General features: G+C 69.4%; 50 protein-coding genes and 1 tRNA gene (1 of these 51 cut by a window edge). 20 read left to right on the top strand and 31 right to left on the bottom strand.

Annotated features, from left to right (window positions below):
* On the bottom strand, positions 1-87 hold the start of the coding sequence (locus G4Z16_RS20415; RefSeq protein WP_028437161.1) for a sigma-70 family RNA polymerase sigma factor. The gene continues 930 nt to the left of window position 1, outside the view; the window shows 87 of its 1,017 coding nt (coding positions 1-87); its start codon is at positions 85-87; the stop codon falls past the left edge of the window.
* 966 nt (positions 88-1,053) lie between these two features.
* Here G4Z16_RS20415 and wrbA point away from each other — a divergent pair.
* From wrbA to G4Z16_RS20400, 3 genes are all read left to right on the top strand, one after another.
* Positions 1,054-1,698 (top strand): NAD(P)H:quinone oxidoreductase, encoded by a 645-nt coding sequence (wrbA, locus tag G4Z16_RS20410; protein WP_197352159.1) that lies wholly within the window; start codon positions 1,054-1,056, stop codon positions 1,696-1,698.
* A gap of 306 nt (positions 1,699-2,004) precedes the next feature.
* A complete protein-coding gene (locus tag G4Z16_RS20405) occupies positions 2,005-3,831 on the top strand; it encodes a glycoside hydrolase family 3 protein (protein ID WP_197352158.1) in 1,827 nt (608 codons plus the stop codon).
* Between the two features lie 290 nt (positions 3,832-4,121).
* Positions 4,122-5,123: an Acg family FMN-binding oxidoreductase gene (locus G4Z16_RS20400; RefSeq protein ID WP_197352157.1), complete on the top strand. Its 1,002-nt coding sequence runs from the start codon at positions 4,122-4,124 to the stop codon at positions 5,121-5,123.
* A gap of 183 nt (positions 5,124-5,306) precedes the next feature.
* Here G4Z16_RS20400 and G4Z16_RS20395 read toward each other — a convergent pair whose 3' ends face one another.
* A complete protein-coding gene (locus tag G4Z16_RS20395; RefSeq protein WP_197352156.1) occupies positions 5,307-5,873 on the bottom strand; it encodes an Rv1733c family protein in 567 nt (188 codons plus the stop codon).
* Between the two features lie 202 nt (positions 5,874-6,075).
* Between G4Z16_RS20395 and G4Z16_RS20390 the strand changes: the two genes are divergently transcribed.
* Positions 6,076-6,780: a response regulator gene (locus tag G4Z16_RS20390; RefSeq protein WP_197352155.1), complete on the top strand. Its 705-nt coding sequence runs from the start codon at positions 6,076-6,078 to the stop codon at positions 6,778-6,780.
* 151 nt (positions 6,781-6,931) lie between these two features.
* Here G4Z16_RS20390 and G4Z16_RS20385 read toward each other — a convergent pair whose 3' ends face one another.
* Positions 6,932-8,677, bottom strand: coding sequence for a sensor histidine kinase (locus G4Z16_RS20385; protein ID WP_197352154.1), 1,746 nt, complete (start codon positions 8,675-8,677; stop codon positions 6,932-6,934).
* A 213-nt stretch (positions 8,678-8,890) separates the two neighbouring features.
* On the opposite strand from G4Z16_RS20385, the gene G4Z16_RS20380 reads away from it, so the two are divergent.
* Positions 8,891-9,574, top strand: coding sequence for a CBS domain-containing protein (locus G4Z16_RS20380; protein ID WP_197352153.1), 684 nt, complete (start codon positions 8,891-8,893; stop codon positions 9,572-9,574).
* A gap of 85 nt (positions 9,575-9,659) precedes the next feature.
* On the opposite strand, the gene G4Z16_RS20375 is transcribed toward G4Z16_RS20380, so the two are convergent.
* The 3 genes from G4Z16_RS20375 to G4Z16_RS20365 form a co-directional block, all read right to left on the bottom strand.
* Positions 9,660-10,790 carry an NAD-dependent epimerase/dehydratase family protein gene (locus tag G4Z16_RS20375; protein WP_246530963.1) on the bottom strand — a complete coding sequence of 377 codons (1,131 nt, stop codon included), beginning with the start codon at positions 10,788-10,790 and terminating at the stop codon, positions 9,660-9,662.
* Positions 10,791-10,868: 78 nt separating this feature from the next.
* Positions 10,869-11,312 (bottom strand): DUF2267 domain-containing protein, encoded by a 444-nt coding sequence (locus G4Z16_RS20370; RefSeq protein WP_425508096.1) that lies wholly within the window; start codon positions 11,310-11,312, stop codon positions 10,869-10,871.
* Positions 11,313-11,436: 124 nt separating this feature from the next.
* Entirely contained in the window at positions 11,437-12,336 is a 900-nt protein-coding gene (locus tag G4Z16_RS20365; protein ID WP_197352152.1) for an alpha/beta hydrolase fold domain-containing protein, read from the bottom strand.
* A gap of 371 nt (positions 12,337-12,707) precedes the next feature.
* Between G4Z16_RS20365 and ctaD the strand changes: the two genes are divergently transcribed.
* Both ctaD and G4Z16_RS20355 read left to right on the top strand, forming a co-directional pair.
* A complete protein-coding gene (ctaD, locus tag G4Z16_RS20360; RefSeq protein WP_197352151.1) occupies positions 12,708-14,360 on the top strand; it encodes an aa3-type cytochrome oxidase subunit I in 1,653 nt (550 codons plus the stop codon).
* A 75-nt stretch (positions 14,361-14,435) separates the two neighbouring features.
* The gene (locus tag G4Z16_RS20355; RefSeq protein WP_197352150.1) at positions 14,436-14,900 is read left to right on the top strand and encodes a Crp/Fnr family transcriptional regulator; all 465 of its coding nucleotides are present in this window, start codon (positions 14,436-14,438) and stop codon (positions 14,898-14,900) included.
* An 88-nt stretch (positions 14,901-14,988) separates the two neighbouring features.
* Here G4Z16_RS20355 and G4Z16_RS20350 read toward each other — a convergent pair whose 3' ends face one another.
* Positions 14,989-16,092, bottom strand: a complete 1,104-nt coding sequence (locus tag G4Z16_RS20350) for an alcohol dehydrogenase catalytic domain-containing protein (RefSeq protein WP_197352149.1) — start codon at positions 16,090-16,092, stop codon at positions 14,989-14,991.
* Between the two features lie 266 nt (positions 16,093-16,358).
* Here G4Z16_RS20350 and G4Z16_RS20345 point away from each other — a divergent pair, with 266 nt between their 5' ends.
* From G4Z16_RS20345 to G4Z16_RS20330, 4 genes are all read left to right on the top strand, one after another.
* Entirely contained in the window at positions 16,359-17,276 is a 918-nt protein-coding gene (locus G4Z16_RS20345; protein ID WP_197352148.1) for a universal stress protein, read from the top strand.
* 52 nt (positions 17,277-17,328) lie between these two features.
* Positions 17,329-18,672, top strand: a complete 1,344-nt coding sequence (locus G4Z16_RS20340) for a nicotinate phosphoribosyltransferase (RefSeq protein WP_197352147.1) — start codon at positions 17,329-17,331, stop codon at positions 18,670-18,672.
* Between the two features lie 36 nt (positions 18,673-18,708).
* Positions 18,709-19,008: a DUF1876 domain-containing protein gene (locus G4Z16_RS20335; RefSeq protein WP_028437174.1), complete on the top strand. Its 300-nt coding sequence runs from the start codon at positions 18,709-18,711 to the stop codon at positions 19,006-19,008.
* Positions 19,009-19,615: 607 nt separating this feature from the next.
* Positions 19,616-19,691 (top strand) — tRNA-Arg (locus G4Z16_RS20330).
* A gap of 69 nt (positions 19,692-19,760) precedes the next feature.
* On the opposite strand, the gene G4Z16_RS20325 is transcribed toward G4Z16_RS20330, so the two are convergent.
* The 12 genes from G4Z16_RS20325 to G4Z16_RS20270 form a co-directional block, all read right to left on the bottom strand.
* Complete coding sequence (locus G4Z16_RS20325) at positions 19,761-20,912, bottom strand: tyrosine-type recombinase/integrase (protein WP_197352146.1); 1,152 nt, start codon at positions 20,910-20,912, stop codon at positions 19,761-19,763.
* Positions 20,912-21,100: a helix-turn-helix domain-containing protein gene (locus tag G4Z16_RS20320; RefSeq protein ID WP_197352145.1), complete on the bottom strand. Its 189-nt coding sequence runs from the start codon at positions 21,098-21,100 to the stop codon at positions 20,912-20,914. Before G4Z16_RS20320 ends, G4Z16_RS20325 begins: the two co-directional genes overlap by 1 nt.
* Positions 21,097-22,488, bottom strand: a complete 1,392-nt coding sequence (repSA, locus tag G4Z16_RS20315) for a replication initiator protein RepSA (RefSeq protein WP_197352144.1) — start codon at positions 22,486-22,488, stop codon at positions 21,097-21,099. Before repSA ends, G4Z16_RS20320 begins: the two co-directional genes overlap by 4 nt.
* Positions 22,485-22,682, bottom strand: a complete 198-nt coding sequence (locus tag G4Z16_RS20310; RefSeq protein ID WP_197352143.1) for a hypothetical protein — start codon at positions 22,680-22,682, stop codon at positions 22,485-22,487. Before G4Z16_RS20310 ends, repSA begins: the two co-directional genes overlap by 4 nt.
* A 91-nt stretch (positions 22,683-22,773) precedes the next feature.
* Positions 22,774-23,079 (bottom strand): SpdD-like protein, encoded by a 306-nt coding sequence (locus G4Z16_RS20305; RefSeq protein ID WP_197352142.1) that lies wholly within the window; start codon positions 23,077-23,079, stop codon positions 22,774-22,776.
* 15 nt (positions 23,080-23,094) lie between these two features.
* A complete protein-coding gene (locus tag G4Z16_RS20300; protein ID WP_197352141.1) occupies positions 23,095-23,289 on the bottom strand; it encodes a hypothetical protein in 195 nt (64 codons plus the stop codon).
* A 15-nt stretch (positions 23,290-23,304) separates the two neighbouring features.
* The gene (locus G4Z16_RS20295) at positions 23,305-23,499 is read right to left on the bottom strand and encodes a mobile element transfer protein (protein ID WP_197352140.1); all 195 of its coding nucleotides are present in this window, start codon (positions 23,497-23,499) and stop codon (positions 23,305-23,307) included.
* Between the two features lie 20 nt (positions 23,500-23,519).
* On the bottom strand, positions 23,520-24,224 hold the full coding sequence (locus tag G4Z16_RS20290) for a DUF2637 domain-containing protein (RefSeq protein ID WP_197352139.1): 705 nt from the start codon (positions 24,222-24,224) through the stop codon (positions 23,520-23,522).
* Positions 24,225-24,299: 75 nt separating this feature from the next.
* Positions 24,300-24,467 (bottom strand): hypothetical protein, encoded by a 168-nt coding sequence (locus G4Z16_RS20285; protein ID WP_197352138.1) that lies wholly within the window; start codon positions 24,465-24,467, stop codon positions 24,300-24,302.
* Between the two features lie 2 nt (positions 24,468-24,469).
* Positions 24,470-24,667, bottom strand: coding sequence for a hypothetical protein (locus tag G4Z16_RS20280; protein WP_197355074.1), 198 nt, complete (start codon positions 24,665-24,667; stop codon positions 24,470-24,472).
* A gap of 57 nt (positions 24,668-24,724) precedes the next feature.
* Positions 24,725-26,080, bottom strand: a complete 1,356-nt coding sequence (locus G4Z16_RS20275) for an FtsK/SpoIIIE domain-containing protein (RefSeq protein ID WP_197352137.1) — start codon at positions 26,078-26,080, stop codon at positions 24,725-24,727.
* Between the two features lie 2 nt (positions 26,081-26,082).
* Positions 26,083-26,439, bottom strand: a complete 357-nt coding sequence (locus tag G4Z16_RS20270) for an SCO3933 family regulatory protein (RefSeq protein ID WP_197352136.1) — start codon at positions 26,437-26,439, stop codon at positions 26,083-26,085.
* Positions 26,440-26,636: 197 nt separating this feature from the next.
* Here G4Z16_RS20270 and G4Z16_RS20265 point away from each other — a divergent pair, with 197 nt between their 5' ends.
* From G4Z16_RS20265 to G4Z16_RS20250, 4 genes are all read left to right on the top strand, one after another.
* Complete coding sequence (locus G4Z16_RS20265) at positions 26,637-26,957, top strand: putative quinol monooxygenase (RefSeq protein WP_197352135.1); 321 nt, start codon at positions 26,637-26,639, stop codon at positions 26,955-26,957.
* Positions 26,954-28,177: a helix-turn-helix domain-containing protein gene (locus G4Z16_RS20260; protein WP_246530962.1), complete on the top strand. Its 1,224-nt coding sequence runs from the start codon at positions 26,954-26,956 to the stop codon at positions 28,175-28,177. The genes G4Z16_RS20265 and G4Z16_RS20260 overlap by 4 nt, the downstream gene beginning before the upstream one ends.
* 416 nt (positions 28,178-28,593) lie before the next feature.
* Complete coding sequence (locus tag G4Z16_RS20255; RefSeq protein ID WP_197352134.1) at positions 28,594-29,505, top strand: toll/interleukin-1 receptor domain-containing protein; 912 nt, start codon at positions 28,594-28,596, stop codon at positions 29,503-29,505.
* A gap of 276 nt (positions 29,506-29,781) precedes the next feature.
* Entirely contained in the window at positions 29,782-30,396 is a 615-nt protein-coding gene (locus tag G4Z16_RS20250) for a macro domain-containing protein (RefSeq protein ID WP_197352133.1), read from the top strand.
* Positions 30,397-30,544: 148 nt separating this feature from the next.
* Here G4Z16_RS20250 and G4Z16_RS20245 read toward each other — a convergent pair whose 3' ends face one another.
* A complete protein-coding gene (locus G4Z16_RS20245) occupies positions 30,545-31,132 on the bottom strand; it encodes a hypothetical protein (protein ID WP_197352132.1) in 588 nt (195 codons plus the stop codon).
* A 234-nt stretch (positions 31,133-31,366) separates the two neighbouring features.
* Here G4Z16_RS20245 and G4Z16_RS20240 point away from each other — a divergent pair, with 234 nt between their 5' ends.
* The 5 genes from G4Z16_RS20240 (at position 31,367) to G4Z16_RS20220 (ending at position 38,961) form a co-directional block, all read left to right on the top strand.
* Entirely contained in the window at positions 31,367-32,305 is a 939-nt protein-coding gene (locus G4Z16_RS20240) for an SRA domain-containing endonuclease (RefSeq protein ID WP_197352131.1), read from the top strand.
* A gap of 394 nt (positions 32,306-32,699) precedes the next feature.
* On the top strand, positions 32,700-32,999 hold the full coding sequence (locus G4Z16_RS20235) for a hypothetical protein (RefSeq protein WP_197352130.1): 300 nt from the start codon (positions 32,700-32,702) through the stop codon (positions 32,997-32,999).
* Between the two features lie 317 nt (positions 33,000-33,316).
* Entirely contained in the window at positions 33,317-34,363 is a 1,047-nt protein-coding gene (locus tag G4Z16_RS20230) for an extracellular catalytic domain type 1 short-chain-length polyhydroxyalkanoate depolymerase (protein ID WP_197352129.1), read from the top strand.
* A 336-nt stretch (positions 34,364-34,699) separates the two neighbouring features.
* Positions 34,700-36,106 carry an erythromycin esterase family protein gene (locus tag G4Z16_RS20225; RefSeq protein WP_197352128.1) on the top strand — a complete coding sequence of 469 codons (1,407 nt, stop codon included), beginning with the start codon at positions 34,700-34,702 and terminating at the stop codon, positions 36,104-36,106.
* Positions 36,107-36,354: 248 nt separating this feature from the next.
* On the top strand, positions 36,355-38,961 hold the full coding sequence (locus G4Z16_RS20220) for a polysaccharide lyase family 8 super-sandwich domain-containing protein (protein WP_197352127.1): 2,607 nt from the start codon (positions 36,355-36,357) through the stop codon (positions 38,959-38,961).
* Positions 38,962-39,053: 92 nt separating this feature from the next.
* Here the strand turns inward: G4Z16_RS20220 and G4Z16_RS20215 are convergent, their stop codons facing one another.
* The 11 genes from G4Z16_RS20215 to G4Z16_RS20165 form a co-directional block, all read right to left on the bottom strand.
* A complete protein-coding gene (locus G4Z16_RS20215; RefSeq protein WP_197352126.1) occupies positions 39,054-40,586 on the bottom strand; it encodes an FAD-dependent oxidoreductase in 1,533 nt (510 codons plus the stop codon).
* A gap of 21 nt (positions 40,587-40,607) precedes the next feature.
* A complete protein-coding gene (locus G4Z16_RS20210) occupies positions 40,608-41,522 on the bottom strand; it encodes an AurF N-oxygenase family protein (RefSeq protein ID WP_197352125.1) in 915 nt (304 codons plus the stop codon).
* 501 nt (positions 41,523-42,023) lie between these two features.
* Positions 42,024-42,881 (bottom strand): GNAT family N-acetyltransferase, encoded by an 858-nt coding sequence (locus G4Z16_RS20205; protein WP_197352124.1) that lies wholly within the window; start codon positions 42,879-42,881, stop codon positions 42,024-42,026.
* 41 nt (positions 42,882-42,922) lie between these two features.
* Positions 42,923-43,630 carry a DUF899 family protein gene (locus G4Z16_RS20200; protein ID WP_197352123.1) on the bottom strand — a complete coding sequence of 236 codons (708 nt, stop codon included), beginning with the start codon at positions 43,628-43,630 and terminating at the stop codon, positions 42,923-42,925.
* A 140-nt stretch (positions 43,631-43,770) separates the two neighbouring features.
* Positions 43,771-44,154, bottom strand: coding sequence for a hypothetical protein (locus G4Z16_RS20195; protein WP_197352122.1), 384 nt, complete (start codon positions 44,152-44,154; stop codon positions 43,771-43,773).
* On the bottom strand, positions 44,151-44,645 hold the full coding sequence (locus tag G4Z16_RS20190) for a hypothetical protein (RefSeq protein WP_197352121.1): 495 nt from the start codon (positions 44,643-44,645) through the stop codon (positions 44,151-44,153). Before G4Z16_RS20190 ends, G4Z16_RS20195 begins: the two co-directional genes overlap by 4 nt.
* Before the next feature lie 137 nt (positions 44,646-44,782).
* Complete coding sequence (locus G4Z16_RS20185; RefSeq protein WP_197352120.1) at positions 44,783-46,279, bottom strand: FG-GAP repeat protein; 1,497 nt, start codon at positions 46,277-46,279, stop codon at positions 44,783-44,785.
* Between the two features lie 358 nt (positions 46,280-46,637).
* The gene (locus G4Z16_RS20180) at positions 46,638-47,279 is read right to left on the bottom strand and encodes an HNH endonuclease family protein (protein ID WP_197352119.1); all 642 of its coding nucleotides are present in this window, start codon (positions 47,277-47,279) and stop codon (positions 46,638-46,640) included.
* A gap of 677 nt (positions 47,280-47,956) precedes the next feature.
* Entirely contained in the window at positions 47,957-48,877 is a 921-nt protein-coding gene (locus G4Z16_RS20175; protein ID WP_197352118.1) for a peptidoglycan-binding protein, read from the bottom strand.
* Between the two features lie 109 nt (positions 48,878-48,986).
* Positions 48,987-50,546 (bottom strand): DUF6519 domain-containing protein, encoded by a 1,560-nt coding sequence (locus tag G4Z16_RS20170; protein WP_197352117.1) that lies wholly within the window; start codon positions 50,544-50,546, stop codon positions 48,987-48,989.
* A gap of 122 nt (positions 50,547-50,668) precedes the next feature.
* The gene (locus tag G4Z16_RS20165) at positions 50,669-52,831 is read right to left on the bottom strand and encodes a hypothetical protein (protein WP_197352116.1); all 2,163 of its coding nucleotides are present in this window, start codon (positions 52,829-52,831) and stop codon (positions 50,669-50,671) included.
* Positions 52,832-56,419: the final 3,588 nt, after the last annotated feature.

Below are 56,419 nucleotides of genomic sequence, written 5' to 3'. Positions count from 1 at the left end.
TTCGCTGCCTGCGGCGCGAACACTGCTTGCCGTGTCAGTGGCACCGGTCGCGGTGGCCTGACGACGGGCGACGGCACGGGTTGCCATGCGTGCTCCCTTGCGAGTGGACTCGTTCAATCTGGTCGGTGGCTTGGGTCGGACACCCCCCGGGTGCCCCCATCCGTAGGAAACAACGAGCGGAAACCGGACTTAATTCCCAACCGGCGCGTCATTTTCCTGATCATGCAGTACCCTGTCCGGCCACAATCGGGGAGCCGGGGCCGATGGGCCCTGAAGGCACTGGTCGGAGCGCGTGCCGGGGGAAGATCAGAGGAGCCGCGCGGTGGTCGCGGTGTCCGCGCGGCGCGCCGTCCGCCGTCTTCGGCACCATTCGTCACGCCTGCTGAGCAGGACCCTCGACGAAGGCTCTCCCCCATAGAGACGACTCGGAGGGGCTGTTAGTTGCACGGAACCGCCCGGTCTTCCGGAAAAGCCGACCCGGGGCGGTGGCGACCGCCCGCAAAGCTCCACCGCACACCACGAAGCGGAACCGGTGGAACCGCATCCGGCCAATCTTGCCGGGTCGCCCTGCCGGGTCGCCCTCGGCCCGGGGGACCTCCGGGAAGGCCCTCCGGTCCGGCGGCTCGCGACTCCTGCGATCCAGTCCCTCCGACCGACGCGATCACGCGTGCCGGGGGCCGGCCGGGCCCGAGCCCTGGTGATCTGGCTCCCGCCCGCGTCGGCCCCCACGCGGGAGTCCCGGGGACAGGCCGGTCCGCCGAAATCCCCCGACACCGGTCCGCCGAAATCCCCGACCCCGGTCCGCCGGCACCCCCGACCCCTGCTCTCGCCCCCGCGCTCGCCGGGAAGGTACGCCCCATGGGCCGCCCGGTGACCGCCGCGGGAGCGGTTCGTAGACCCCGCAGCCGCCATCTCCCTCCGCGTGACGGTGAATGGCCGTCGGAAGACAGGGTAGTTGCCGCTTCAACGACCCCCTGACGGGAGGACGTGTGCGTGCGTGTGCCCGTGGTACCGCAACGCACAGAAATCGCACGTCACTTGGACAGGAGTTCCATGAGCACCCCGACTACGGCCGACGCCGGCTCCGCCCAGCTCAAGGTCGCCGTCATCTACTACTCCTCCACCGGCACCATCGCCGCCCTCGCCAAGGAGATCGGCGAGACCGCGGAGAAGGCGGGCGCAGAGGTGCGTCTGCGCCGCGCACCGGAACTGGCGCCCCAGTCCGCGATCGACTCCAACCCCGCCTGGGCCGAGAACCAGCGGGCGACCGCCGACATCCCCGAGGCCTCCCCCGAGGACGTGGACTGGGCGGATGCCGTGCTCTTCGGCACGCCGACCCGTTTCGGGAACGTCTCGTCACAGCTGAAGCAGGTGCTCGACCAGCTCGGCGGCTTGTGGGCCGAGGGCAAGCTGGCCGACAAGGTCTACAGCGGATTCACCTCTTCCGCCTCGCAGCACGGCGGCCAGGAATCGACGCTGCTCGCCCTGTACACGACCATCCACCACTTCGGAGGGCTGATCGCCGCGCCGGGGTACACCGACCCGTCCAAGTTCGCCGACGGCAACCCGTACGGCACGTCGCACACCGACGCTCAGGGCGCCAATCCGGTGGACGAGACCGCACGCACGGCAGCGCGGGTCCAGGCCGAACGCGTGGTCCGCATAGCCCGCGGGGTCAAGTCCGGGCTGGCGGCCTGACGGCCCGGCACCCGCACACGGTCCACGCGCGCCCGGTCCACGCACACGGTTCATCGGCCCGTGCGCACCCGGCCCGCTCACCTGCGGGCCGGGTGCGGCCACCGGTAACCCCCGCGACTGCACCTCGTCGGCCCGTACGCCTTCGCACCCCGCGCCGGCCGCACCCGACAGGGCTGAACTCGCCCCCGCCGCCAGTGGACTGGACCGATGAACATCCGCGCGGCGTCTGGTCCTCCAATCGCCCCGCTGCAACGATGTGCGCTCCCGTATGCCCGGCTTCATGGGACCCGTGTGAGGAGCACCCATATGCAGCAGACGCCGCCGTCACAGCCCACCACCCGCAGACAGATCCTCGCCGGAGCCGGAGCGGCCGGCATCGCGGCGGCCCTCGCCCTCCCTGGGAGCACGGCACAGGCGGCCGCCGAGGACAAGGAGCGCAACCGGCGCGCGGCACGCGCCCTGCTCGGACGCATGTCACTCAAGGAGAAGATCGGGCAGCTCTTCGTCGTCGAGGTCTACGGGAAGTCGGCGGACACCGAGCACGCCAAGAACAAGGAGCTGTACGGGGTTTCGACGCCGGCGGAGGTCATCGCCAAGTACCGTCCCGGCGGCGTCATCTACTTCGACGCGCGTCGCGGCCCGGACAACCTGAAGGAGCCGAGCCAGGTCGCCGGCCTCTCCAACGGTCTTCAGCGCGCGTCGCTCCGCACGGGCGCCCGCATCCCGCTGCTGGTCTCCATCGACCAGGAGGGCGGCAGCGTCGTCTACCGCATGCTGGAGCCGGCAACCCAGCTGCCGGGCAACATGGCGCTGGCGGCGGGCCGTTCACAGGGCGACGTCCGCCGCTCGTCCGAGATCATCGGAACCGAGCTGGCCGCGATGGGCATCAACCAGAACTACGCGCCCGTCGCCGACGTCAACATCAACCCGGACAACCCGATCATCGGCGTCCGCTCCTTCGGCTCCGATCCCTCGCTGTGCTCGCAGCTGGTCGCCGAGTCCGTACGCGGCTACCACCGCGGCGAAGTGGCCAGCGCCGCAAAGCACTTCCCGGGCCACGGTGACACCGACGTCGACAGCCACACCGGCCTTCCCGTCATCAAGCACACGCGCGCGGAGCTGGACGAGATCGATCTGCCGCCGTTCCGCGCCGCCATCGCACGCGGCGTCGACACGATCATGACGGCCCACATCGTCGTCCCCTCACTGGACTCCAGCGGCGTCCCGGCGACCATGTCGAAGCCCATCGTGACGGGGCTGCTCCGCGAGGAGCTCGGCTTCCGCGGCCTCATCGTGACCGACGCCCTCGACATGGGCGGCGCCACCGAGGACTTCCCGCCGGACGTCGCTCCCGTACGGGCGCTCAAGGCCGGCTGCGACCAGCTCGTCCTCGCCCCGAAGGCCGACACCGCTCACGCCGCCGTCCTCAAGGCCGTCGAGAGCGGCGAGGTCACCGAGGACAGGCTCGACGCGTCCGTCCTGCGCATCCTGGAGCACAAGCTGCGCAACGGCCTCTTCCCGCGTCCGTACGTCGACGAGAAGCGCGCCGCCCGCGTCGTCGGCAACCGCCGCCACGCCGCGGACTGCGCCAGCATCACCGACCGCACGGTCACGCTGGTGCGCAACGAGGGCGGCACTCTGCCCCTCTCGGACGCCAAGCGCACAGTCCTCGTCACCGGCTGGGACGCGAGCCAGGTCGGCACCGTCGCCGACACGGTCGGCAAGCGGTCGGGCCAGGGGGCCACCCCGCTGGCGACCGGCGCGACTCCCGCCGCCGCGAAGATCGAGGAAGCCGTCACCGCGGCCGGTCAGCACGACGTGACCGTCGTCCTGACCAACGCCGCCGCGTCCCCCAAGGACAAGGGCGCCGCGCAGGCGGACCTGGTCAAGGCGCTGATGAAGACGGGCAGGCCGGTCGTCGCGGTCGCCGTGCGCAACGCCTACGACATCCGCCGCTTCCCCGACGTGCCCGCCTACCTGGCCACGTTCTCGTACGGGAAGCAGTCACTGACGTCCCTCGTACGGGTCCTGTACGGCGACATCGACCCGGCGGGCAAGCTCCCGGTCAGCATCCCGGCCCTCGGCGACGGCGGCGGGACCCTCTACGAGTACGGGCACGGCCTCGGCTACTGATCACAGCCGCTGACTCGCGGGCGGCCGGTGCGTCGCCGCCCGGGTGCCACGGCCGCGGAACTCTCCGGTGCAGCGCCCGGTCCCTCCCTCGGACGGGGCGCTGTCCTCTGTGCGGTGCTCCTGACAAGGGGACGTTCGGCCCCTCGACGGGACCTCACGGGCCCTCGGCGCAGTGCCACCACGGGCAGGAGTGTTGAGCGAGTAGACGGACGCCGCGGGCCCGGCGCGTGAGGTTCGTCGACGACGGCCCCAGGGCGGTGGCCGCCGCAGTCGAACAGCAGGGAGTGTTCATGTCCTCCACCTCATTCGCCCGGAGCGAGGTGGTCGAGAATCTCGTCCGGGATGCGTCCATGGCACCGTCCATGCACAATGCGCAGCCGTGGCGGTTCCAGTACAGCCGCGCCGGCGACTCGATCACTCTGCGGGCCGACCCGGAGCGGGCCATGCCGCACGCCGACCCGCAGTTGCGAGCGTTGCATCTGGGCTGTGGCGCGGCGCTGTTCAATCTGCGGGTGGCAGCTCAGCACGCGGGGTTCCGTCCCGTTGTGACGACTCTGCCCGACCCGGACGACTGGCAGATCCTGGCGCACGTGTCGCTGAGGGAGTCGGCGGGGACCATCGACCCCGGTCTGGCAGCCCTCCACACGGCGATCGCCGAGCGGCGCACGAGCCGCCGCCCGTTCGACGAGCGGCCGATACCCGACGAGCTCGCGGACCGTCTTGTCGCGCAGGCCCGCGCGGAGGGCGGCCGGCTGGCGTTCCTCTCGGGCTGGCACCTGTCGCTGGTACTCGATGTGATCGAGGAGGCGGAGCTGAGTTCGGCGCACTCGGGCGACCCGGACGAGCAGCGCTGGGTGCGTACGGGCGTGAAGCTCTCCGACGCGGCCACGGACGGCATCCCGGAGACCGGCTTCGGCCCCCGCAGGAGCGACGGCAGGGCGCCGGTGCGCGACTTCGCACGGGGCAGGAGCGAGACGGGCGACGCCGGCCCCGGCACGGCTGCGTTCGAGCACATGCCGCTTCTGGGGCTGCTCTGCACCGAGCACGACCACCCGTCCGACTGGCTGGCCGCGGGACAGGCCATGGAGCGGACGCTGCTGACGGCCACGCGGGAGGGTCTGGCCACCTCCTTCGCCACGCAGGCGCTGGAGCGCTCGGAGCTGCGCTGGCTGCTGCGCGACCCAGTGTGGGGAGCGGGCCCGGTCCAGATGGTGATCCGGCTGGGATACGGACCGCTGGGGCGGCCCACGCCGCGCCGTCCGGTGCGTGAGGTGCTCGAGGTCGTGCAGTGAGGTCCGGCGGAGGTTCTGACGCAGCTCAGAGCTCTGAGCTCTGAGCTCTGAGCTCTGAGCTCTGAGCTCTGAGCTCTGAGCTCTGAGCTCTGAGCTCTGAGCTCTGAGGCCCGGCGTACCGCTCGGTTCCGTCGCCCAGGTCTCAGCGCTCGGCGCGCGGCTCCGCTCCCTGGAGGCCGGCCCTCACTCGCGGCGGCTCCACCTGGGCCCCACCGTGGCCCACTCGCGTTCCCAGGCCTTGTAGCGCGCCGCGTCCATACGCCTGCGCACCACCCAGCAGCCGCTTCCCACCGCGAAACACGTGGCCACGGCGATGGCACCGCCGGCGGCACCGCCCTGGACGGTCACCTCGGCGGGGCCGGGGGGCGGCTGGTGCGGCATGCCCTGACGGTCGAGCCACAGCGGTATGTGCGTGCCCTCCCGGGTTCCGGCCTCCACGGGCGCCCGGCCCGAGCGGGTGTGGCCGTCGGCTGTCCTCCACTCGACCTTCGTGAGCACCGTGGGGTCGTCGGAGACGGTCGCGATGCCGTCCGTCGAGGGAGCGTCCTCGCGCAGCACTGCGGACGTGCGGTGAAGGCCCGGCTGCTCGCTGAGGTTGCCGGCGACCGCGTCCGAGGTGAGCGCCCCGGTGAGCGGCGCGCACACCGCCATGATCACTCCGGCTGCGACGCCCGCCCATGCCTCGGCACGGTCGGAGCGGCGCCTGAGCGGGTTCTTCCGCCAGCGCCACAGCCATCTCCTCGCCCTCATGCGGCGACTCCCCTCGCGGCGGCAAAGCGGACACGGGAGCGAGGTGATCTGCCGCGCGTCGCCTAAGGGGGCCGGAAGGTCCACCGATGCTGGTACGAGTGGCCCTCTCCGCCGCCCGCTCGGGTCCGTTCGGCCCTATTCGGCCGGTCCCCGGCAGGGCGAGGATGCGGAGAACGGCATCCGCCAGGGGAAGGGGTGCGACATGAGCGAACTGCGGACGTACTCCGAGCAGAACCCCATCAGGGTCCTCCTTCTCGACGACCACGAAGTGGTACGGCGCGGGGTGCACGACCTACTGGAGTCCGAATCCGACATCGAGGTCATCGGCGAGGCCGCCACCGCCGAGCAGGCCCTGGCCCGCGGCCCGGCGCTCCGCCCGCACGTGGCCGTACTCGACGTGCGGCTGCCGGACGGCGACGGCGTGACCGTCTGCCGCGAGCTGCGCTCACGCATGCCCGAGCTGGCGTGCCTGATGCTGACGTCGTTCGACGACGACGACGCGCTGCTGGACGCGATCATGGCGGGCGCCTCGGGCTATGTGCTCAAGCAGATCAACGGCTCGGACCTCGTCTCGGCCGTACGAACGGTCGCGGCCGGCCAGTCCATGCTCGACCCGGCGACGACGGCCCGGCTCATGGGCAGCCTGCGCGGTCCGGACGCCCGCGAGGAAGAGCACCCGGAGGACGCCTTCGCGGGCCTCTCCCCTCGGGAGCGGGACATCCTGGAACTGATCGGCGAGGGGATGACCAACCAGGAGATCGGCAAGCGGCTCTTCCTGTCCGAGAAGACGGTGAAGAACCACATCTCGCGGCTCCTGGCGAAGCTCGGGGTGGAGCGCCGGGTGCAGGCGGCCGTGATGGCGACGCAGGTGCAGGCACAGGAGAAGGAGAGGCACCGCCGTCACTGAGTGACCGGGCGAGGGCGTTCACCGGGCGAGGGCGGTCACCGGGCGACACTGGTCACCGGGCGCCATGCGCGGCCCGTGGTCCGCCGCCGGACCTGATCCCGGTGTGAACCGACCGCTCAGATCCCGAGCCCGGCGCGAGCCGGCCGCCGGATCAGATCCTCGTGCCCGCGCCGTTCAGCGGGACACGCCAGATCAGCCTCGTACCGCCGCCGGAAGGTGCGCCGAGGCGCAGCTCCCCGCCGAGCCGCTCCGCCCGCTCCGAGAGGTTCTGCAGCCCGCTGTGGTGACTGCCCTCCGGAATCCCGGAGCCGTCGTCGACGACGCTGAGCGTGAACGCCTCCCCCGTCGTCTCCGCCGCGACCTCCACGCTGGTGGCCCCGGCATGCCGTGCGACGTTCGACAGGGCCTCCCGCAGCACCGCCACCGCCTCGTCCGCGACCGAACCGGGCACGTCGGTGTCGAGCAGGCCGCCCATACGGAGCATCGGCGTGAAGCCCAGGGCCGACGCGACATCCTGCACCGCCTGGGTGACGCGGCTGCGCAGCCCGTCACCGCCCCCCGGTTCGTTCTCGTGCGCGCGCAGGCCGAAGATCGTCGAGCGGATGATCTTGATCGTGGCGTCGAGATCCTCGACGGCCCTCAGCAGGCGCTCGCGTGCCTTCGGGTGGTCGACGAAACGCGTGGCGCTCTGCAGGGTCATGCCCGTCGCGAACAGCCGCTGGATCGCCAGATCGTGCAGGTCACGGGCGATGCGGTCGCGCTCCTCGAGCAGCGTGATCTGTTCGGCGTCCCGGCGCCGCTCAGCGAGCTCCATCGCGATCGCGGCCTGCGCGGCGAAGGCGCTCAGCGGCGCGATCTGTGGCTCCGCGAAGGGCTGGCCCTGCTTGGCCCGGGCGAGCAGCAGCACCCCCCTGGGCACGTCCTCGGCAACCATCGGCACCGCCACGGCAGGCCCGAGGCCCGCCCAGCGAGGCGGCCCGACCGTGATGCGCGGATCGTGTTCCACGTCGGCGCTCGTGATCCCCTCGCCCGCCTTGACGGCGGCTCCGGCGAAGGAGCCCTCGCGGGGCAGCAGCAACCCCCTGTGCTGTTCGGCGTCGGTGCCCGCCGCGACCGCCATGCGGAAGGACTCACCGCCGTCCTCCGGCAGCGCCAGCACACCGAGGTCGGCGGAGAGGATCGTGCGGGCCAGTTCCACGATCAGCGCGAGGACGCGCCGCTCCCCCACTCCGGACAGGAGGGCCCTTGTGACCTCGGCGTTCGCCTCCATCCAGCGCTGGCGGTAGCGGGCCTCCTCGTAGAGCCGGGCGTTCTCGATCGCGACGCCCGCCGACGCGGCCAGGGTCGACAGGACGGTCTCGTCCTCACTGTCGAACTCCTTGCCCTCCCGCTTCTCAGCCAGATAGAGGTCGCCGAACACCTCGTCGCGAACCCAGATGGGGACCCCGAGGAAGGAACGCATCGGGGGATGGTTCGGCGGAAAGCCCTCCGAGGACGGATGCCGGCTCAGGTCGGGAAGCCGCAGCGGCACCGGGTTCCGTATCAGTTCGCCCAGCAGCCCGCGTCCCTTCGGGAGGACGCCGATGGCCTGGGCCTGCTCCTCGGTCACACCCACGGGTATGAACTGGGAGAGCTTTCCGTCCTCCCCGATCACTCCGAGCGCGCCGTACTCGGCGTCGACGAGCAGCATGGCGGCCTCGGTGATGCGCTTCAGCACCTCGGAGAGTTCGAGTTCGCGGCCCACGGAGAGAACGGCGTCGAGCAGGCCGTGGATGCGGTCCCGCGTGCCGCGTACGGCGTCGATGCGGACCTGGAGTTCCTCCAGCAGGTCGTCGAGCTGCATACGGGACAGATGGCCGGGGCCGTCGCCGTCCGTGTGATGCACAGTGCCCCTCATCACCCCTCCGCACGGATAGGGGGATTTGTCCGTTTCTCTAGTCCAAACAGTAGCTCTGAAGGGGCCGAACGGCACTGGCGCGGGCCGGCCGGCAGCCGCCGGACGGCCCGCGCGGACGGGACGACCGGCGGTGCACCGGGGTTCCTCCGCCCCTCCCCCGCACACCGGGCCCGGTCCGACACTGAAGCGTGAGGGGGCTTGGAGGTTGGGCAGATGCCGTACCGCACAGTCGGCGAGCTGATGGCCACACCGGGTCTCGGCGTGCCCCGGAGCACCGCCGCCGACGAAGTCAGCGGGCTGCTGGACGAGCACGCCATCTCCGCCGTGCCGGTCGTCGACGACGGCGGCTCCCCGGTCGGCGTCGTCTCGCGGGGAGATCTGCACAAGCGCCTGCGTCGCGTCCGGTCCGCGGACGAGTCCGGTCCGTACGCTCCGCACGGCCTCGGCCGCCGGCCCGGCGTCATCACCGCGGACGACGTGATGACGAGCCCCGCGGTCACGGCCCGGCCCGGCTGGACCGTCTCACAGGCCGCCCGCACCATGGACCGCCGGCGCGTCAAACGGCTGCCCGTCGTCGACGAGGTGACGGACAAGCTCGTCGGCTTCCTCAGCAGAGGCGACCTCCTGCGGGTCTTCGTCCGTACGGACCCCGCCGTCAGGCAGGAGATCGCGGGCGACGTGCTCAAGGGCACGCTCGGCATCGGTCCCACCCAGGTCACCGTCACCGTGTCCGAGGGCCGGGTCACGCTCCAGGGCATCGTCGAGAGCAGATCCCTGCTGCCGGTCGTGGACCGGCTGACGCGGGGCGTGGACGGCGTCGTCGACGTCCGCAACCATCTGGCGTGCCTCGACGACGCATCGCCGGGCGTGACGTCCGCCGCCTGTCCGCCGGGGTGAGCGCGAGCGCGCCCGCCGGAGTGGGCGCGCCCGCCTGGAGCTTCGGCGGCGAGGCGTCCGCCCCGAGAAGTCCCCTGGCTCTCGGCTAGGGCCGTTCCCCCACGCCTGTGCGCAGCTCCCGCAGCCGGCCTCCGGGCAGCCGCCGCGTCAGCGTGGGTGTGGCCAGTCCGGACACGTTCCGCAGCCCCTTGAGGAACGCCGCGACCGCCTCGTCCGCCGTCCACCGCGGTGACCAGCCGAGTTCCTGCCTCGCCCGCCCGGCGTCCATCAACGGGAGCCTCAGCACCGCGTCGAAGAGATGCGGGGACGCGGGCAGCAGATGGGAGTGCCAGCTCGCCGCGAGCGCCGTACGCACCGGACGCAGCGGCATCCGCACGACACGGGCCCCGAGCAGTCCTGCCAGGACCTCGGCGTCGACCACCGGGTCGGCGGCGAGATTGAAGGCACCACGTGCGGTGCCGGTGGCAGCGGCGCGGTAGGCCTCGGCCGCGTCGTCCGTGTGCAGCGTCTGCATGCGCAGACCGGGGAGGTCGGGCACGAGCGGCACGAGTCCAGGCCGCACGAGCCGCTGCGGCAGGAACGGGCCCGCGAACAGTCGCCGCTGCTCGGTCGCAGCCTCCTCCTTGAAGAGGAACCCCGGCCGCATGCGCACCACGCGCATGTCGGGGTGCTCGCGCTCGAAGCCGTCCAGAGCGCGCTCCAGATATGCCTTCTCCAGGCAGTACGCGGCCTCCGGCCAGCCGTGCGTCGGCCAGCTCTCGTCCACCTGACGGTCCTTGGGTCCCGGCGAGTACGCGCCGACGGACGATGCGTGCACCAGGGCCGGCACCCCGGCGTCCGCCACCGCGTCGAAGACGCGAAGGCTGCCGAGGACGTTCGTGCGCCAGGTCCTGGCCGGACTGTGCGTGGGCTGGAAGAGCCACGCGAGGTGGATGACGGCGTCCGCGCCGCGGAAGAGCCGCACCAGCCCGTCCGTCCGCCCGTCCCGCTGGGCATCCTCACGCTCGATGTCGGCGGAGACCCACGTCGTCTTCGGCGGCGACCATGCCGGGAGGCGACGCGCGATGCCGAGCACGGAGCCGACCTGCGGATCGTTCGCGAGGGCGCGCACCACGCTCGTGCCGACGTTGCCCGTCGCGCCCACGACGGCGACGCGCAGCCCGGCACCCCTCGTGCCGTCCGTTCCTCCGGCGGGAATTTCAGCCTCAGAAGCCACTCCGATACCTCCCGGTTCTCGTGCGTTCCGGCTTGTTCCGGCCCGGCCGCTGTCCTGTCGTCCTGGCCGGGGTCACGCTCAGCCCCGTGCCCGCCCCGAGGGCAGCACGTCGCGGATGCCCGGCGGCAGAACGTCCGCCAGCTTGATCATCAGTTCCGGTGCGACGGCCGCGTCCAGCACCTCGAGCACGGCGGATGCCCGTCGGAGGGCCTCCTCCTCGGACGTCTCCGCGCGCCATGCCACGCGGCCCGCGAAGACCGGCAGGTCGAAACGCTCTCCGCTGACCCGGCCCTCGGCACGCTCATGGGGAGAGGTCTCGTGCACGGCGACGATCCGGCGCAGCGACTCGGCGGCTTCGTGCGGCAGCTGCGCGGCGAGGTGGTCGGCGACGCCGTCGGGCACCCGCTCCGCGACCGTCTCGAGCGTCGCGCGCACGGCCTGCTCCGCTGCCTGCCTGCTCCCGAGGTCCGCGCGCGCCTGCACCTGCCCGGTGAAGTCCTCGTAGCGCATCGCTCCTGCCATCCCCTCCGGGTCCGGTCGGCGGTCCGTGCGCACGCCCAGCCCGCACGTACGTTCCTTCGGTGCCGGGTGACCGCGAGATCCCGTCCGACACACCGGCCGGCCCGCAACCCCTCGCGGGTAGGGGTCACGCCCGGCCCGGGGACCGCCTGATGCCCGCGAGCATCTGCTCCCGCGCCCTCCGCCCCTCGGTGACGGGCCACAGCGGATAGGCGTGCACCTGCCCCGCCTCCTCGTGCAGCTCGACGGAGACCCCCGCGGCCGCCGCCCGGTCCCGGAAGCGCCGGGCATCGGAAAGGAGGATGTCCCGGGTGCCGGTGAACACCTGTACCGGTGGAAGCCCGGTCATGCTCCCGTTCAGGGGGCTGACCGACGGGTCGGAGAGGGGCAGGGCCCCCGCCCACAACGCACCCGCCCAGCGCAACGGTTCCACGGCGAGCATCGGGTCGTGCGGCTGGATCTCGTCCAGCAAGGGGTCGTCGAGTACGGCGTCCAGCCAGGGTGAGATGAGCACCAGCCGGTCGGCCGTCGTCTCCCCCTCGTCCCGGAGGCGTTGGGCGACGGCCAGGGAGAGCGCACCGCCCGCCGAGTCACCGGCGAATACGACGGGCAGGCACGACCCGGACTTCAACTCCCGTGCGAGGGCCGTCAGTCGGGGCAGCACCGTCTGCGCGGTACCGGCGGGCGCGAGCGGATAGACGGGCACCACTGCGCGGGCCGGCACATCGACGGCCAGCTCCTTGACCAGCGCCCAGTGGTTGAAGCCGACCTCCTCGACGTAGGCACCGCCGTGGAGATACAGCACCTGGGCGACGGGGGTGCGCCCGCGTGGGGCGATCTCGTAGCACGGCCAGCCGTGCTCGAAGGAGAGGGTGACCGTGCAGGACTTCTGCAGCTTCTTGGGCGGCCCGAAATGGGCGGGCCTGGTCCGTTGCCGCTCGACCTTCCGGCGCACCTCGTCCAGGTCGCGGTAGCCGAGCCTGTTTCCGACCGCGGCTATGCCCCATCCCAAGAGACGGCTGCTCACGCTCGGCACGTCGTCACCCCAATCGGCGGACTCCACGAAGGCTTGCTCAAGTACCCCCACAACTGTGCTCGACCCCGTCCGGCAAACGTACGGATCCTGCGGAGGTCAGGTCGCGCGGAACCTCGAGCCGCGGACGGCTCCCCGCGCCCGGGCTGCGCCTGACGGGCGCTCAGCCGCTGCCGTGTACCCCCGCCAACGCGCTCGCACCTCTCTGTGATCGAGCTCGCGCCGCCCGCGAACAGCCCACTTACGGGTGAAATGCCCCGTTCAGGTGCGGCGGACGGTACGAACGTCCTGCGACCGGCGGCACACCAAGAGCCGCCGGCTCCCGTCCTCCCTCGGGGACGGGCAGTCACCGGAAGGGCCGTGCCATGCCTGTACTGACCGAACCCCCGCCGCGGACGGGGCCCCGCCGCCACAGGCCGGGATCGGTGCTGGTCACTTGGCTCTCGACGACGGACCACAAGAAGATCGGCGCCCTCTACATGGTGAGCGGCTTCGCCTTCTTCCTCCTCGGCGGCCTGCTGGCGATGGCCATGAGGGCCGAACTCGCCCGCCCGGGAATGCAGTTGATCTCCGCCGAGCAGTACAACCAGGCGTTCACGATGCACGGCACGATCATGATGCTCTTCTTCGCCACACCGCTCTTCGCGGGCTTCGCCAACGCGATCATGCCGCTGCAGATCGGATCGCCGGACGTGGCGTTCCCCCGTCTGAACATGCTGTCGTACTGGCTCTATCTCTTCGGCGGTCTCATCTCCGTCATCGGCTTCCTCACGCCCAGCGGGGCCGCCGACTTCGGATGGTTCGCCTACACGCCGCTCTCCGACGGCGACCACACCCCGGGCCTGGGCGGAGACCTGTGGGTGATGGGGCTGGCCCTCTCCGGATTCGGCACGATCCTCGGCGCGGTCAACTTCATCACCACGATCATCTGCATGCGGGCACCGGGGATGACGATGTTCCGGATGCCGATCTTCACCTGGAACATCCTGCTGACGAGCGTGCTGGTGCTCCTGGCCTTCCCCGTGCTGGCCGCCGCCCTCTTCGCGCTGGAGGCCGACCGCAAGTTCGGCGCGCACATCTACGACGCCGGCAACGGCGGGGCCTTGCTGTGGCAGCACCTGTTCTGGTTCTTCGGGCATCCGGAGGTCTACATCATCGCGCTGCCGTTCTTCGGCATCGTGACCGAGATCCTGCCCGTCTTCAGCCGCAAGCCGATCTTCGGGTACGTCGGCCTCGTCGGGGCCACCATCGCCATCACCGGCCTGTCCGTCACCGTCTGGGCGCACCACATGTTCGCGACCGGGGCCGTGCTGCTGCCGTTCTTCTCCTTCATGTCGTTCCTGATCGCGGTGCCGACCGGCGTGAAGTTCTTCAACTGGATCGGCACCATGTGGCGGGGGTCGCTGTCGTTCGAGACCCCGATGCTGTGGGCCGTCGGCTTCCTCGTGACGTTCCTCTTCGGCGGCCTGACGGGTGTTCTGCTCGCGTCCCCGCCGATGGACTTCCCCGTCACCGACAGCTATTTCGTCGTGGCCCACTTCCACTACGTCGTCTTCGGCACCGTCGTCTTCGCGATGTTCGCCGGCTTCTACTTCTGGTGGCCCAAGTTCACGGGACGGATGCTCGACGAGACCCTCGGCAAGGTCCACTTCTGGACGCTGTTCACCGGCTTCCACGCCACGTTCCTCGTCCACCACTGGCTCGGTGCCGAGGGGATGCCGCGCCGCTACGCCGACTATCTGGCGGCCGACGGATACACGGCCCTGAACACGGTCTCCACGATCGGCGCCTTCGTCCTCGGACTGTCGACGCTGCCCTTCCTCTACAACGTGTGGAGGACGGCCGTCTCCGCGCCGAACGTCGAGGGGTTCGACCCCTGGGGATACGGGCGCTCCCTGGAGTGGGCCACGTCCTGCCCTCCGCCGCGGCACAACTTCGGGGAGCTGCCGCGCATCCGCTCCGAGTCGCCGGCCTTCGACCTGCACCACCCGGAGAACGCCGACGAGAGCCCCGGGTGAAGCGGCGGAGGACCCGCGGAGGCACCTGACGGCACCGAGTTGCGGCCCCCACCGCCCCGCCACATCGTGAACCTCATGACGACCACCGCGCGCCCGCGGCTGATCAACGAGCTTCCGCCCGAGGCCGGCGACCGGCTCATGCGGCTGGCCGCGCACGTGCAGTTCCCGGGCGGCACGCGCATCTTCGAGGAGGGCCGCCCGGCGGACCGGTTCTGGATCATCCGCGGCGGCTCCGTCACCCTCGACATCCACGTCCCCGGGCGCCATGCGGCGACTGTGGACACACTCGGCCCGGACGATCTGCTCGGGTGGTCGTGGCTCTTCCCGCCGTACGTGTGGCACCTGGGTGCCACCGCACTCGCACCGGTGCGGGCGCTGGAGTTCGACGCGAGAGAAGTACGAAGGCTGTGCGAGGAGGACGCGGAACTCGGGCGGGCGCTCTACCTCCAGACCGCCGAGAACATCGCGCGACGCCTGCACGCCGCCCGCACCAGACTGCTCGACCTCTACGGGCCGCAGGGCAGCGGTCCCGGCCGCTGACCCGGCTCCGGGGCCGGGACCGAAGGAGACGCCCCGGGGACGAGTGCGCGACGCGCGAGGCGGACCCGGTGGAGCCCGGTGACCGGAGTCAGCCGAGCCTGCTGCCGCCGCCCACCGTCGTCACGAGCGAGGAACGGTTCGCCCGGTAGACCTGCTCCCCCTTGACCGCGATCTTGAGCGCACCCGTCTCGGCGGCGCCCGCGAAGACCTCGTACGCCTCCTCGATCGCCCCGAGCTCGAAGACGTGCGTGACCATCGACGACGTCGGCAGCCGGCCAGCGGCGAGCATGCTCAGCAGCATCGGTGTCGACGAGGTATCGACCAGACCCATCCGTATCGTCAGGTCCTTGATCCACAGATCCTCCAGGTGCAGCGCCGCCGGCTTGCCGTGCACTCCGACGTTGGCGACGTGGCCGCCGGGCCGCACCATGCGCGTGCACATCTCGAACGTCTCCGGGGCTCCCACGGCCTCGATCGTGACGTCCGCGCCGAGACCGTGCGTCAGGTCGTCGACGAGCTGTTCCGGCTCGTCGGAGGCGAGCACCTTCGCGTCCGCACCGAAACGGCCCGCGGCCTCCAGCCGCTCCGAGGTCAGATCGACGGCGACGACCCTGTCCGGCGAGTAGAGCCGTGCCGTGGCGATCGCGGCCAGCCCGACCGGACCCGCCCCCACCACGACGACGGTGTCTCCGGGCCGCACCTGCCCGTTGAGCACACCCACCTCGTATCCGGTGGGGAAGACGTCCGCGAAGAGAATCGCGTCCTGGCTGTCGATCCCGCCCTGCAGCAGGTGCAGCGAGTGGTCCGCGAACGGCACGCGCACGTACTCGGCCTGTGTGCCGTCGATGTGGTGCCCGAGGATCCATCCGCCGCCTCCACGGCACTGCCCGTACGAGACCTCGCGGCAGTACCGGCAGCGGCCGCACGCGGTGATGCACGAGATCAGGACCCGGTCGCCGGGACGGACCGTCCGTACGTCGCGTCCGGCCTCGACCACCTCGCCCACCGCCTCGTGGCCCAGGACCGTGCCGGGCTCCACGTCGGGCACGTCGCCGCTCAGGATGTGCAGATCGGTGCCGCAGACGGTGGTGGTCTCCACCCGTACGACGACGTCCTGGGAGTCGTGGATGTCCGGGTCGGCCACCCTCTCCCAGGCGGCCCTGCCGGGCTCATGAAAGACCAGCGCCTTCATGGTCGATCTCCTCCCGTGTCCCGTCGGGCGACGACCCCGCGCCACGGAGAGTCCGTGCGGGGACCCTGCCCCCAGCCTGGTCTGCGGCTCGCGGCACCCGCATGGGCCACCCGGCCCATGCACAGAGGCCGAGAGGCCCGGCGCAGCGCCCGCACAGGGACCTTCGGCCCCTTCCTCAGGCCTCCCGGCCCCTCGGTCGCGGGGCGCGGGCGCAGGACTCTTTGACTGAGAGCACATGTGTCGTGCCCGTCCCGGGAGGAGACGCCATGTTCCAGTCCGTCACGGTGGGTCTGGACGGTACGCGCGAGAGCCTGGCCGCCGTCGACTGGGCGGCGCGGGAAGCGCTGGGACGCGGCGTCACGCTCAACATCGTCCAGGTCCGTGAGACCGGCGCCTATCCGTACTCGCCCATCGCCGACGACGAGGTCGAACGGGAATGGGCACAGTCGATCACGAACGAAGCTCTCGACGATCTCAACAGCCGCATGCCCGAGCTGGCCGTCACGGTCGACATGGTCTCCGGCCGTCCCGCGCACGTGCTCGCCGACGCGTCCGCCGAGACCGACCTGCTCGTACTGGGCTCGCGCGGCCTCAGCACCGTCCTCGGGTTCATCGTCGGCTCGACCGCGCTGCCCGTCGTCGCGCACACGGTGTGCCCCGTCGTCCTCGTCCGCGCCCGTCCCCAGGGGCCGGACGAGAAGCCCGCGTACGCGGGACTCCTCGAGCCCGACCCCTACCCGGCGTCCGAGACCCCGGGCGGGGACGTCGTGCTCGGGCTCGACCTGGGCCGTCCCTCCGACGAGCTCATCGCCTTCGCGTTCGACACCGCGGCACGGCACTCGGCGCAGCTGCGCGTCCTGCACGCCTGGGACCTCCCCCCGACCTACGGGATGCGGCCCCTGCCCGTACCGCCCGCGATGACCAACGAGCTGCTCGCCGCCCAGAACCAGGCACTCACAGCCGCGCTGCGCCCCTGGCAGGACGCGCAGCCCGACGTCAAGGTGCAGGCCGAAGCCGTCATCGGGCAGCCGGCCCGGTTGCTGGTGGAGGCGGCGGCGCAGGCGTCGATGCTGCTCGTCGGCCGGCGAAACCGCCGCTCCCGGCTCGGCACTCACGTGGGGACCGTCGCCCACGCCGTCATGCACCACGCACGTACGCCGGTCGCGGTCGTACCCCACGACTGACACGGGCCCGTCCGGCGCCGCCGGACGGGTCGCTTCCAGGAGGTGCCACCAGATGTCCGAGGCGAGGAAGACGGACCTGTACGAGCTGACGATGGCCATGGCCTACATACACGAAGGGATGACAGCGCCCGCGACCTTCAGCCTCTTCGTGCGTGACCTGCCGCCCGAGCGCGGCTTCCTGGTCGCCGCCGGGCTCGAACCCGCGCTCGACTACCTCTCGGACTTCCGCATCGGCCCCGGCGACCTCGACGCCTTCGCCAACGCGCTCGGCCGCCCCACCCGTGAGCTGGTGCCGCTGCTCGGCATGTCCTTCGACGGCGAGGTGCGCGCCGTCCCCGAGGGCACCGTCGTCTTCGCGAACGAGCCGCTGCTGGAGGTCACCGCGCCGCTCCCGGTCGCACAGCTCGTCGAGACGTACCTGCTCAATCTGCTCAGCCACCAGACGGCCGTCGCGTCCAAGTCGGCGAGGTGCGTGCTCGCCGCCGGAGGCCGCCCCGTCATGGACTTCGCGATGCGCAGGACCCACGGCCTCGAGGCCGGCAACGCCGCCGCCCGGCTCGGCAGCCTCGTCGGCTTCTCCGGGACGAGCAACGTGGATGCGGCGGCCACACTCGGACTGCCCGCGATCGGCACGATGGCCCACTCCTACATCGAGGCGTTCCACTCGGAGGAGAGCGCCTTCCACGCCTTCGCCCGCGCCCACCCGGAGCGGCCCCTCACGTTCCTCGTCGACACCTACGACACGGACGGCGGCACCCGCAGCGCGGCGCGCGTCATCAAGTCCCGCGGGCTGGGCGCCGATTCGGCGATCCGGCTGGACAGCGGCGACCTCGCCGACCAGGCCGTCCGGGCGCGCCGCATCCTCGACTCCGCGGGCCTGACGGACGTACTGATCGTGGCGAGCGGAGGACTCGACGAGTACCGCGTCGACCGGCTCGTGCGGGAAGGCGCGCCCATCGACGTGTACGCCGTCGGCACCCGGGTCGGCGTCTCCGCGGACGCGCCCTATCTCGACTCCGCGTACAAAATGGTCGCCTACGACGGCCGGCCCGTCATGAAACTCTCCTCGGCGAAGACCACCGCACCCGGCCAGAAGCAGATCTTCCGCAGCCACGGCTGCTCGGACGTCATCGCCCTCCGGCAGGAGCGGGCCGCGTCCGACGTACGGCCCCTGATGCGTCCGGTGATGCGGAACGGACAGCGCGTCACAGACGCACCGCCGCTCAGCGAGGCCCAGGAGCGCTTCGCCGCCGAGGTCTCCCAACTGCCGCCCGAGGCACGGCGGATCACCGGTCCGCTGCCTCTCCGTCCCGGATTCTCCGACCAGTTGAAGGCGCTGACCAGCCAGGTCCGCCGCCGCATCGCAAGCGAAATCCTCGCCCCGGAACGGGTCTGAACTCCCCGCCCGGGGCCCGGCGTCAAGGAGGTCACCATGCCGAACACACGCGAATGGAACGTACGGATATTCCTCTACGAGGACGAAGGCACCACCACCGCACGCGCGGTCCTCGACACCGGCGAGACGACGCTCACCGGCAGAGGGGTCGCCCGCTGCAACCCCGAGGACGTGGACATCCCCGAGATCGGCGACGAGCTCGCCGCCAGCCGCGCCATGGCCGAACTCGGCCGCCAGATGATGCGCGCCGCCGACCGCGACCTGCAGGGCGTCGGCGCGGGGCCGCTGCCGCCGAAGGCGCGGGCGGCGTTCGGGTGGCCGGATGTGACGCTGTGACGCTTGGCCGCTGTGGCGGGCTCGGCCACTGTGGCGGCGGAATGGGCGCTGTGACGGGCGGACTGCGGGTCGGTGCTGTAACGCGGATCGGCGCTGTGACGCTCGGCCGCTGTGGCGGCGGATCGGCGCTGTGACGGGCGGACTGCGGGTCGGTGCTGTGACGGCGGGATCGGCGCTGTGACGGGCCGACTGCGGGTCGGTGCCGGCACGGTGCGACGAGAGTGCAGGTGAGTGATGGCACCACGGTCTGGCGGGGCGACGTGGGTGGCGCGGGCTACGGGAGGGGAACGAGCCGCGAGTTGAGGGGTGCGGCTGGAGGGGTGCGGCCATGAGTCTGGACGGTGTGGGTCGGGACGGTCGTGGGCCGAGAGCTTGGCCGTCGCGGAGGACGAGGTCGCCGTCGCCCGTACCTCCTCCAAGTCACCCTCGACGCCTCCCTATTGGCGGTCGGCCACCGCATCAGAGGCTCCTCTCCCCCACTCCCTGCGCCCTGTGGCGGTGATCCCTCGTGTGTGACGGAAGGAAGCGGGCCGGGAGCATTCACCACGACCGTGCCAGCCCCCACTGTGAGCGAGGCACTCCCCCGATCAGCTAACCTGTCTGGGCCGCCTCCGTAGCTCAGGGGATAGAGCACCGCTCTCCTAAAGCGGGTGTCGCAGGTTCGAATCCTGCCGGGGGCACCAGCGAAAAGGCCCCGGACCGATCATGGTCCGGGGCCTTTTGACATCCAGGTCTGACATCAACGGCGACGGTCAATCACGGTTAATCCGCCTCTTGAGCAGCCGGTCCATGTGACTGATGGCTTCGCGCTGAGTGTCCTGCACAACGTGCGTGTACACGTCCATCGTGATGCTGATCTGGCTGTGGCCGAGGATCTCCATCACGACGCGAGGAGCTACCCCGGCAGCGACAAGCAGCGTGGCACAGCCATGCCGGGCATCGTGCAGACGGATCACCCGCAGCTTGGCATCCTGAGCGACACGAGTGAACGAGCGGTAGACGTTGCGCGGCTCGACCGGACGGCCGGTACGCGTGGTGAAGACATAACCGGACTCCTGCCAACGCTCCCCCGCCTTGCCACGGATCTCGGCCTGCCGCATGCGGTGCCAGCGCAGCGGAGCCACGCACATGGTCGGGAGCGGCACAGCGCGGCGACGGCGCCCCTTGGGATCATCGTCATACAGCACACCACGCCGACGCTGAACCTGCTGTCGTACGTAGAGAACTCGGTTTTCGAGGTCCACATCAGTCCAGCGGAGGCCGATGATCTCGCCACGACGCAGGCCCATGGTGATGGCCAGGACGAACGCGGCATACAGCGGATCTCTGCGAGCTGCGGCGAGGAAGCTCAGCGTTTCATCGAGCGTCCAAGGATTCAGGTCACGTGAGGCCACACGCGGCGGCTCCACGAGGCTGGCCACGTTGCGCGTGATCAACTCCTCACGGCAGGCAGCAGTCAGAGCAGTACGAAGGACACGGTGTCCTTCCTTGGCCGTCGCGACGGTGGTCTGCTTTTCCAGACGGGTGAGGAAGCGCCGGACGTCGGCAACTGCCAGGGATTCCAGGCGCTTGGCCCCGAGCATCGGCACCAGGTGCAGCCGAACGTGAGCCTCGTACTTGTCGTACGTGCTGAGCTTGCGTCGAGTCTTGACGATGTTGTCCAGCCAGTAGGACAGCCAGTCGGCTAGCTTCTCCGAACGCGTGGGAACGGGCACCCCATTGGCGACCTTGTCGAGGAGTGCGCGCCGTTTGGTGTCGCACTCGGTCCAGGTCTTGCCGTAGGCGAACTTCCTGGCACGGGTGCCGTCCGGCTGGAGCACGTAGACAGCGGCCTGATAGCGGCCGTCCTTGCGTTTGGTGATGGTGCCACCGCCGTTGGGGTTGCGCTTGCGCTGACTGGCCATCAGGCAGCCTCCTCCATCTGATCGGCGATGAAGTCGCGTATGGCTGTGTCAGGGATGCGGCGCGAGCGTCCGATGGTGATGGAAGCCAACCGGTGTGTGCGGATGAGGTCGTAGACCGTGGAGCGGCCGACCTTAAGCCTTCGCATGACCTCGGGCACGGTCAGCAGTTCCTCTGTCGCGGTATTCACTGTTCGGCTCCTTTCTGTGCGCGTAGGTCGTGTAGGGCTTCGCGGGCGGTGTCGCGGTTGAGTTGCAAGTCGCGGGCGATGGTGGCGGCGAGGGCGGACTCACCAGGGCTGTGGCCGTTGCCGGCGTATTGCCAGTCGGCGAGGACGAGCACGGTGTCGGGATCGACGTCGTCCAGGCCGAGAACTTCGGCTTGTTCGGCGGCGCGGTAGTCGGCGCGTGCCTGCCGGAGGGCGCCGAGGGTGATGGAGTAGCGGCGGGACTTGGTGGAGAAGTGGCCGCGGAAGCCGAGCATGTGAGCCCACGCCCACAACCGCCGATCCGGATACAGCGGATCGAGTTCCTTGCAGGCTCGGATGAGGCAGCGGGTGTGGTCGGGCACGTCGTGCCGGTCGAGTTCGGCGAGTTCGCCGATGCGACGGTCGAGAGTGCCGGTGTTCTCGGCCGCTTTGGTCGCGTACTTGGCCACGTAGGAGGCCACGGCCTGTTCGGTCAACTCCGAGCCGTCCCCGAAGGCTTTGACCGGGCGCACGTCGAGCTGGTCACCCCAGCGCAGGGTGCGTGAGGGCTCGTCACCGGCCGCGGGGACGGTGATGGTGGTGTAGGAGTGCGCGGCGGCAGCGCGGATCGCGTCCTCGAGCAGCACGGGGCTGGCCCAGTGCGGCGGCGGGGTCTCGGGTCCGTCGGGTCCGTCGATGCGGACGATGACGTGGAAGTGGATCGCGCCGCGCTTCTGGAATTCGGCGACCTTGCCGTAGGAGATACGCGCGGATTCCTTCAACTCGACCTGGGTGACGCCAGCGCGGCCGGCGATCTCCCGGCGGAGGCGGTTGGTGAAGCGCTGCCAGAGCTGGCCGGCGTGGTTGTTGAACAGCACCGCCCCCGCGTAGTCGTAGGAGTCGGGATCTAGCGGTGTGCCGAGGGCGAGATCCTCCTCGCGGTGGCGGGTGCCGCAGCGGCAGGCCCGGTTGCCGGGCTGGTTGTGGACCGAGCCGAAGCTCGGTGCGGTCAGGGTGGCAAAGACCCGCGGATGGTCCCGCACGGTGGCGGGGATTTCCTTGGTGTCGTCTCCGGCGAGGCCGGCGCGGATGAGGTGGTAGGTGTCCGCGGAGTAGGTGCGGGCGCAGGCGGGGCAGCGTGAGGCGCGGCGGTTGCCGCAGGCGACGCGGAGGTGTCCGCCGGGCTCGTCCTCGGTGGAGTAGCGGTACAGGGTCTGGCCGGTGGTCTTGTCTTTGGTGAGGGTCCAGCCGGTGAGGTGGATGGGCTTGGAGCAGCCTCCGGTTCGGCGGATCTGGTCTTCCCAGCGGGCGAAGCCAGGGGACCCGGCCACCCTCAGCGCGTCGCCAAGGGTGATCGGGTCCAGGCCCGCGAAGGTCGCGGTGTCGGTCATGCGGCCACCTCGCGTCGCCGGGAGACGAGGCGAGCGGGCAGGGGCAGGGTGCCGGTGCCGCGGCAGGCGGGGCAGTCGACTCGGAGGGTGACGCGGCTGCCGTCGGTGTGGCGGGTGCCGGTGTCGATGTGGGCAGTTGCCTGGCCGTCGCAGTCGGGGCAGCGGCGTGTGCGGGCAGGGGTGGGCTGGGTCATGATGGTTCTCCTTCTGATCTGCGGATTCGGGAGGGGCTGGACCGTCCGGGCAGCGGCGTTGCTTGCCGGCTTGGCGCTGCCCGGAGGCCGGTCAGTGGCGGGTGTGCTGTTTGAGGAGCGAGCGGAGCACCACGGCACAGATCGCTACGGACCCTGCGGTGATGGCGACGGCCAGCAGCAGGGAGACCAGGACGGTGCCGATGACGAGCACGGCGCCCGCTCCCCCGGCCACCAGGGCGGCGATCGAGCCAGGCGTAAGCCGTGCCTGCGGAGCGGTGGGAGCCGGGGCGGGCACCGGGGCTGACGGCTGATGGGTGTGGATGGCCGTGGGTGTGATCACGGTCGGCCGTGAAGTCGTCACCGGAGCGGGCGGGTTGGGGTACTTGGGACGGAGCATGATCCGGTTCTCCTGTCAGTCGTTGGTGTCGTTGACGATCTGGGTGCCGGTGCGCGTGCCGTCCTCTATCGCCGGGGCGAGAAAGGTGTCGGCGAGCAGGAAGCCGCCCAGGAGCAGGACGATGACGAGCCAGGTCGGGGGGCGGAAGAGCTTGATGCCGAAGTAGCCGACGATTACCAGCAGCAGCACGAGCGGTAGGTGGATGGTCACGGTGGTGGTCTCCTTTCAGCGGATGTGGCAGCGGTGGGTTCGGGCGGCGAGTTGTGCGGCGGAGCGGGAGCCGTAGTCGGCGGACCATCCGCAGCGCTCTGCGGTGCACACCGCGGCGTGGGAGGTCTGGCCGGTGCGGCGGTTGCGGTGGGTGCCGATCTGTACGGGGCCGATGCGCTCGACCGAGTGGAAGAAGTCACGGGCAGGCATGAGCTGGTTGTCCTTTCTGATCAGGCGAGTTGGGCTGCGATGGCGTCCGCCATCGAGGCCGGGACGCCGAGGCGTACGCGCAGGACGTCGGTGCCGATCGGCTCACCCGTCTTGTCGCGGTGAGCGTCGGCGAGCTTGCGTGCGTGGGTGACAAGCGCCGGAGGCACAGCCGGAGCGGCCGAAGGAGACGGCACAGCGGTCGATGGGACTTCGGCCGGCGCCGGTGCGGGAGCGATCTCGGGTGCAGGGTCGCCCGGTTGGGGACGCTCGATGGCCACCACAGCTACGGACTCATCGACCGGTTCGGGTGCGTCGGCTGTGCCGGTGACCAGGCCGTGTACCTGCCGCATGAGGGCGCCGAAGGCGAGGAGGGCAGCGGTCGGGGGGACGGCTGCGACAACGTGATCGAGGCTAAGGGTGTCGGTGCCGACACCGGCGACGTTCAGCGCGATCGAGCCGAGTGAGCCAGCGGCAGTGAGAGCGAAGGCCCAGCCGTCCCAGGCTCCGCGGAGTGCGGCGCGGAACATGAGGACTTCGCCGGCGAGGATGAACAGGTCGATGGTGCCGGGCCAGGCCCATGCGCGTTCCGGGCTCTTGGCCAGGCCGTGTTGCCTGGCCACGTCAGCGAGGTGTGCGTAGGAGAGCCAGAACGCGGCCACGGTCAGGGCGATGATGACGATGCCTGCGGTGAGGATCGCGGCCCGCTCTGCCTGGTTCTTGGTCATCTCGGATCTCCTCCTTTCTGGGGAGCGGGGGCCGGGCGGCAGTTGAGCTGTGTTCTGCCGCCTGGCCGCAAGTGGTCAGTTGGCTTCGCCGGAGCCGAGGCAGGTGAGGCACAGTCCGGTTTGCTGGCCGACCGTGCGTTGTCGCCGACCGACGCGGACGGTCTTGGAGACCTCGCCGGTGCCCTTGCACGTATCGCATTTCTCCGGTGCCTTGGCCCTGGTGGGCTTGCGGGTGGCGGGCATGGTCAGCACCCCGTCTCGCCGGAGCAGGTGGAGCTGTGCTGGCCGGCAGGGAGGGAAGCGGAGAGGGCCAAGCCGACGATGTCGGCGAACTCCTGGTCCGCTCCGGGGCGGTCGGCGTAGGCGGACAGGTCGATCAGCAACAGCACGGTGCGGCGCTGGTCGCAGAGCTGGCACATGGGCTGACCTCTGGTTTCTGGCATGGAAGGGGTAGGGACGTGGCGCGTTGCCGGTGCGCCGGACCGTTGTGGTTGGAGGGGTCAGGCCGCTTCGGTGACCGGCTCGATGGCCGGGGCAGCCTTGAGTTGTGCCAGATCCAGAGCCGGGCGGTAGGCCGACAGCTCAGGCAGGTCAGGGGTCAGATGCGCGTTGCGGTTGCAGGCGTTGACGGCCTGGCGGAGCGTGATGTGCGGCGTGCGGGTCAGTGCCCAGCCGCCGGAGGACTCTGCGATCACGGAGGTGCCGGGCCGGTCGGTGGGGATGTGCACCGCGGCGAGCACGGCATCGGGGGCAATGTCGGCGAAGGCCATCTTGGCGGAGCCTTCGTCGTTGACGCGGTGGGAGACGCGGCCGGTCAACTGCGAGCGCAGCAGCGTGATCCCATCGCCCAGGTCGGAGCCGAAGCGCTGGCCGCAGACCTCCATGAAGATGCCGGCGGCTCGTCCGAGCTGAGCCAGGCGGATCAGCGCAGTGATGATCGCATCCCGTCGCTTCTCCTCCGCCTTGCCGGCATACAGGGCCAGTTCGGCGACCTCGTCCACCAGTAGCACCACCGGGGTGGGCCGAAGGTGTTCCGGCAGTCCCCAGATGTCGGCGGTGATCTCCGCATCGGGCACGTCGGAGCTGATGCGCTGCTCGGACCGGATCACGTCGTAGATGCCGTGCATCCGGGCGATGAGCGCTTCGAGCACACCGAGAGCGTCATCGGGATTGTCGGCCAGAGCGGAGAAGCGACGCGCGAGCGGGTACAGCTCCACGCCCTTCTTGCAGTCGATCCCGACCAACGCCACCTGCTGCGTGGCCAGTTCGGCAACGAGCTTGCGTTGATGGACCGACTTCCCGGACTGGTTCGCGCCGATGTTCAGCTCGTGCGGAACCTGCCGATAGTCGCGGTAGTGGACACTGCCGTCCTCGCACAGCGACACCGGAATCCGCAGGGTCTCCGCCTTGGTGCTGGCCGGCATGTGCACGCGCTTGAGCACGTCGTAGCCGGTCATCCGCAGCTCGACCACACTTGCCTTGACCTCCCGGCACGTCACACCCTGCATGGAGAAGGAGTGCCGAAGCCGGTCCGTCGAAGCGGCGAAGTCGAAGACGTCCTGTCCGGGCCGCAGTTTGAGCCGCAGCACGATCCCGGTACGGGTCACGCGCAAGCGCCTTATCCGCGGAACCCGAGCGGAAGGCACCTCGGTACGGGTCGCCCGTGCGGCCATCATCCGCAGCCGTGAGGGCGGGACCGTCAGCCCGCAGGCTTCCATGACCGAGCTGTAGCGCAGCAGCAGCCGCACCACGGCGATCACGGCACCGAAGGTCAGCCAGTACCAGGCCGGGCGACGCCACTTGAGCAGCAGCGCCAGCCCGCCCACGATCACCACTGTGATCAGGATGCCGGTCATGATCAGGCCGCCTCAGCGTTGCCGGCGTCCGCAGCCAGAGAGGTGACCGCCACGGCGCGGAAGGCGATCCCGTGCCGCTTCTGGCCGTTGAACTCGTTCTCCCACGGCCGGGCAATCAGACCGGTCAGCGCGACCGGAGTACCCATGACCAGCTCACCCGTGATGCCGGTCTCCGGCACGGTCACGGACAGAACCTCAGCGTTGCCGTCCATGGCGAACATGACGTCCACGGTCATCAGCGCGGCACCGGTCTCGGTGTCCATTGCCCGCTCACCGGTACGCCGGTCCTTCAGCTTCGGCTGCGCAGGCTGAGCCACCATCACGGCGGCGGATGTGGTGTCGACGGGGATCTGACGCATGATGGAACTCCCTTTTCGGAGGGGAGCCCCTGGGCGGTGTCGTGATCCTGGCAGAGAGCGCACCGCCCAGAGGCGTTCTTGTAGTGGAGCAGTAACTTGAAGCTACCCGCAGACTTTCTGCGGGTCAACAGAAAAACTGTGACTAGCAGAGAAACTTTCCCTCTGCGATGCTGGACTGCGACACCACAGGAGGAGAGATGAGCAACTTCGGGCTATTCGTCCGCTTCACGCTTCGCGATGGCGCTGCGGAAGGCTTCGACGCTCTCGTGCGTGAAACCACGGCGGCCATCCAGCAGAAGGAGCCGGGAACTCTCGTGTACGCGTGCCACGAGGTGGACGGAGCTCCGGAGCAACGGATCTTCTTCGAGCTCTACGCCGACTACGCCGCGTTCGAGGAGCATGAGCGGCAGCCGCATACCCGCCGCTTCCTTGAGGAGCGCGATCGGTACGTTGCCAACACGGACGTTGATCGACTGGCCCCGTACGCCGGGAAGTACCCGTCCGAGGTGCAGACGTGACCAGCACCGGCCAACGGATCAAGGAACTGCGACGCGCTCAGCGCATGTCGCAAGCTGATCTCGCTACCGCCATGAATCGCTCGGAGAGCTGGGTTTCCCAGGTCGAGCGCGGGGTGCAACCCGTCGAACGGCTGTCTGTCCTCCAGGCTTTGGCTGACGCTCTCGGCGTAGCCACACGTGACATCAGGCCGGATTCAGCATCCGAAGCAGAGCCGGAGCCAGAGCCAGAGCGCCCCGCAAGCAACGATCTTGATGCCCTGCGAGTCGCACTGACGGGACACCCCGCCCTTGCCTCTCTCTTTGGTGAGCACACGCCGGGCGAACAGACTTCACTGAGGGACTTCCGACAGGAAGTCGATCAGGTCTGGGAACTGGTACACGAGTCCAGCTACGCAGCACTCAGCGACCGCATCTCGACGTTGCTTCCCAAGCTGGAGGCTGCCGTCCGTCATGCTCCCGCAGCAGACCTTGGTGAACTTCACGAGCTGCGCGCGCGGGCCTACCAAGTAGCAGCAGCCAGCTTCGTACGGCAGGACGAGCCCGACGCGGCATGGGTGGCTGCGGACCGCGCCCTTCAGGCAGCAGAACAGGCAGGCAAGCCACTTGAGGTGGTGGCGAGCCTGTTTCGGATGGCTCATGCCTTCATTCGACAGCAGCACGTCGAACAGGCTGAACACGCCGCATCGTCCGCGGTTAGCGTGCTCGCACCTCGGGCGGAGGCTGCAACGTGTCCGCCTGAAGAGCTGTCTCTGCTTGGAGCCATGAACCTCGTGCTCGCCGTGATCTGCTCCCGCGAAGGCAACCGCAAGCAGACACACCAGCACATCGAGAACGCGCGAAGGATCGCCAAGCGCATCGGCGAGGACCGCAACGACTTCGACACCGAGTTCGGCCCCACGAACGTGGAACTGCATGCGGTCAGCACGGCCGTCGACCTTGGAGATGCCGGCCTAGCGCTGGAAGTCGCAGCAGACGTCGACGCATCGGGACTGTCCCCTGAGCGTCAGTCACGTTTCCTGCTTGACGTGGCGCGGGCACACGCGCAGCGGCGACACGTCGGCGAAGCCGTAGCCGCACTGGTCGAGGCCGAACTACTGGCCCCAGAGCAGATCCGCACGCATCACCACGCCCGTGACGTTATGCGCGAGCTGATCCAACTCTCGGGCTCCCGGCCCCCGGCACAACTCACGGAGCTTGCCGAGCGGTCCGCGGTCAGCTGACACAACTCCCAGACGCGGTAAGACTTTCCCTACTTAATCAAGGGCTCGCTCCGCTCGCCGCGCGGCCCGGCTTGCCGCCGGGCCGACGCTCCTGTCTCCGCCCCGCTCCGGCCCGGCCGCCGTTCCGCGCGCAGACGCGGCCCAGAAGAGAAGAAGGGTGCCGGCGGGGTCGGTCGGCTCCACGGCTTTAGGCAGCCACCTTGGGGCGAGCCTCGAAGATCAGGGGCTCACTTCGGGCTATTGCGGGCAGGCAAGGTGCTGCCCGAGTCGCGGCAAGCTTACGAGCCCCTGATCTCTCGCCCCAAGGCAGCTCCAGCCCAAAGCCACTCCACCGACCTCTGCGTGTGCTCACTAGGAGCCCACCGATGAGTGAGGCATCATGACTATCTACTAGACGGTCTAGGGGGTAGTGCTACATGCAGATCTTCATCAGCTGGTCGGGGGACATGTCCAAACGGAGCGCGGAAATACTTCGAGACTGGCTACCTTACATGAATCCAACGATTTCACCCTTCGTCTCATCTCAGGATATTTCGAAAGGGGAGCGCGGACTCAACAAGATTGCAGACCGGCTCCAGGAATGCTCGTTTGGCATTGTCTGCGTAACTCGTGATAATCAGTCCGCACCTTGGATCAACTTTGAATCGGGGGCCCTATCCCGCGAGCTAGGCGAGAGTTCACTTATACCCTTCCTCATCGACATGCAGGTGAAAGACCTATCGTCCGGACCCCTAACCCAATTCCAGGCCACTGACAGTTCCCATGAAGAAGACGTACTGGCAATGGTTAAGTCCATCAACAGCAAGTGCGAAACCAAGGTCGAAGCTGAAAGACTACAAACGACGTTCGATAGATTCTGGGGTGACTTGACAAGCCAACTGACCATAGCTCGGGAGAGAAACGCATCCCCGGGAGGTCCTCAGCGTGAGGTTTCAGACGTTCTCGATGAACTAGTCAAACTGGTGCGCGAACAAAGCACGCGCATCGGCTCCCTGGAGAAGTCAGTGGGCGAAGCAACTAGTACCGTTTCTTCGTATACCATAAATGATCCAAAAGATGTGCGCATCACTGCCGGAGCAGAGGACGCAACTAAAACTGGGAGTCGAGTCAGGGGCTGCGCCAGTATGGCTCGCAAGATCGTCGGATCCGAGAATATACAGCGACTTATACTCCATAGTTCGGAAGTCGAATTGCACTGCACGACCGAAGGAACCTCGCGAGTTCACGAAGTGAATCATCAACTGGCTAGATTGGCGGCAGATCGCGAAGTCTCCATAACCGTCTTCGGGTCCGACGGTGATCTTGTGAAGTATCATCCCCCATTCTAGTCACTCCTAGGCGTGGAGGACTCTATTAGGATGTACCGCCTGACAGCCGTATTTGGATCACGAAGGGGATGGGGTCTTCTCCTAGCAAATTTCTCCTTCGCCTTTGCCGCATTAGCGGGAGTGGTGCAGTTGCTCTTAGCTGTTAGCCCAACGATTGGGCTACGAGGAATACAGACACTGTCTGGCATGGTGGCCCTATCTTGCCTGTGGGCGACCGCGCGAGCCGTTCCTCGCAGTACAGCTACTCGCGACTTTAGTCATCCGGACTTTTCTGTAGTGGTGAAGGTGGGAGACTTATTCACTGAAGAGTCTGATCGAATTATCGGGTTCACCGACGTATTCGACACTTCCGTTGCAGGACGTGAAATAATCCACCCTAGGAGCGTACAGGGCCAACTCCTTCAGAGGGTATTCAACGGGAACGTGACTTCTCTCGATACCGCGCTACAGGAGTCGCTGCAAGATGCGTCCATACTCAGATCGGAGACCGAAGTAGGAAAGCCACAGGGCAAGCGCGACCGCTATCCGCTGGGAACCGTTGCTGTTATAGGTAGCGAGCCTTACAAATATTACTGTGTCGCATATTCACATATGAGCAACGACCTCACGGCTCGATCGAGCGTCGATCATTTATGGCAGAGTCTTGATAGCACTTGGTCGGCGGTGGTCTCACATGGGAATTTGGACCCCGTAGCGGTTCCCGTCCTTGGGTCAGACCTCGCACGAATTGGGAGTCTCGACCGCGAGAGCCTAGTCAAGATGATCGTGCTCTCATTCGTGTCTAGATCGCGAGTGGACTTGGTATCACGACGGCTGTCTGTGGTGATCCACCCCAAGGATGCAGATCAAGTGAACATTCACGAAGTCCAGGCGTTCCTTGCCTCATTGTGACGACCGAACGAGACGAGTTCTCATAGATCCAATCTTAGGTAATGGGTAAGTGGCATCCGACCTTGTTCATTTGTGCGTCAATAGCTACAAGGCCTTGTCGACGCGGCTCAGTCCCACAATTGACACGGAACGCACGTGATTCCCAGGCTCAATGCTTTCCGGGGCCCAGCGCTTCGTGATGGTGCCAGATCAGGTACCTGTCCTCCTTGCGCAGTTCAGCGGAGCCCCATTCGATACGCAACACACCTTGCCTCATGGAACATGCGTAGGCGACCAGCACAAGGCCCACGTCCTCCGGCAACATTTCGAGCCCCAACCTCGGCTCGACGTCCTCGATCTCGTCAAGGCCAAGGTCGAACTCTTGTTGCATAGGCTCCGGACCATGACGACGTATCAACTCTGCCCGGAAGCCAGTGGCTCGACGTAAGCGAGCGGCAGTCACCGGTACGTCCCTCTTGGCGTACCGGAACGGGAAGATCACGTTGCTGCGCACGATCACCACGGTTCGTCCCTGGAGCCGCACCGGGTTCCCGTACGACTCCAGGCCCGAGGCCAACTCCTCGTACTGCACGGCGTGAAGTCCGTGGCCATACGCTTCAAGGGTCTGCGTGTGCACCCCTTCTTGGCCGTTACGGGCCCGTTCGTGGGCCCGCGCGAGGCAAGCCGGCACGATGTCTGCCAGCTCTCCGGCGACTTCACCGAAGGTCTCTCGTGCCCATCGAGTTGCCGACCCCATGCGCTCCCCTTCCGTCAGTGCCCCCGGCGCGCCCCGCCCCTCACAGGAAGACGCCTTGCATGCGGGGCACACAAGTGAGCATCCAGCGCACGGCAAGGCGCACATGGCATCTGGCACCAGAATCGGATACCCATTTTCGGTATCCGATTCTGGTGTGCAATGATCCTCCCTCAGCCGCCAAGGCCACCACGGCTACCACGGCCACAGGAGGCATCGGACCAACGGGAGGGGCCCATGACCGAGACGACCGACCCGGCGCCCGAGTGGACGCTCAAGCCGGGCGACGCGATCGAACGCAAGCAGCTGCACAGCAAGTTCGGGGGGAGGACGCAGGGCGGCATCGGTCCGTCGGCCAAGACCCCGAACGTCTTCGTGTTCACCGATCCGGTGGCCGGCGAGAAGCACGGGTACTACGACGACTGGATGCCGGACGGTCGCTTCCACTACAGCGGCGAAGGCCAGTACGGGGATCAGCGGATGCTCTCCGGCAACGCCAGCATCCTCAACCACGAAGCTGAGGGCCGCGCACTACGCGTATTCCGAGGCGCCCGCGGCACCATCACCTACCGCGGCGAGTTCGTCGTGGACCAGAAGAACCCCTGGTACGAAGCCGACGCCCCGGAGACGAACGACGGCCCCCTGCGCAAGGTGATCGTGTTCCGTCTCAAGCCCATCGACGCCGAGCCCGGACAGCCTGCGACGAAGCTCGGCCGTCTCCTGGAGAGCTCCCCGCATTCCGTGGACGAACTGCCCCTGGAGCGCAACGAGACGGAAAAGTCGTTCGTCAACCCCAACCGCGAACCCTACGAGGCCGAGCGGAAGGAAGCCCGTCTGGTCAAGGAATTCGCCGACTACCTCACGAGCACGGGGTACACCTCGTGCCGGCACCGAATGCTGCCGTCCGGTGAGAGTCGCCCCCTGTTCACCGACCTGTACTGCAAGGGGCTCGGTCTTCTCGTCGAGAGCAAGGGCAGCGTCACACGCGAGAACATCCGTATGGCGCTTGGTCAGTTGGCGGACTACAGCCGGTTCGTGGAGCACACGACGCGGGCGATCCTGGTGCCCTCCAAGCCCCGCGAGGACCTTCTCGCACTGGCGGAATCGCAGGAGTGCGCGGTGCTCTGGCCGGAGGGGAAGGGCTTCACGAGCACGGTTCCCGCTGCTCTCCCGTAGGGACCCGCGAGTGGCATGCGGCTGACATCCACGACTGACATCAACACCCATGCACACCGACGCATCGAGGCACCCCCAGAGGCACCGAGTTCACCGGCAGATCAGCCCCAGAGCGATACCCCGATCTAGCTCCTAAAGCGGGTGTCGCAGGTTCGAATCCTGCCGGGGGCACCACACAGAAGGATGACGAGGTGAGGTCTCAGAAGCAGGCCTCACCTCGTCCTTTATCGCCTGCGCTGCCCTTCGAGGTTCCAGCGGGACGACCGAGTCGTCCTGGCTGGCCTGAGCGACAGCCTTGATCGTTTCGTCAGCCAGCGTGACCCTGCCGGCGGCAATGTTCGTGGTTGGCTCGTAGCGGATCTCCAACCGGAGTGCTTCGAAGAGCCGGCGCGAGATGTCGTCCGGCAGGCTGGCAAGGGTCCAGCGGGAAGACGGGCAGCTGTCGCAGCAGTGCTGGATTCGGCGCCTTGTGGATCTCGTCTTTCGGACCATCGAGCTGCTGGAGACGGTCCCGTTCGGCGCGGAGCTCCGCCCGTCGTGCGTTGATGTCCCGGATGAGGTCTGCGTCCGGCTCGTCCACGCGCTCGAGGTGGCGCACGAGACGCTTCCGACCATGCTCACCGAATCGCAACCCAGGTTCGAGGCCCTCGACGCCCACTGCAAGGTCATCGGGGTCGACACGTGGGACAACTGACGGGCCCCGGGCCTCAATCGGCCAGCGGAGCCCTTCGCCTCTGGCGAGGGCTCCGCCCGTTGCTTCCGGCGTACGACGCCGCCACCGAGTCTGGTGACGAGTTGCTCGTAGTTGACCGTGGCCGAGAAGACGGGATTCGAGTGCGGGTGTGACCTGCGGTTCCATGCCGCAGAGCCAAGCTGGCACATGTCCGCCCAGTGTGTCGGATCCACACTCACGGCCCGTCACATTTGGACGTACGCCACGTTCGGCACCGACCTGGAAAGCCCTTACGGTCACCACGATCCCCCCACGGGATTCCCACAGAAGGAGTCGCAATGAAAGTGGCATTTCGAAAGGCAGCTCTACTGATCACAACCGTCACAGCCGTCGGGCTCGCCACTCTGGTGGGCACCTCACAGGCCGTCAGCTACGGAGCCGACAGCGCCCCGTCCACCGAGTTGTCCGATGCGAGCAACGCAGGCGTGACGGAAGGGAAGGCAGCCGCAGGGTTGGAGAAGGTCAGCAACTTCGGCTCGAATCCCGGCGCGCTCAGCATGTTCCGCTACAAGCCGGACGGACTGCCCGAAGGCAGCCCCGTCGTCCTCGCACTGCACGGCTGCAATCAGGACGCGCAGATGTACTTCGACAACGCGGGCTGGCAGAAGTTCGCCGACGCCGGCAAGTTCTCCGTCGTCGCGCCACAGCAGGAACTGGCCAACAACGGTCTGAAGTGCTTCAACTGGTTCGAGCCCGGCGACGTCGGGCGTGACAAGGGCGAAGCACTGTCGATCAAGCAGATGGTGGACAAGACCATCGCCGACCTGAAGGCGGACCCGAAGAGGGTCTTCATCACAGGGCTGTCGGCGGGCGGCGGCATGACGTCGTCGATGATGGCGTCCTACCCGGACGTCTTCGCGGGCGGTGCCGTGATAGCCGGGCTGCCGCACGGCTGCGCCAACAGCTCGGCGGAAGCGTGGACTTGCATGAGCCCCGGCGTCAGCAAGTCCGCGGCCCAGTGGGGCGACATCGCCAAGAAGGCCGCCCCGGGCCACTCGGGCCCCCGGCCCAAGGTGTCGATCTGGCACGGTACGGCGGACACGAAGGTGGTCCCGAAGAACGCCACCGAGTCCGTGAAGCAGTGGACGAACGTGCTGGGCGCCGATCAGGAAGCCGACGGCACCGAGTCGCTGCCGGGCGGCACCACCCGCTCCGACTACAAGGACGGCAACGGTGACGTCGTCGTACGCAACTACAGCATCGAAGGCATGGCACACGGCACACCCGTGAAGCCCAGCGAAGGGTGCGGGAAGACCGGCGCGAACTTCTTCGACACCATCTGCTCCAGCCAATACATCGCGAAGGACTGGGGATTGGGAGGCTGACCGGGATCGACCGTCCCCTGCCGGTTGCGACCGGCAGGGGACACCACCGGGTTGACCCCGAGCTGATCGTCAAAGCCCAGCGCGAAGAGGACGGAGTTCCCGCTCGAAACCCGCCAGAGCATCGAGGAGTTCGCTCACAGGGGTCTGCCCGCCAAGCGATTCAGCTTGTCGCAACCGGCGCACATCTCGCAATGTCCGTCGCCCGATCTCGGAACCACGACGGTGATTACGTCGGCACGACCCGTAGGTGCAGCCGTATGGAAGCTCCGATTCCCCTTCGCACATTCGAAGCCGGGGATATGGCGATGGATTCGACTTGATACCAGGGAGCATTGTATGCCGTATCTGCTCGATCGACGTCGGTTTCTGCCGCTGCTGCTCACACCGGTGCTGGTGGGCATGAGCACGGAGGCGGCTGTACTGCCCGCCCAGGCGAGCCCCGCCGGGGACGATCCCCTGCCCGCTTTGAACCAACACGCTCACACGCTGCAATCCACCGAACCCGACGGCGACGTAAGCGACTTGGAGACCCTCGGTCAGATGGTCGGTGACGCCAAGGTGCTGGGGCTGGGCGAAGCCACGCACGGTTCACGTGAGTTCTTCACCATGAAGGACCGTGTCTTCCGATACCTGGTCAAGGAGAAGGGATTCACGACGTTCTCGCTCGAGACGGGCTGGAGTGCCGGACTGAAGCTCAATGACTACGTCCTTCACGGAGAGGGCGACGCGCGCGAGATCATGCGTGAGGAGTTCCCGAAGCAGACACCGTGGAACGCGCGCGAATACCTGGACCTCGTCGAATGGATGCGCGCCCACAACACCCAGAACCCGAACAAGGTCCAATTCATGGGCGACGACATCAACTACCCCACCTTGGGCGAGGAACTCGTCGACAGGGTGACCGAGTACATCCAGCGCAACGCCCCGACGATGCTGCCGACGTTCAACACCATGTACAGGAAGTTCCAGTCCTTCCCCGACATGGACGCATACCTGCGCCAACCGCTGTCCCAGCGCCAGGCGATCGCCGGTCAGGTTCGCCAGGCACTGACACTCCTGCAACGGTTTCCGGGATCGAATCCGGAGGAGTTCACCTGGACCGTGCAGCACGCGCGTTCCCTAGCCCAGACCGCCACCTGGCTCTCCTACGATCTGGCGACCACGAACGGGCTGAAACAGGCCCTGCTGTATCGCGACGAGGCCATGGCCGACAACACCGTCTGGTGGCATCAGCAGACCGGGCACAAGATTCTGCTGTCCGCTCACAACGGACACGTCGCCTACCGAAGCGACCGGCCCGAGTGGTATCCCAAGACGCAAGGCGCCTTCCTGCGCGAGCGTCTCGGCACGCGATATGTCAGTGCGGGATTCACCTTCAACGAGGGCTCGTTCAACGCGATGGGAGCGGACCGTGAGTGGAAGCCCTTCACGGTCGGACCGGCGAAGGCCGGCAACAACGAGCACACCTTGCACAGGGTGCGTCCCCAGGACTACTTCCTGGACATGCGCACCGCGCCTGCCCCGGCACGCACCTGGCTGGACCAAGCCCGGCCCACCCGCAGCATCGGCACCGACTACCCCGACCCCGAGAACATGGTCACTCTGGGACGGTCCTACGACGTCTTGATCCACCTGCATCGCATCAGGGCGTCAGACCTGCTTACGGGCTCGGGTTCGAAAGGAACCTCACCACGGGGCCTGACACTCGGGGTATACAGCCGGGCCAGGGCAGAGACGCCCTGATCAGCCGGCCACGCCAGGACCTGATGCGCGATGCAGAGGTGATCGGGCGCCGGTCGCGCCGTCACTGAGCTTGCCCTCCTGGTTGTGCCCCCGGCAGGTCCAACCGCCCGACCAGGGCCCCGAGTTCAGAGCCGTGATCCGGCTGCGGAGTGTGCTCCCGGTGGTACTGACGCGTTGACACCACCGGGCCCCGTTGCTTGGATACGGCGAGCCTTTTCCGGCATACGGCCCAAAAAGTGGAGCGCCCCATGGAACTGTCGCGCCGCGCCCTGTTGTCCATGGTCCCCGCGAGTGCGCTGCTCGCCCTCGCCGATCCGCTGCGCGCCCGGGCGGCAGCCGCCCCCCGCGACCCCGCCACCGGGAGAGGTGCCAGGGGGCACCTCCCGGCGCAGCCAGGGGGAGACCTGGCCCGGCTCATCGACAACACGGTCGCCGTCTTAGCGGGCACTGCCGAGGTCGACGCCCGCCCCGAGGTGGCCGGCAAGGTGTCGGCCATCACGGGTGCCGCCCAGGACCATCTGGACGCGATGGACGCGGCCGGTGACGGCGAGCTTTTCCAGGGGCTCGGCGACCTCGACACCAGCGACCGGAACCTGACGAAGTCCTTCCAGTACCTCTACGAGGTCGCGCTCGCCACCCGCACCCCCGCGGACGACAACCCCCTGCACGGCAACGAGGCCGTCCAGCGGCGCGTGATCGACGGCCTGACCTGGCTGTACGACCACTACTACGGCGACCAGTCGAAGGGTTACTACGGCAACTGGTTCAACTGGGAGATCGGCATCTCCCAGCAGGTGAGCAAGGTCCTGGTGCTGCTGCGGGACCAACTCGCCGCCTACCGCCCGGAACTGGCCGCCACCTACGTCGCCGCCATGGACGGCTATCTGCGCAACGGCAAGGACGGCGACGTCGACCTCGACTCCCGCTTCCACACCGGCGCCAACCTCGCCGACATCACCACCGACCGGATCATGCAGGGCGCCGCCCTCGGCGACGACGCCCGGGTCAGCAAGGCCGTCGCCGACCAGCTCACCGTGCTGGCCACCATCGACCCGTACCGCCTCCAGCACGGCGTCACGGACGGCTTCTACGCCGACGGCTCCTTCATCCAGCACGCCTCCGTCGCCTACACCGGTACCTACGGAACGGGGTTGCTCAGCCGCGTCGTGCAGACCCTGAAGATCCTGGACGGCACGGCGTACCTGCCGCAGGACGACATGGCCGGCGTGGTGCGCAGGTGGGTGGTGGACGGTTTCGCGCCGGTGATCTTCGAGGGCTGGATGATGGAGGTGGTCAAGGGCCGCGGGATGTCACGCGAAAAGAGCGGATACCGCGACGCGACCACCGTGGTGGAGGCCGTCAGCGACCTCGCAGCCCACTCCTCCGGCGACGACGCCACAGCTCTCAAGGGGTATGTGAAGTTCGTACGCGAGTCCGCGAGGGCGCCGCTCGACCCGACCGCGTTCGTCTCGCCGGTGACCGTCGCCCGATACGCCGACATCCTCGCCGACGACTCCATCCCCGCCCGCGACCTCAGGGACGCCTCGTACACGACGGCGTTCAACGCCATGGACCGCACCGTCCACCACCGCCCTGGCTGGTCGTTCGCGCTGGCCCGCAGTTCGGACCGGATCAGCAAGTACGAGTACATGAGCGGCGAGAACCTCAAGCCGTGGTTCCAGGGCGACGGCGCCCACTACCTGTATCTGTCAGGGCAGGACCAGACGCATGCCTTCGGCGTCGACTACTTCACGGCCGTCTCCCCTTACCGGCTGGCCGGCGTCACCGCCCCGGTGGAGACCCGCAAGACGATCCCCGAGCTGTACGGCACACAGTGGTACGACAACCCCGACGCCGGATTCACCGCCTCGTCCGAGAAGCAGAACACCTACGTCTACTTCCCGTGCGGCACGGACTCCCACTCCGGCGGCGCCACGCTGGGATCCTACGGAACGGCGTCGCTGGTCCTGTCCGACGACGTTGCCTACGCGGCGAAGCAGGCCGGGCGGCTTCCGGACGACTTCGTGGCCTACCGCAACGCCCGTGCCACCAAGTCGTGGTTCCTGCTGGACGACGAGATCGTGGTGCTGGCGTCCGGGGTGCACGATCCGGCGGGCCGGGCGGTGACCACCACGGTGGACAGCCGCATCGCCGCCGAATCGGATGCCGTCTCCCTCACGGGATGCCTGCGCGACGCCACGCGCTGGCGGGGGCCCGGTACGGCGCCGCTCGCCTGGCTGCGTTACGCCAACGCCGACGAGAAAACGGCAGTCGGCTATGTCTTCCTGGACTCCCCAGACGTACCTCGCGGCCCCCGACCCACCGTCACGCTCGACACCGTCAGCCGCAGCCGCCGGGACGTCAACGCCGCCAACCCCGACACCCGGATCACCAAGCAGGTCTTCAGCGTCGTCTTCGAGCAGCCGCCCGGCGCACCGACCACCACGCTGGCCTGCGCCCTGGTACCGGGCGCCACCGAACGGCAGTTGCGCCGCTACGCGCACGGCCCGCTGAGGGTCCTCGCCAACACCCCTGACGTCCAGGCCATCGGTCACGCCCGCCTGGGCCTGCTCGCCGCCAACACCTTCGCTCCCGGCACCCACATCGCCGGGCACCTCGCCGTGGACGGTCCCGCGTCGGCGCTCGTGCGGCGCGGCGGCGACGGCATCACTTCGGTCGCCGTCTCGGATCCGACCACCGAACGCGACACGGTCGCCATTACACTGCGCGGCCGCTCCTTGCGCCCGGTCTCCGCGGACGACGGTGTGCGCATCACCCGGCTTCCCGGCGCCACCCGTATCGAGGTCACCACGCGGCACTCGTACGGGCGGAGCTTCGTGGCACGGCTGCGATAGGGGCCACCCGGGCGCCACCCGAGTCGGGCGCCGCGGTCATCAGCGGCGCCGGGGGCCGGCCGCCACGCGGAGAGGCTCGCCCGGAGAGCGGGTCATCGGCGGCGGCGTGCGAGGCGGTGAAATGCCTTCGGCCTGCCGGTCGGCGCGGGCAGTACGCCCGCGACCGCGTCGGCCAGCAAGGTGCCGACCGTCTCGGCCGCGCAGGCGCGGTTGACTCCGATCCCGCCCGAAGGCCCGCGTTTGATCCAACCCACCACGTACGTCCCGGCTCTGCCGGTCACCCGGCCGTGCTCGTGCCGGACGGTCCCGGCCGCCTCGTCGAACGGCAGCCCCGCGGGGGGCACTCCGCGGTAGCCGATCGCGCGCAGCGCCATGCCGGCCGGGATCTGCAGCTCCCCGTTCCCGCCGGTGACCCGCACGGCGCGGATGTGTTCGTCCCCGCACATCTCCATCGGCGCGGACAGGAAGCGGAACACGATGCGGCGCCGCCCCCCGGCCGCATCCGGTGCCACGGACCAGTCGACCGCCTCCCGCGTCACACCCCGCAGTACGGCCGCCTTGTCCTTCGGCCCGGCGGCGTCGATCACCGCACCGATGCGCGGGTCGTGGTCGTCCACGACCAGGTCCACCTCGGGAAGGTGCTTCAGAGCGCGCAGTTCGGATCGGGTGTACGCCGCATGGTCCGGATCGCGGCGCCCGAGCACCACCACCTCGCGCACCTTGCTGCGGCGCAGCTCCGCCAGCGCGTGGCGCGCGATCCCGGTGCCGGCCAGTGCCTCCGGGTCGGAGACGAGGATGCGGGCGACGTCGAGGGCGACGTTGCCGTTACCGACCACGACGACTCGTTCGGCCGAGAGATCGACGGCGTCCGGCGCGACCTCCGGGTGTGCGTTGTACCAGGCGACGACGGTGGTCGCGGCGAGGCTGCCCGTCCGGTCCTCGCCGGGGATCCCCAGTCGCCGGTCGGCGGCGGCGCCCACCGCGTAGATCACCGCATCGTGGTGTGCGGCGAGTTCCTCCGCCGTGACGTCCCTGCCCACCTCCAGGCCGAGGTGCATCCGCACGCGAGGATGCGTGTGGAAGCGGGCGAAGGTGTCGCCGGCCTTCTTCGTTGCCGGATGGTCCGGAGCCACGCCGTAGCGCACGAGACCGCCGGCGGCCGGAAGCCGGTCGACGAGCGTCACTTCGGCCCTGGTGTGCAGCAGCAGATCCTCGGCGGCGTACATGCCCGCCGGCCCGGTTCCGACGATCGCGACGCGCAGCGGCCCGAAGTCCGGCGGCAGGACGCGTTCGAAGGCCGGCTCACCCCAGGCGTGGAAGATCGGTCCGTGGCCGTCGGTTTCAGCCGACCGTGCCTCCGACTCCTCCTCGGCGTGCTCGAAGTAGGCCGCGTTGATGTCGGCGTACTCCCGCTGTGCGGCACCCAGGCTGTCGACCGGGAGGACGGCGTCAACCGGGCAGGCGTCGGCGCATGCGCCGCAGTCGATGCAGGTCTGCGGGTCGACGTGCAGCATCTCCGTACTGCCGAAGTCCCGCTCCTCGGGCGTGGGGCGTATGCAGTTGACCGGGCAGACGGACACGCAACTGGCGTCCTTGCAGCAGGTCTGGGTGATCGCGTAAGCCATGTCGTCCGCTCGCGTGAGTCGTCAGATCAGGTTGGCGCGCTTGTAGAAGAACAGCGCGGGCTTGGTGAGCAGCCCGACCGACGTCAGGAACTCCATCAGGCCCGAACAGCTTGAGCGCATCATCGACTTGTGGTGCTCGTTGGCCTTCGCCTCGCGCAGGGCGCGCGCCTCGTCCAGTCCGGCGTTGGCATACACCTTCCGGTTCACCATGCTGGTCACGATGACGTAGGCAGCCACGGAGATCAGGAGAGAGTGAATGTGACGGCGCACCCGTCCGGCGCGCGCGAGGTGCCTGCGCGTCTCGTCGCGGGCGAACTTCATGTGCCGTGATTCCTCGACGACATGGATGTTGTTGATGGTGCGGACGAACGGCACGACCCGTTCGTCGCGCATCCAGTCGCGCTGCATGACGTCGAGGACCTCCTCGGCGACAAGGATCGCCCCGTACGCAGCCTCACCGAACGCGACGGTCTTGAAGAAGCGGCCGAGTTCGATCGCCACCCGGTGCGGGCGGTAGGCCGGCGCCCGGAGCTTCTTCGCGCCGCGGGCGAACATGATCGAGTGGCGGCACTCGTCGGCGATCTCGGTGAGCGCCCACTGGAAGGCGTCCTCGGTCGGGTCCTTTGCGTACATGTCCCGCAGCATCATCTGCTGAAGGATCATCTCGAACCAGATACCGGTGCTGGCCACTGACGCGGCCTCCTGCCGGGTCAGCGCCTTGCGCTGCGCGTCGGTCAGTTCGTTCCAGTACGCGGTGCCGTAGAGGGTGCTCCATTCCGGGCTGGCCCCGTGGAAGTCCTTGTCCAGCGGGGTCTCCCAGTCGACCTCGGTGAGCGGGTCGTAGGAGAGTTGCGCGGACGAGTCGAGCAGCCGCCGCGCGATGTCGTCCTCGGGCGTGCGGCTCGTGGTCTCCTGTCGCGGGATGCTGGCGGTCATGCTGGGACTCCTCGAGTCGGGTCCGTGAAGTTCCTCATCCTCTACTGCTATTACTACCGGTAACAGCCTCTTATTGACAGACCGTATAGCAAGAGCGGTCGTCTGCCTACCCCCGCGTAACCCGCCAGGGTCGTCCCGCGCCGACAGGTGCTGCCCGCGCTGTCGGGTCCTGCGGAACGCCGGGGGCATCAGACGCCCCTCAACCGCCCCCTCAGCAGCGACGCCACTGCCGCGGTACGGGAGTTGGTCCCGTCACCGGTGCCGTGGGGCACCGGGTCGCAGCTACGTACAGCGTGGCGCCGAGTAGCCGAGATCGCGTGCGATGTCGGGCAGCGCCACGACGACGATGTACCAGTCCAGCGAGACGATCAGCATCGCGAACGACAGCAGCGCGAGCGTCGCCGTGTCACGGTTCAGCCGAGACTGCCGGGGACTGAGGCTTCACTGGATCGCAGGGCAGACTCCTGGTCGAACCGGCCGGCACGGACGGCAGACCGGCTGTCAGTAGTGGATCGCGGGGAGGAACGCTCCGGCGGGCACGCTGTAGAAGCCGGTGGTCATCAGGCTCATCAGCTGCGTCACCCTCAACCCGTTGGTCAGGCACCACTGGAGGAGCCGGCTGTTGCTCGCGGGGACGAGGATTCCTGGGCCGCCGAAGGCGGGAGCCCCTGCGATGAGGGCTTGGATGTCCGAGGTTTCCTCGCCCACGGAATGATCGAAGAACGCCACGTCCGCGGCGTACCCGGTGATGCGGCCCCCGTGTTCGACGACGCGGGCGGTGCCGTGCTTGATCGCGTCGGCCAACTCGCCTCCGCGGTCGAACCCGTGGACCCGCCGGCACACGTCGTTGCACCGTGGGAGATCGGCGTCCGTCGCCTCGCGGACGGTTCTGCCTGCGATCGTCCCGAGGATCGGCGGCCCCTGCAGGCAGGCGAGGGTTTCGCGGAACTCGAATCCGAGGCTCGCGTAGAGCGCGAAGGACCCGGTGTTGTAGGTGGTCTGCACGAGGCGCATGCCCGGGACCCGGCGCTCGGCGGAGCGGTCCATGACGTCCCGCATCAGCAAGCGGCCGAGGCCCTGGTTCTGCACGTCGGGGTCGATGGTCAGGGGCCCGACCCCGGCGATGGCGGAGCGTTCGTCGAGGAAGTTGCTTCCCACGATCCGCCCGTCGAGCTCGGCGACGACGCTGTAGAACCCCGGGTGGTTCAGGGCCATTTCCGTGACCTTGGCACCCACTTCGGCGCTGGGCACGTCCGGCAGGAACGCGTGCTTCCGGGCGATGCCGGAGAAGGCCTCGAAGCAGATTCGTCCGCACTCGGCGGCGTCGGCCGGCTGTCCCGGGCGCAGTACGAAGTCCACGTTGCCCCTTTTTCCTCTTTCTCGGCCGGGCACCTGTCGCCCTAGTAGTCGAGTCCGGCGCTCCACTCGCCCCGGCCCTTGCGGGTGAGGTCGAGGACGTGCCACACGGGGCTGTACAGGTCGATGCCTCGCTGGTCGATGTCCTCGGACATCCGGGGGTGCACCGAGTAGAAGTGGCGCACGCTCCCTTCCCCTGCACCTTCGGTGCCGGGAGACCCCGATTCGCGGGTGAACACCGAGATCGTCGAGTCCTGGTCGCCCTCGGCGTCCTCGCCGCCCAGGTCGTACTTGAACGTGTTCGAGCCGGCGCTGAGCAGACGCAGATTCGTCCAGTTCCGGTCCCGGGCGTACGCCCGGAGCGCGGGCAGGCCGGCCGCGGCGACGACCGCGAGGTCGGCGTTCTGCGTGATGTGGCGGGCCACCCCGTTGAGCCCGTCGAGCCACATCGTGCACATGGGGCACGGCTCGGTGTTCTTCTTGCCGAACATGAACTGGTAGACGACCAGGTCGCGCCCGGGCCCGGTGAAGAGTTCGCTGAGGCGCACGGTCTGCGTCGGCGAGTCACCGGCCTGCAGATCAGCGGGGCCCTCTTCGAACACGTAGTCGTCGAGGACGGGGCCCGGCGGCAGCCGGCGGCGCTGCTCGGCCACGCGTTCACGCTGACGCATCAGCTCGATCTCGGCTTGCTGCAACTCCTCGCGGGCGCGGACGTATTCGTCCGACTCATCGGTGAGGTTGGTTTGACGCATCGCTGCCCCTGGCTGGCTGTTGTTCGGTGGCCGTCTGCTCCGGCCCATCACCGTATGTCTGCGCGCGGGGCGGGCCGGGCAGCGAGCGACGGGGTCCTGGTCAGTGCACTCCGGTGGATCAACCGAGGTCCGTCGGTGCGCTACCTGGCCGGCCTCGGGCGCATGGCTCGCCGGCCAGGCTCAGGGCAGGGCAGGGCAGACGCGTCACGCAACGGCGGCAAGGGCCAACGCCACCGCATCAACCCGCACTGGCCGACGAGGAGGGCGGTACGCGCGGGCCTGCTCACCGTTCGCGCGGGCAGAAGCAGCACGGCGAGGCCGAGCAGCCCGGAGCCGGCGAGCAAGCAGGCGCTGACGTTGAAGAGAACCGTCGGCTCCCCCTTCAGAGCGTCATCGAGAACCAGGCCGTAGGACAGCATGAAGATGACGGGCAGCAGGACGAGGGCGATCCCTGCGGTGACGCGCAGTCCTCGGATGCCGGATGTGGACGGGGCATCCTCGGGGCTCGCGGCGTTACTCATCATGACGGCGAGCCTGACGGGGCCCCGACCCCGGCCCCCGGACCGCGGTCGCTCCGGTGCAGCGCCAGCCAGACGCCGCGGCCCGCCGCCCACAGCGCCAGCGCCACCACGACCGGGGCGCCGAACAGGACGACGAGACCGGCTCCGATGTTGGCGCCGACCACCCCGGCGGTGAGCACCCGCCACCCCGCGCCGACGATCAGGCCCGCCACCATCAGCGGACCCAGCACCTGCCACCAGCGCCGATCGAAGGTCCCGCGGCGCCAGGCGCGCACCAGCAGCACCAGGGCGGCTGCTGCCAGCAGCAGAGCGCCGATGCCCAGTGCGGTCTGCACACCGGCGGGGATCGCCAGGGGCTCGTAGGCATGGTCGAGTTGGGACGGCGGCAGGCCCTGCGCGTCGTCCTGTCCCATCAGTCCCCAGGTGGCCACCGGTACGGCGGCGACCAGAACACCGGCGACCAGCACGTGCATTCCATGTGCTTGCTTTCGCATGCTCCGATGATGCTCACGCGGGGGCAGTTCCGACATGAGTAGTCGTACTCATCTGAGTACGCCACCGACAACCGAGCGGCCGGGGGCCCGCGGTGTGGACCGCAGACCCCCGCCCCCTGTCTTCCTTACGGCTGTCCCTACTCGTCGATCGCCGCCCCGTACTGCGCGTCGGCCGCCGTGCCGCCGAGGCGTGCCCCGTCGTACGTCCACGTGCCGTTGGCGACCAGGCCCGACGACGACGCGGGGAGGACCCATACGAAGCCGTCGTTCGTGTTCTCGCCCGGTGCCGACGCCAGCAGTCCGAAGAGGCCGTCGCTGTTGGCGTCGATGAGGCGCACCTGTCCGCCCCAGCGGTCGGAGGCCTCCGCGACGCCCGGGATGTCGGAGTGGTTCTGGTCGAAGCTGCGTGCACCGGTCGCGGTGAGACCGCCGGTTCCGCCGCGCAGTGTCCAGACCGCACCCGCGTCCGAGGTGGAGCCGATGTCCTCCCCGGGTGCGCCGACGGCGAGGTCGGGGCGGCCGTCGCCGTTGGTGTCACCGGCGGACATCTCGGCACCCCACCGGTCGCCGGCCTCTGCCTTGCCGGGCACGCCCGGTGAGTCCTGCGTCCATGTCTGGGACGGCTCCGGGCCGAGGCCCGAGAGATCGCCCTGTCCCAGGTAGACCGAAACGGATCCGCCGAGGGACGAGCCGGAGCCGGTGTCGCCGATGGCCAGGTCGTCCTGGCCGTCATGGTTGAAGTCGCCGGAGGTCGCCGCGGGCCCGCCCTCGAACGTGCCGCCGTCGCCCAGTTCCTCGACGTCCGGTGCGCCGTGCAGCACCTGGGTGGCGCCGACGCCCGGCTGGTCTCCGGTGGTCACACCTGAGATCGCCAGGTCCGCCCAGGAGTCCTCGTTGTAGTTGCCGTGGCTGAGGCTCCGCAGGGCCAGGCCGGACTCCGCCGGGGCGATGTCCAGGGCCTGGACACCCTTGTCCGCCAGCTTCAACTGGGTGGCCCCGGGTGGGTTCGTGAAGAACAGCAGGGTGTCGTTCTCCAGGACGGCGATGCTGTCCCGCAGATTGGCGTCCGGGTCCGCCGGATCGGGGGCGAAGTAGCGGGCCGCTTCGATGGCCCTTCCGAAGTTCGCGCCGGCGCGCGGCTGTTCGGGGTTCTCGAGCCAGGTGCTGTCGGATCCGTGCAGTCCGGTGGACGAACCCCAGAACACGGTGGCACCGCCCGCGTCGGACAGCCCTGCCAGGTCCTCGCCGGGGATGCCGACGATCGCGTCGTCGTAGCCGTCGTTGTCCAGGTCGCCGGAGGCCACGGCCCGTCCGAAGCCGTCGCCGGCCTCGGCACCGCCCGGGACACCGGAGGTGTTCTGGTTGAGGACGGTCTTCTTCGTCGTGCTGAGACCGCTGGACGAGCTGTACTGGACGGTGACGTAGCCGGCACCCGAGGCACCGCCCACCGTCGCGCCCGGGGCACCGGTCAGCACGTCGTCGAAACCGTTGCCGTCGTAGTCGCAGTTGTGCTGCTGCCAGCCGATGGACGGGAACGGCACGGCCGCCTGTGCGGCGGGGGCGGCGAACAGGGCGCCGCCGCCGAGAGTGAGGAGTGCCGCGGCCGTGAGGGCCGCGCTTCTGATGTGACGCACAGGAGGACCTCCTTGGTCTCCTACATTGCCTACGGCGTCCCGCTCGGCCTCGTGGAATGCGCGTGGCGGGAGAGCGATGCGCGGCCGGTCCCCGGCGGGGAGCCGGAGCACGGGGCCGGCGCAAGATACCCCTATTGCAGTCACTTAGGAGACATCCGAAGTACGTCCAGGGTTGTACGGGAGTCGCGCCCGCGGTGGCGGCGCGACGCGGAGCGCGCGAGGAGCTCGTTCCGTCGGGCTGCGCACCGATGCGGCCGCCGAGGGCCTCGGTCCGGCGACGAACAACGAAGGGTGGGACCCGGTCGACGGGTCCCACCCTTCGGTCACAAGGACCGTGCGGCAAGCGGGCTTCGTGGAATCAGCAGCCGTTGAGGACCGAGGAGAGGGCGCTCTTCTCCGCGGAGTCGACCGTGAGTCCGTAGTAGTGCTTCACCTGCACCCAGGCGCGGGCGTAGGTGCACTGGTAGGCGGTGCGGGAGGGCCACCAGGTGCCGGGGTCCTGGTCCCCCTTCGACTGGTTGACGTTGTCGGTGACGGCGAGGAGCTGCGGCCTCGTGAGGTCGTTGGCAAGGTCCTGCCGCTTGGACGTCGACCAGTTGTGGGCGCCGGAGTCCCATGCCTCGGCGAGCGGGATGAGGTGGTCGATGTCGACGTCGGATGACGCGGTCCAGGTGGCGCCGTCGTACGGCGAGTACCAGCTGCCGCTGGTGGCGGCGCAGGACCCGTCGGTGACGACGCCGCTGCCGTCGCGCTTGAGGACCGTCTCCCGGGTGTTGCAGTTGCCGCTGATGTTGATCCAGTGCGGGAAGAGGTCGCGACTGTAGCCGTCACGGGAGTGCTCGGTCGTGGCGGGCATCGAGGAGAGGTAGGAGCGGGCGGTGGATGCCGCGATGGGGGTCGGCAGTGCGGCGTGGGCGGGGGTGGTGCCGAGCAGAGTGACCGCGGTCGTGCCGGCGGCTATGAGCGCGGCGAGGACGCCGCGGCGTATGTGGGTGCGCATGCTTGTTGGCTCCCATGTGTGTTGGGGGGTGGAGCGGTGTGATTATCGTGATACTGAGCGGTCTATGCGGATAGACCTGGCGCGGTGAAATTTCCGTGACAACCCGCCAATGGGCATGCGTCCGCGCGTAGTTGGGCCGCTGAGCTGCGGCGGGGGCGGCGGTCAGGCTGCCGGGCCCGCGCAGCCCTGGGTCCGAGTCCGGGTCCGGGTCCTCACTGCCGGGAGGCGGGAGTGTGGGGCGTGGCGTCGACGGGACGCACGGCTCCTGTCCTGCCGGACGGGGGGGTGGCGTGGCCCGCCGGAGTCGCCCCGGGACGCCGGGAGTTGGCCTTGGGGCGGACGGACCCAGCCGAAGTACGGGAGCGGGCGCGTCACCGGCGTTGGGCTCGGACCGTCCGAGACGGTGAGCAGTCGAGGTGTGCGCGTCGTTGTGCACGACGGTGAACGCGGGGCCCGAGGCCACCGGGTTCAGCAACCGCACCTGTCCTCTGCGGTGACCCGTGCGCCCCAACGCCTGTCGCCGGCGGGCGAGTTCACCCCGGGCGGGCGCTCCCCATTGCTGGCAACGCGCCCACGCGTAAGCCCGCCGCCTGTGGTCAGGCGGCGGGCTTACGGGGGCTCACGTGCGTGTCCGGGCCGCGGCAACTGCACCGGGGCGGCCCTCCTGGGTGCTCCGCTCAGACGTTGGGAACCTTCAGCTTCTTCCAGCTCTCCGGGCCGGGAATGCCGTCCGCGTCCTTGCCGCGGTAGCCGAGCTTGCGCTGCCACGCGGCGTACGAGCGGCGGTCGACGTCCGTCCAATGAGGGCCCGGGCCGACCTTGTACTCGGAACAGCCTTCCGCCACCAGGCGCTTGCCCATCGCCGTGATGATGCGGCTCTCGCGTCCCTCGCGGAAGAAGTCGCTGCCGGGGAACGGCTCGTGGGCGGGCTTGCTGCCGCCGCCCCCACCGCCACCGCCGCCTCCACCGGTGCCGCCGCCACCGACCTTGCCGCCGTCGCTGGGCTTCTTCTTCAGCCGGGCGGCGATGCGGCTTCGCATGCTGTCCATCGTGAAGCCGCGCGGGTCGACCTTGCCGGGCTGCCATTCCTTGTGGCCGATGACGGAGCGCTCGTTCCAGTCGTGCGCCCGGCAGATGGCTGCCGAGACGCGCGTGATGGCCTCCAGTTGATTCTTGGGCCACGGGTCCTTCCCGTTGCCGAGGTTGATGCACTCGAAGCCGTAGAAGCGGGCGTTGCCGTCGGTGTCGGCCTCGTTGTCGTGCGGGAGCTTCCGCTCGTTGATGACCGCGTTCAGGACGTCGCCGTCGCCGAGGCCGGCGTGGTTGGCGCGGCCGTTGCCGACGAGCCAGACCTCCCCGTGCTTGTCGATGACGCCGTGGCACAGCGGCCCCGGCAGGCCGGAGCGGCCGTCGTAGCACAGCCGGACGCTGCCCTCGGTGCCCGAGGTGACGGTGTGATGGATCATCACGCCGTTCAGCGGGCCCCAGGCGCCCTTCGAATTGCGGTTGTGGCGCCGCCAGTTGCGGACCTCGTGGACCGTGAGGCCCTCGTCCTTGAGCGCCTTCACGAGCCGGTCCGCGCTCAGTGGTTTCGCCATCGCGGTCTCCCCCTTTTGTGGATGCGTCCTGGACGCGTCCCGTCCTCACGTTCCGTTGCGTGTCTGCTCGCTCTCACCGTGGTGCTCTTCCGCGCTGCGCCGGGCCCGCTCATTCGCCGCCGGTCCCCGGGTACAGCGGTGCCGCGTCGTCCTCGGCGCTCTGCTGGGCGCGGCTCTCCTCCTCCGCGGCCAGCGCCTCCAGCGCCAGCTCCTCCTCGCTCGCTGCGGGAACCGCGGAGGCCAGGGGCTTGAAGACGAACCGGAGGTCGGAGGCGGCTCGCTCTCCCATCACCCACGCGAGCGGCGCGTAGTGGACGGCGATTCCCGCCGGGTCCTGGAGCAGCGGACGGCGGGCGGTGTCCACGGGCCATTCGACCTCGCCGTTCGCCGTACGGGCGGGGATCAGCCAGTAGTCGCCCGTCCGGTATGTGCCGCCCTTGGCGAAGTAGACCTCGACGCCGTCCTCCAGGGCCAGCCAGCGGCCCTCCTCGACCGGGAGTGCGCCCTCGCGCAGCCGGCCCTCGTCGCCATGCCGTCCGCCCTGGCCGTGGCCGGGGGCGCGGTGGTCCCACCGGCGCAGGAACGGGCTCTTGCCGGGCCGGTACGTCTCGGGCTCGGCGGACAGCCGCACCTGCCGGCCGGGCAGGTCGACCTCCTCGATGCGCAGCAGAGGGGTCGCGTCGAGCCGGTCGGAGGTGGCGGTGTCGGTGAACTCGACGAGGTCGCCGACGTCCAGGCCGAGTGCCTTGTCGTCGCCGAGGGTGCCCAACGAGGCCCAGGTCCCGTCGAGTTCGTCGACGGGGAACGTGACGGAGCCGTTCTCGCGGGACCACTTGAACCCGGCCGTCTTCGCGTCGCCGCCCTGGTGGATCTCCACGCGGTACAGCTGGTTCTCCGGGCCGCGGTAGCGGGCGTCGGGCCGCACGAGGCAGGGGTCGTCGTCGGCGCCGTCGGGGCGATCGCTGCGGGCCGCCAGCTTCCGCACCGAACTGTCGCTCGCCTGCGTCCACTTGGTGAACGCCTCGCGGACGGCGTCCTTGCCGGGCTTGTCGTCCTCCAGGTCGAGCGCGTCGCCCGGGAGCGCCCGCACCTGCCAGATCACCTTGCGCCGGGCGGCCGTGTCGGTGGTGGCGGCGCCGAGGGCCGTCTCCCTCAGGTAGGGATCCTCCGCCGCGGTGACGGCGCGCTCCCACACCTTCAGATAGGCCAGGTAGGGGAACCGTGCGGGCAGCCGGTCGCCCGGGCGCTCCGGGTCGAGGTGGGCGTCGGGCTGGTCCCAGTAGGTCCAACTCCCAGGCTGCTGCGGCTCCTTGCCGGCGTCGGTTCCGTCGTCGCCGTTGCCGTCGGTGTCCTTGTCGTCCGGCACGGGGACACCCGGGACCGGCCCTCCCGCTTCGCACAGGATGCCGTCGACGTAGTACCGGCCGGCACCGATCTCCAGGTCGTCCAGCTCGCCGCTGCTCCCCACGAACTGGATGGCGAATCCCGCCGCGCCGGTGGGCCCGCCGTGCTGCCCGATCAGGTCGGCGGCGGTGGTGCGGCTGTGGTGCAGCTGGATGGCGGCCTGTTCGTTGGCGTCGGCGTCCAGCTGGACGCGGCCCTGCTGGGCCAGGACGGCGGAGTAGTGCCGCTGCGGCCGGAAGGTGCTGCGGGACAGATCTGCGTGCATGGAAGGAATCCCCCTCGGATGTGCCCGCAGGCGGTGCGGGCTGTGCGTGCGTACGGAAGCTGGCGGGCCGGGCTCGGTCGGTTCCGGTCAACGGGCTTGCCGGGACCGTCCGTTCGGGTGGTTCACGTGACGAAGAAGATCCCGGCGTCCGTGCCGGCCGGGGTGTATTCGGCGAGACGTGCCCGGAGGCCGTCCGTGCGCTGCGGCTGGTACAGGTCGTGGAAGGCGCCGAGTTCGCCGCCGTCGTCGGCGCCGCGTCCGACGGCGTCGGGGCAGCCCGCGGCCAGCTGTGCGTAGGCGGGTGTGCCGTAGCGCTCGCTGGTGAAGACGGGCCGCACCATCCGGGTCTCCGGGCGTTCCCGGTCGGGGACGCAGCGGAACCGGCGCGGTGTGCGTGACCCGTGCGGGACGTAGCTGAAGCGCATGCAGCCCAACTGCTTGCGTGCCACGTCGACTTCGCCGGTGAAGATGCTGTTCTCCGCGATCCGCACGGCGTGCGTGTGCACTTCGCCGATGACGGTGGTGCGGTGGGCGTGGAGGACGGCGTGCGCGTGCCGGCAGTCGGGCGCGGAGAGGGCCTCCCGGTGGTGGCCCGTGGCGTCGAGGATGCTGTCGCGCAGATGCAGCGGCAGCGGGTCGGTGCCGACCTCGTCGCCGATGACCTCGATGGTGCCGAGGATGCTGCGGTCGACCTCCACACAGGCCGTGGTGGATTCGAGGACGAGGCTGGGTTCCTGCGGGGAGTGCGGACCGCAGTCCTCCTCCAGGCTCCAGCCCGGTACGAGGGTGCAGTGCCGCAGCACGAGCGCGCCGACCGGCCCGCTCACGTGGATGCCGCGGCCGGTGATCAGCAGTCCGTCGAGAACGGCCCGCGGCTCCTCGCCGGGTGCGCAATCCCCCTCGGACGCACGGATGTTGAGCGCGTCCGGCCGGTTGCTGTACCAGTCCAGGAGCCGGACGACGGGGCGGGTGCCCTCGGCGGCACGGACCTGGAGGCGGTCTCCGGCTTCCAGGTCGAAGTCGAGCTGCTCCTGCCAGGTCCCGCTGTGGGCGAGTTCGATGATGCCCTCGCCCGGGCAGCGGCCGCCCGCGCGGTCCTCGCGCCACTGGGCGTACGCGTCCATGATCCGCTCGTGCGCCTCGCCGGGACCGACCCGGTAGACGGTCGCGCCCGGAGTCCGCGGGCGGTCGCGGACGTATTCGCCGCCGCCCATCTCCTCGGAGAACGCGTAGTGGTAGGTGACCCACACACCCTGCCGGGGCGCCGAACGGGAGCCGAAGGCCATGCGGCCCAGCTCCGGGTCGACGGCGATCTGGCCGCGCCGCGGACGGTAGCGCCAGTCGCTCAGGTCCGCGACGACGATGTCCTCCATCGGCACCGGCTCGTCCTGTCCGTCCCGCCAGACGGTGAAGCTCTTGCCGGGCCCGTAGTAGTCCGCGAGGCGCTCGGAGAGCCGGCGGCGCCCGATGGCATCGGGCAGGTTGTCCGCCGTGGCGATGTGCGCGGCGTGCGGCTCGGGTTCGGGCTTCGTCACGAGCGGGGTGTCGTTTCCGAGGACGGAGAAGGTGTACAGGTTGCGGGCCCGGTCGATGCAGTACGCGGGTGCCCGGGTGACGGAGTACGGGCTCAGCCGCCACACGTACAGGCCGACGCCCGCCGGGGTGTGGCCGCCCTGCCGGCGACGGGAGTCCGCGCGCCGGACGTCGGCTGTACGGGCAAGGGTGCCGAACGGCCCTGCGGCGAGGTCGAGTTGAGAGCTGTCGCGCAGGTCGGCGAGTCTGCCGCGGCCTGCCCTGCGCACATCGGCGGTCGGTGTGGCCGCGCCGTAGAGCCGCACGGGCTGGTGGTGGGCGAGCCCGCGGGAGAGCTCGACGGCCCGCGAGGGCCAGCCGGCGACGCTTTCCGCGAGTTCCTCCAGCAGCGGAAGGGTGCCCTTGCGGCGCCGGTTGGCGACGGTGGCGGCGACGTCCCGCCGGGGCGAGAGGACTTCGGCGAGGCGGCGGCGCGAGGCGTCCGCCGTCGCGTCCGGGCTGCCGGAGGCGAGAACCCGCTCGTATCCGGGGAGCGGGCGGTGCCCGACGAGGTCACCGAGGTACGGCAGAGCCCACTCGGCGGCGGTCTCGACGAACCAGTCGTCGTAGCCCTGCTCGACCTGGGTGCGTATCCGGTCGGACTGTTCCGCGATGACGGCGAGCAGGGCGCGCAGCGGCTCCCCCTGCTCGGCGTCCCGCAGACGGTGCCACTGCGGGAGCAGGTCTGCGAGGTGGTTCGGCTGCCTGGTCACTGGTCGGCCTCCGTCAGGACGAGCGAGTCGGCGGTCTTCTGGGGCAGCAGCACGAACTGGGCCGCACGGATGCCGCGGAAGACGCACACGGAGCGGCCGCGCTCCAGCGGCCGGGTGTCGGTGATGTCGGGGTTGAGCCGCAGCAGTTCCTCCAGCGGGACGCCCCGCTCGGCGGCGATGTGGCTCAGGGTTTCGCCCTCGGGCGCGGTGACGCGGTGGAACTGTTCGTCGTACGCGGCCGGTTGGGCCGGAACCGTGCGCGGCGGGCCCGGACGCGTCAGCTGCTCCACGATCCGCTGCGGCGGGGTGCCTTCGGGTATTCCGGTGAAGACGTCGAGGTCCACCCAGTCGACGCCGGGCACCGTGTGCGCGGCGGCAAGCGCGTCGGAGGGCCCGGGCCGGTACGGCCAAGTCGCGGCCCGCGAAGCCCAGTTCGGCCTGGAGGGCCTGACGCAGCCGCGGTTCGACGTACTGCCAGGAGTGGTCGCGGGCGACCTTCACCTTCGCCGCGACGACCAGCACGACGAGTTCGCGGGTCTCGACGCGTACGGGGAGACGTGCGTCGCCGTACCGCGCCAGCGAGGCGCGCAGGGCCCGCAGGGTCCGCGAGTCCGGCTCCAGCGGGATGTCGTCGTCCCCGGCGACGGTCAGATGAAGCAACCGCCGCCTGCCGTCGGTGACTTCACGCGCCACTGCCCTGCCGATACCGGCGCGGGAGCGGGCGAAGTCCTCGTAGTCCTGCGCGGAGACGAGCCTGTCGAGCGCGGAGACGGCGAGCGGGATGCGGCGCCGGCCCGCGGGGAGACGTCCGGGCCTGCGGGACTGAGCGGCGTGCGCGGGCCCGTCGGGATCGGCGCCGCCGGTGGCGCGAACGGGGTTGGTGACCCCCGTGACGCCGAGCGGGCGGGTGACGGGCTGAGTGATGCGCCGGGCCGGGACGTTGGCTTCGGCGCCGGTGCCGAACCGGTAGCGGGCGCGCACGTTCTCGTGCCCGGACGGCAGCCGTGCGCCGTGCACGCCGTCGCCGAAAGTGACGGTCGTACGGCCGTCGCCCGCCGTGCCGGTGACGTACACGCGCTCGGTGGGGCCCCGGCCCGCGAGGCTGTCGACGGGATGCCACAGCAGGCCGTCGACGCGGATCTCCAGGGTGGGCCGCGCACCCAGCGGGCCGGCGTCCGGCAGCCAGGTCAGCGGCGCCTGCCAGAGCCTGAACGTCTGGTGTGTGCGCCCCGCGTCACCGCTGCCGATGGCCTCCTCGCGGCTCTCGCCGTGGGTGGCGGAGACGACGTTGCCCTGGACGACGACGGTGTCGCGTCGGTACCGGTGCTCGAGGTCCCCGGTCAGGGTGAGGACCGTGTGCACGTGGTCGCCGGGCAGCCGCGGGTCGAGATACTGCTCCGCGCGGGCGACGACGGCGAGTTCGGTCGCCTGGACTCCGGACGTGTGCGGCACGTCGCTGCGCTCGCCGCTGAGGGCGATGGTGCGGCCGGGGCGGAGTCCCTCGTAGAGCCGGTCGAGGACGATCTCGTTGCCGTGCACGTCGTCGTCCAACGGCTCCTCGGCGAGGCGTAGTTCGGTGCCACCGGCGTACACCGTCGTGTCCCGGATGTGGGAGAGCAGCACGTCCCGCTCGTCGAGCCAGGGGTCGGCGAGGGTGAGTTCCGTGCCACGTCCGGTGATGCCGTAGTCCGCGTAGGAGGCGGTGCGCACGGCCGTGACGCGGGTGCTGACGAACTTGAGATCCGGGTCGCCCGGCACTCCGCCCTCCGCGCCCTTGCGGGGCCTGGAGATGACGACGCGGCTGCCCACCTCGATGCTCTCGTGCACGCCGTCCAGCCGCAGGATGCTGCGGCCTTCGGGGTCCGGCACGGTGGCGAGGACGACCTCGACGGACGCCGGTTCGCTGCGGGTGGTGTAGCGGGCGGTGACCTCGATGTCGCCCTGACGCGTCCGCTGCTCCTCCCCGGGCTTCAGCAGCCAGCCCGCCGTGTCACCGTTGTGCACGGCCACCTGGACGGCGCCCTCTTCGCCCGGACGTGAGATGAACACCGTGCGCTCGGGCAGACCGGGCAGCAGCCGGACGGTGACTCCGGGCTCCTGCGAGGTCTCGGGACGACGGTTCAGCCAGCCCAGGCCATGGTCCTGGCCGGTGCGCGAGTGCAGTTCCACACGGCCGGGACCGAGCGTGAACGAGGTGTCGGCGGGCAGCGCCTCGGTGCGCTGCCGGGACAGGTCGTAGCGCGCATAGCCGAACTCGGCGCGCTGCGGCACCTTCCCCGTCGTGTCGAACTCGATCCGGATGCCGGTGAGTTCGGCGCCGCTCAGCGGCCAGTCCGTCGTCTGCACGACGCGGCCCGTCGCGTCCTGTACGGGCTTGAGGGGAGCCGTCGAGCCGAACGGGGCCGCGGTGACCCGCATCGCCAGCAGTTCCCGCAGCGCGTCCGGCACCGAAGGCGCGTCCGCACCCGCGGGCCTCGCCCGCTGCCAGGCGCCGTACAGCTCCCGGCCCGTGGCGGGTTCCAGCGCGCTCAGCAGTCCGGCGGCGAGGCCGGCGCCGGCGGCCGGACCGTGACCGGATGGGGACCTGCCGGTGTGCGGTGCGGTAAGGCCCGTCGAGCGCAACGCCGGCAGCAGCGTGTCGAGCACGCGCAGCGCCGGCGTGCCGCCCCCGGATGCCGGGGACGAAGACGCGGGCTGTCCGACGTCGCCCAATTCGGCGGCACGCTCGGCGAGTTCGCCGAACATGGCGGCGAGCGCGGCGAACCAGGCGGCGGGCTCCTCGTACGGCGCGGCCAGGGCCTCCGCCTCGGCCAGCCGATCGCGGGGCTGATCGAGGCGGCGCACGAACTCCCGTGGAGTGATGAGCAGTTCGAGGTCTTCGCGGAGCGGGGCCAGTACCTGCTCGTCGAAGTCCTCGATCAGCTTGCTGACGGGACGGGGGTTGGGCACCGGTCGGCCCCCGGCCTGCGACCCCTCGTCCCCGGCGTCCCCCTCGTCCGCGTCGTCCTCGGCTCCTGGCTCCTCCGGTTCGGGCACGGTGATCCAGGACCGGAGGAGTTCCACCAGCTCGTGGAGAGTGGGCGGGGCGGAGTCCGGGAGGCGGATCGCGGTGATGTCGTCGTCGCGGTCGATGCGGGTGTCCGCCACGGTCAGCAGCTCGTGCTTGCCGCCGCCGAAGACGAAGAGCAGGTCGTCGCCCTTCTTCAGCGGTTCGGCCGTGCCCGCCACGTAGATCTCGGAGCGCTTGTCCAGGTCGCCGGGGAGGATCAGGGAGGGCCGGCGGCGGCGCACCTTCAGCTGGTTCCACTCCGCGCGCGCGAGCAGATCCTCGTCGGTCTCGTACGTCTGCGCCTCGTCATCCGAGGCGGTCGGCACGCTGTGACTGCGGGAACCGCGCGGGATGAGCACATCCGCGTTCCCGTCGGCGCGCGGGTCGCGGTCGACGGTGTAGGCGAGGTACGTGCCCGCCGCGACGCCGGGACGCGGCCTGTGTCCGACGAGCCGGGCCAGCATCGCGAGCGAGCGGTGCTCGTCCGCCGTGCGCAAGTAGCCCTCGTCCGCGATGCGTTCGGAGTGGAAGGTGAGCAG

Source organism: Streptomyces bathyalis, assembly GCF_015910445.1.
Classification (GTDB): Bacteria; Actinomycetota; Actinomycetes; order Streptomycetales; family Streptomycetaceae; genus Streptomyces; species Streptomyces bathyalis.
This window is presented reverse-complemented; position numbering and strand designations above follow the sequence as displayed.

What these genes read in the sequence shown, in the direction of transcription:
- wrbA (WP_197352159.1), top strand. Translation starts at nt 1,054, where the DNA reads ATGAGCACCCCGACTACGGCCGACGCCGGCTCCGCCCAGCTCAAGGTC.
- G4Z16_RS20405 (WP_197352158.1), top strand. Translation starts at nt 2,005, where the DNA reads ATGCAGCAGACGCCGCCGTCACAGCCCACCACCCGCAGACAGATCCTC.
- G4Z16_RS20400 (WP_197352157.1), top strand. Translation starts at nt 4,122, where the DNA reads ATGTCCTCCACCTCATTCGCCCGGAGCGAGGTGGTCGAGAATCTCGTC.
- G4Z16_RS20395 (WP_197352156.1), bottom strand. Translation starts at nt 5,873, where the DNA reads ATGAGGGCGAGGAGATGGCTGTGGCGCTGGCGGAAGAACCCGCTCAGG.
- G4Z16_RS20390 (WP_197352155.1), top strand. Translation starts at nt 6,076, where the DNA reads ATGAGCGAACTGCGGACGTACTCCGAGCAGAACCCCATCAGGGTCCTC.
- G4Z16_RS20385 (WP_197352154.1), bottom strand. Translation starts at nt 8,677, where the DNA reads ATGAGGGGCACTGTGCATCACACGGACGGCGACGGCCCCGGCCATCTG.
- G4Z16_RS20380 (WP_197352153.1), top strand. Translation starts at nt 8,891, where the DNA reads ATGCCGTACCGCACAGTCGGCGAGCTGATGGCCACACCGGGTCTCGGC.
- G4Z16_RS20370 (WP_425508096.1), bottom strand. Translation starts at nt 11,312, where the DNA reads ATGGCAGGAGCGATGCGCTACGAGGACTTCACCGGGCAGGTGCAGGCG.
- ctaD (WP_197352151.1), top strand. Translation starts at nt 12,708, where the DNA reads ATGCCTGTACTGACCGAACCCCCGCCGCGGACGGGGCCCCGCCGCCAC.
- G4Z16_RS20355 (WP_197352150.1), top strand. Translation starts at nt 14,436, where the DNA reads ATGACGACCACCGCGCGCCCGCGGCTGATCAACGAGCTTCCGCCCGAG.
- G4Z16_RS20350 (WP_197352149.1), bottom strand. Translation starts at nt 16,092, where the DNA reads ATGAAGGCGCTGGTCTTTCATGAGCCCGGCAGGGCCGCCTGGGAGAGG.
- G4Z16_RS20345 (WP_197352148.1), top strand. Translation starts at nt 16,359, where the DNA reads ATGTTCCAGTCCGTCACGGTGGGTCTGGACGGTACGCGCGAGAGCCTG.
- G4Z16_RS20340 (WP_197352147.1), top strand. Translation starts at nt 17,329, where the DNA reads ATGTCCGAGGCGAGGAAGACGGACCTGTACGAGCTGACGATGGCCATG.
- G4Z16_RS20335 (WP_028437174.1), top strand. Translation starts at nt 18,709, where the DNA reads ATGCCGAACACACGCGAATGGAACGTACGGATATTCCTCTACGAGGAC.
- G4Z16_RS20325 (WP_197352146.1), bottom strand. Translation starts at nt 20,912, where the DNA reads ATGGCCAGTCAGCGCAAGCGCAACCCCAACGGCGGTGGCACCATCACC.
- repSA (WP_197352144.1), bottom strand. Translation starts at nt 22,488, where the DNA reads ATGACCGACACCGCGACCTTCGCGGGCCTGGACCCGATCACCCTTGGC.
- G4Z16_RS20310 (WP_197352143.1), bottom strand. Translation starts at nt 22,682, where the DNA reads ATGACCCAGCCCACCCCTGCCCGCACACGCCGCTGCCCCGACTGCGAC.
- G4Z16_RS20305 (WP_197352142.1), bottom strand. Translation starts at nt 23,079, where the DNA reads ATGCTCCGTCCCAAGTACCCCAACCCGCCCGCTCCGGTGACGACTTCA.
- G4Z16_RS20295 (WP_197352140.1), bottom strand. Translation starts at nt 23,499, where the DNA reads ATGCCTGCCCGTGACTTCTTCCACTCGGTCGAGCGCATCGGCCCCGTA.
- G4Z16_RS20290 (WP_197352139.1), bottom strand. Translation starts at nt 24,224, where the DNA reads ATGACCAAGAACCAGGCAGAGCGGGCCGCGATCCTCACCGCAGGCATC.
- G4Z16_RS20285 (WP_197352138.1), bottom strand. Translation starts at nt 24,467, where the DNA reads ATGCCCGCCACCCGCAAGCCCACCAGGGCCAAGGCACCGGAGAAATGC.
- G4Z16_RS20280 (WP_197355074.1), bottom strand. Translation starts at nt 24,667, where the DNA reads ATGCCAGAAACCAGAGGTCAGCCCATGTGCCAGCTCTGCGACCAGCGC.
- G4Z16_RS20275 (WP_197352137.1), bottom strand. Translation starts at nt 26,080, where the DNA reads ATGACCGGCATCCTGATCACAGTGGTGATCGTGGGCGGGCTGGCGCTG.
- G4Z16_RS20270 (WP_197352136.1), bottom strand. Translation starts at nt 26,439, where the DNA reads ATGCGTCAGATCCCCGTCGACACCACATCCGCCGCCGTGATGGTGGCT.
- G4Z16_RS20265 (WP_197352135.1), top strand. Translation starts at nt 26,637, where the DNA reads ATGAGCAACTTCGGGCTATTCGTCCGCTTCACGCTTCGCGATGGCGCT.
- G4Z16_RS20255 (WP_197352134.1), top strand. Translation starts at nt 28,594, where the DNA reads ATGCAGATCTTCATCAGCTGGTCGGGGGACATGTCCAAACGGAGCGCG.
- G4Z16_RS20245 (WP_197352132.1), bottom strand. Translation starts at nt 31,132, where the DNA reads ATGGGGTCGGCAACTCGATGGGCACGAGAGACCTTCGGTGAAGTCGCC.
- G4Z16_RS20240 (WP_197352131.1), top strand. Translation starts at nt 31,367, where the DNA reads ATGACCGAGACGACCGACCCGGCGCCCGAGTGGACGCTCAAGCCGGGC.
- G4Z16_RS20235 (WP_197352130.1), top strand. Translation starts at nt 32,700, where the DNA reads ATGTCGTCCGGCAGGCTGGCAAGGGTCCAGCGGGAAGACGGGCAGCTG.
- G4Z16_RS20230 (WP_197352129.1), top strand. Translation starts at nt 33,317, where the DNA reads ATGAAAGTGGCATTTCGAAAGGCAGCTCTACTGATCACAACCGTCACA.
- G4Z16_RS20225 (WP_197352128.1), top strand. Translation starts at nt 34,700, where the DNA reads ATGCCGTATCTGCTCGATCGACGTCGGTTTCTGCCGCTGCTGCTCACA.
- G4Z16_RS20220 (WP_197352127.1), top strand. Translation starts at nt 36,355, where the DNA reads ATGGAACTGTCGCGCCGCGCCCTGTTGTCCATGGTCCCCGCGAGTGCG.
- G4Z16_RS20215 (WP_197352126.1), bottom strand. Translation starts at nt 40,586, where the DNA reads ATGGCTTACGCGATCACCCAGACCTGCTGCAAGGACGCCAGTTGCGTG.
- G4Z16_RS20210 (WP_197352125.1), bottom strand. Translation starts at nt 41,522, where the DNA reads ATGACCGCCAGCATCCCGCGACAGGAGACCACGAGCCGCACGCCCGAG.
- G4Z16_RS20200 (WP_197352123.1), bottom strand. Translation starts at nt 43,630, where the DNA reads ATGCGTCAAACCAACCTCACCGATGAGTCGGACGAATACGTCCGCGCC.
- G4Z16_RS20195 (WP_197352122.1), bottom strand. Translation starts at nt 44,154, where the DNA reads ATGATGAGTAACGCCGCGAGCCCCGAGGATGCCCCGTCCACATCCGGC.
- G4Z16_RS20190 (WP_197352121.1), bottom strand. Translation starts at nt 44,645, where the DNA reads ATGCGAAAGCAAGCACATGGAATGCACGTGCTGGTCGCCGGTGTTCTG.
- G4Z16_RS20180 (WP_197352119.1), bottom strand. Translation starts at nt 47,279, where the DNA reads ATGCGCACCCACATACGCCGCGGCGTCCTCGCCGCGCTCATAGCCGCC.
- G4Z16_RS20175 (WP_197352118.1), bottom strand. Translation starts at nt 48,877, where the DNA reads ATGGCGAAACCACTGAGCGCGGACCGGCTCGTGAAGGCGCTCAAGGAC.
- G4Z16_RS20170 (WP_197352117.1), bottom strand. Translation starts at nt 50,546, where the DNA reads ATGCACGCAGATCTGTCCCGCAGCACCTTCCGGCCGCAGCGGCACTAC.